This is a genomic window from Nocardioides caeni (assembly GCF_004912195.1).
In the GTDB taxonomy this organism is placed as follows: Bacteria; Actinomycetota; Actinomycetes; order Propionibacteriales; family Nocardioidaceae; genus Nocardioides; species Nocardioides caeni.
The window spans coordinates 350,081-397,496 of the sequence record NZ_STGW01000001.1 but is presented as its reverse complement, the minus strand read 5'-3'; the positions used below and the strand labels follow the sequence as shown (position 1 = coordinate 397,496).

Below are 47,416 nucleotides of genomic sequence, written 5' to 3'. Positions count from 1 at the left end.
CTTCTTCGGCTGGTCCTGCTTGACCGGCTGGTCCTGGGCCTGGTCCTGCTTCTTCGGCTGGTCCTGCTTGCCCTGCTGGCCGCCCTGCTGACCGCCCTGCTGACCCTGCTGACCGCCCTGCTTCTGCCGGGTCCGGTTGCGGCGCGAGCCCTGACCCTCGGCGCGAGCCTCCTGGCCCGACTGCTCCCGGTCGGCCTGGTCGGAGGCCGTCGGCTGGTCGACGCTCCCCGACTCGTCGGCCTTGCTCGGCTGCTCGGCCTTGCTGGGCTGCTCGGCCTTGCTGGGCTGCTCGGCCTTCGCCGGCTGCTCGGCCCGGTCCGTCGCGCGCTCGGCGCGAGGAGCGGCGGAACCGCCGCCCGCCTGGCTCGCCTTGATGGCATCGACCAGCGCTGCCTTCTTCATGCTGCCGGCGCCGGGGATGCCCATGCCGCCCGCCATCGCCTTGAGGTCGGCCAGCAGCATGGAGTTGAGTCCACCCGAGCGCTTCTTGGCGCTCTTCGGCGCCGTCTCGGCGGTCGCGTCGGCAGCGCCGACCTCAGTGGTGGAGTCGAGAGTTTCGGTCACGTGAGCCCTTCCCACGGATACACGCGCGCTGCACGGCCGGGACCGGCCGGAGCGGCAGTTGGACTGACCCGACATGACGGACCCGAGCGGAGTCCCGACGGTCCCGTCATGGAGGGAGACGGCGACCAGTCGATCGCCGGAGAACGCCGAGGATGCCGGCGCGGTTCCAATGTACCACCGCGCACTTCGGGTGAGGGTCAGGCCTCGAGGCCTGGAGATCGCGCGCCGTCGCCGCTCACGGCGAGGTCCAGGGCCCGCCACCCCGCGGGGCAGCGGTCGAGGAGGGCGGTCGTGGTCGTCGTACCGGCGCCGTCGGAGAAGGCGAGCACCGTCGGACCGGCACCGGAGACCACGGCCGGCACCCCGTCGGCGCGCAGCGCGGACACCAGCGCGAGGCTCTCGGGCATCGCGGGCTCGCGATAGGCCTGGTGCAGCCGGTCCTCGGTGCCGCGGAGCAACTCCTCCGGGCGCCCGGACAGGGCGGCCACCAGCAATGCCGCACGACCGGCGTTGGCGGCCGCATCGGCATGGGGAACCTCAGCCGGCAGCAGGCCACGCGCCGCCTCGGTCGACACCGGGGTGGGCGGCACGAAGACGACGACACTGACCCGCGGATCGACCGACCCCGGGACCGCCCAGAAGCCGCCGTCCGGGCCGCCGGTGCCATCGGCGTCATCGCGGCCGGCGATCACGAACCCGCCCAGCAGTGCCGGTGCGACGTTGTCGGGATGTCCCTCGATGGTGGCGGCCAGGTCGAGCAGGCCTGCGTCGTCCAGCAGGAGGCGGCCACCGGCGACCAGCTCGCGCGCGAGCCAGACGCCTCCCACGATCGCGGCGGACGAGGAGCCCAGGCCCCGCGCATGCGGGATCACGTTGCGGCACGACAGGCGCAGGCCGGACGGCGACTGGCCGAGGCGGTCGAAGGCCGCCCGCATCGAGCGCACGACGAGGTGCCGCTCGTCGAGGGGTACGGCGCCAGCCCCCTCCCCAGTGACCTCGACGACCAGGCCGTCGGGCAGGATCTCGGCCTCGAGCTCGTCACGCAGGTCCAGCGCCAGCCCCAGCGTGTCGAAGCCGGGGCCGAGGTTGGCGGAGGTGGCAGGAACGCTGGCCCGGACCGGGCCCTCCACGAACGTCATGTCCCGTGCGCCGTCAGAGGCCGGCCGCGCGGGCGGCGGCGTCCACGTCGGCGTCGACGACGACCTCGGGCAGCTCCAGCCCCTCGAGGGCCGTCGCGATGTCCTTCAGGCCATGACCGGTCACCGTGATCGCGACCGTGGCGCCGCGGTAGGAGACGCCCGCAGCGAGCTCGGACAGCAGGCCGGCGATGCCCGCGGCCGAGGCGGGCTCGACGAAGACGCCGTCGCGGGCCGCGAGCTGCTTCTGGGCAGCGAGGATCTGCTCGTCGGAGACCGCGGCGAACCTGCCGCCGGACTCGTCGCGGGCGGCCTCGGCCAGCTTCCACGACGCCGGGTTGCCGATCCGGATCGCGGTGGCCGCGGTCTCGGGGTCGGGGAAGGGCTCGCCGGTCACGAGCGGCGCCGCCCCCTCGGCCTGGAAGCCGCGCATCACCGGCCGCTTGGTGGCCCGGCCGAGGCCGGCGTACTGCGTGTAGCCCAGCCAGTAGGCCGAGATGTTGCCGGCGTTGCCGACCGGCAGCAGGTGGTAGTCCGGCGCATCGCCGAGGAAGTCGACGATCTCGAACGCCGCCGTCTTCTGACCCTCCAGACGAGCCGGATTGACCGAGTTGACCAGCGCGACGGGATAGTGCCAGGCCATCTCGCGGGCCATCCGCAGGCAGTCGTCGAAGTTGCCGCGGACCTGGATCACCTGTGAGCCGTGCAGGACGGCCTGGGCCATCTTGCCTGCGGAGATCTTGCCCTCGGGCACCAGCACGATCGGCGTGACGCCGGCCTTGGCGGCGTAGGCCGCCATCGAGGCGGAGGTGTTGCCGGTCGAGGCGCACACGACGGCCTTCGCGCCCTCGTGGACGGCGACGGACAGCGCGGTCGTCATGCCGCGGTCCTTGAAGGAGCCGGTCGGGTTGTTGCCCTCGACCTTCAACCACACCTCGGCACCGGTGAGGCCGGAGAGCCAGCCCGAGTGGACCAGCGGAGTGCCGCCCTCGCGCAGGGTGACGGCCGGGGTGTCCTGGGGGATGTCGAGGAGCTCACGGTATTCCTCGATGACCCCGCGCCACTGGCCGTTGGCCTTGTTCTGACTCACTCTTCGGTCCCCTCGACGCGCATCACCGAGGTGACCTCGCGCACGATCTCCATGTTGCGCAGTTGCTCGACGGTCGCGGCCAGCGCGGCGTCGGTGGCTTCGTGGGACACGACGACGAGCTGGGCGTCGTCGCCCCGACCCTCCTGGCGGACGGTCTGGATTGACACCCCGTGCTCGGCGAAGGCCTGGGCGACCGCGGCGAGCACGCCCGCACGGTCGGCGACGTCGATCGCGACGTGGTAGCGCGTCAGGGTCTCGCCCATGGGCAGCACCGCCCGGTCGGCGTACGCCGACTCGCCCATGCCGCGCGTGCCCTGACGGTGGTTGCGAGCCACCGTGACCAGGTCGCCGAGGACGGCACTGGCCGTCGGCGAGCCGCCGGCACCGGGTCCGTAGAACATCAGCTGGCCGGCGGCCTCGGACTCCACGAAGACGGCGTTGTAGGCCTCGCGGACGCTGGCCAGCGGGTGCGACCTGGGGATCATCGCGGGGTGCACGCGGACGCTGACCGCCTCCTCGCCGTCGGCGCCGGTCCGCAGCTCGGCGATCGCGAGCAGCTTGACCACGCTGCCCATGTCGCGGGCGGAGCGGACGTCGCCGGCGGTGACATCGGCGATGCCCTCGCGGTGGACGTCGGCCGCGGTGACCCGCGAGTGGAAGGCGAGGCTGGCGAGGATCGCGGCCTTGGCGGCGGCGTCGAAGCCCTCGACGTCGGCGGTCGGGTCGGCCTCGGCGTAGCCGAGGGCCTGAGCCTCCTCCAGTGCGTCGGCGAAGCCGGCGCCGGAGGTGTCCATCTTGTCGAGGATGAAGTTGGTGGTCCCGTTGACGATGCCGAGCACCCGGGTGACCTTGTCGCCGGCGAGCGACTCGCGCAGCGGCCGGAGGATCGGGATGGCGCCGGCGACGGCGGCCTCGTAGTAGAGGTCGCGGCCGGCCTTCTCGGCGGCCTCGAACAGGGTGGGGCCGTCCTCGGCCAGGAGCGCCTTGTTGGCCGTGACGACCGAGGCGCCGCCCTCCGGAGCCCCGAGGATGAGCGAACGGGCCGGCTCGATGCCGCCGATCACCTCGATGACGAGATCGATGTCGTCGCGGGCGACGAGAGCCGCGGCATCCGTCGTCAGGAGCTCCGTAGGGACGTCGACCTCGCGGGCGGCGTCGAGGCGTCGTACGGCGACACCGGCGAGCTCGACAGGGGCGCCGACCCGCGCGGCGAGGTCGTCGGCCTGCTCACCGAGGAGGCGCACGACCTGCGAACCGACCGAACCGCAGCCGAGCACGGCGACCTTCAGCGATGGAGTGACCACCGGACAAGACTATCGGCGTGACCGGGCCACCCCGCCCCCGACGGTCCTCGGCGGACACCTGCAGGCGTCCCGGTGCGGTAGTCCCTGCCCAAAAGCACCGAAATCGGTCGGATCTCGGTGCTTTTGGGCAGGGACTATCCCACCGGAGCGGAGCGGGCCTCGGGGGCGAACTGGCCGCCCCGGTTGGTCTCGACGACATAGACGGGCACGGCGTCCGCGGGCGCACCGCCGTCCTCGATGCTCAGCATCCCGGTGCGACCCACCACCTGGGCCCGGCCATCGCCGGTCAGGCGGCTCACCTTGAACTGGGCGCCGTCGGGGCCGCTCCAGCGCACCAGTACTCCCCCGTCGGGCTGGCGGACAGCGGTGACGTCGGTGGCGGGCGTGAGCGGGGCGACAGGCTCGGCGGCCGGGACGGGTGCAGCGGCCGGGACGGGGACCGTCGGGGGCGCTGCCGGGGCCGTCGGCGCGAGGGCCGAGCTGCGCGCCTCCTCCGACGTACGCCCCGGCTGGACGGCGACGACGACGTAGTCGGGCACCGGACCGCCGGCGGCTCCGCCGTCCTCGATCCGCACCGCGCCGGTGCGTCCCACCACCCGCAGCGATCCGTCCGGCGCCACCCTGCTCACCTTGTACGACGCCCCACGGGTCGCCGACGGGTCCCACTCGACCACGACGGCTCCCGAGGCGTCGCGGGCCGCACGCACGCGGGCCGGCGGGTGCAACGGGTGGGTGGCCAGGGCGGCAAGGGCGCTCGGATGTGCCGGCCAGCGCTCGATCACTGCAAGCAGGGCCGTCACGGGGTCGTCGCCCGCGCGGGCCTGCTCGACGTGGCGGTCGGCCTCGGCGATCTCGTCACGGGCACGGGTCATCTCGGCGGACAGGGCCCCGACACCGGCCGGTCCGGGGACGTCGTTGGCGGTGCGGTGGAGGTGGTCGAGGTGGTCGAGCGCCTCGCTGAAGCGGCGCGCGCCGAGCGCCGTCGCCGCTGCTCGCCAGCGCAGCTCAGCCTCCCGCAGGGCCTCCTCGACCTCGTCGGCGACGGCGCGGATCGGGGTGCCGGCCGAGGAGTCGGCCGAGGACCGGGCGACGGCGACCAGGCGGCGGGCCTCGATGAGCGCGCCGCCGCGCAGGGCTGCCCGCGCCGCCCGCAGGGCCTGCTCCCAGGCCCGGTCGGGCTCGGTGTGCCGCGTCGGCGCCGGCACGGTGTGGCCCGCCTCGACGGGGACGTCGAGCTCGGCGGCGAGGGCCGTGACGGCGCCCCGGGCGCGGTCGAGGTCGAGCCCGAGGTCGATGGCCTCCTCGACGAGGTGGTCGTGGTCCTCCGCGAGCAGGCGGTCCTCGACGAGGACGGCGGCCCGCATCTTCGGGCGGAGCCGGTCCCTGACGTCGGCGACGACGGCGTCGAGGTAGGCGTCGCGGACGATGGGGCCGGACTCGAGCAGGTCGGCGGCATGGACCATCAGCTCGTCGACGACGACCCGGAGCCGCAGTGGCGGCAGCTCGCGGGCGCGCGCACGCCAGACCTCGGCGCGCATGGCGATCTCGGCCTCGTCGGCGTGCGGGTCGAGCCCGAGGAGGGCCAGCAGGGTCGGCGGTGGCGGGCACTCCTGGAGCCGTCCGAACTCGTCCAGCAGGTCCCTGACCTGCTGGCGGCGCAGGTCGCTGACCGGGCCGGGACGTGGCGCGGCGGGCACGGGCGCCGCGGCGACGTCGACGAAGCGGTGGCGCCGCAGCCGGACCTGGACCTCGTCCTCGGTGAGGCCACCGAGGACGCCGATCTCGACCAGTCCGGGGATCTTGTCGCGCGGGATGCCGCCGTGACGTTGCACGAGCCGCGAGATCGCCTCGTCCAGCAGGCCGTAGCGGTCCGCGTCCCGGGCGTCGCGCTGGGAGCGCACCCACGCCGCGAGGCTCTCCCGACGCTGCCGGTCGAGGACCTCACTGCTGCGATCGGCGTGCCCCTCGACCAGCTGGGAGGCGAGCGTGCCGTATTTCGGGTGGTCGCGCTGACGCTGCCAGAAGCCCCAGACCTCGCCGACCTGCTCGGCCACGTCGTGGTCGGACCACTGCTCGATCCCGTCGACGGGGAGGTCGTAGATCTCGAACGGGTCGGAGTTCTCCGGCCCGCCCCGGCGGTGGATCGCGGCGAGGACCCGCTTGCGGTAGTCGTTGCCGTCGAAGGTCGGACGCTGGGTTGCCACGGCACTCAGCCCTCGCGCCGCCGGGTGCGCTGCAGCTGCTCGCGCTCGCGGGCGACCTCGGCCTGCGAGAGGGTCGCACCGGTCTGCGCGGTCAGCGTCAGGGGCAGGCCGGCCTCCACGTGGAAGGCGTGGACGGTCAGGACGCCGTCGAACCCCATCCGGAAGGTCACCTGGATCTCGCTGCCCTCGTCGTAGCCCGGCGGGATGCCGGCGATGGCGCCCGCGATGAGCAGCTTGGTGTCCTGCACCCGCGCTGACGCGACCTGGCTCTGCTGCTCGACGACCTTGAGCTCGATCTGGTCCTGGTCACGACGGATCGTGCCGAAGGAGCGCTGCACGTCGATCGGGAGCCGGTCGTTGCGATGCACCAGCCAGACGGCCTCGAGATCGCCGCTGAACACGTTGGCGGCGAGGACACCGAAGCCGCGGGACACGACCGTGTCGACCCGGATCTCGACCGAGCGCCGCACCTGGGCGAGGGGAAGGCCGAGTGCGTCCGCCGTACGACGGCAGGCGGCGTCGAGCTCGCCCGCGTCGGCCTCGTCGAGGGGCTGGCCGTCACGCAGCCGGCCGCGGGTGACGAGGTCGGCGCTCACCATGCGCTCGAGCTCCTTCTTGGCGCCGAAGAGCGCCGCACCCTTCGCGACCGCGAGGTCGGGGTCGTGCATCTCGGGCTCGATGCCGAGCTCGGCGCGCAACGCCCGCGCCACCATCGGCATCCGCGAGGACCCGCCGACCATCAGCACCCGGCTGACCTGGCCGACGCCGCGCTTGCTCGCCGCCTCCAGGCAGGAGCGGGTGAGGTCGATGGTGTGGCGCAGCAACGCGGAGGTCATGTCCTCGAGCTCGGCGCGGGTCAGCGTGACCGTCGACCGGGCCCCGTCGTGGGCGACGACGACCTCGGTCGACTCCCGGTCGGACAGCTCCCGCTTCGCCCGCTCGGCCGCGATGACGAGGGCCTGCGACCCGGCCGAGTCGTCGAGCGGGTCCTCGGCGTCGGGGTTGTCGGCACAGAAGCGGCGGGCCAGGTGCAGGCAGATCCGCTCGTCCCAGTCCGCGCCGCCGAGCTGGTGGTCGCCGTCGACGGCCAGCACGGAGATCCGGCGGTCGGCCAGCTCGATCACCGTTGCGTCGAACGTGCCGCCACCGAGGTCATAGACGAGCACCGTCTCGTAGCCCGCACCAGCGCCGTCCTTGGTCAGGCTGAAGCTCCCGGGCCCACCGTCGAGACGGCCGAAGCCGTAGGAGAAGGCGGCGGCGATCGGCTCGGAGAGCACGTCGACGACGTCGAGACCGGCATAGGTGCCGGCGAGGATCGTGGCCCGCCGCTCCTCGTCGCCGAAGTACGCCGGCACGGTGATCACCGCGGAGGTCACCTGCTCACCGGAGCCGAAGGCGGCGTCCTCGCACAGCGACTTGAGGATCAGCGACGACACGGCCGCCGCCGACCAGCCCTTGCCGTGGGCCATGAAGCGCCAGTCCGAGTCGCCCATCCGGCGCTTGACCAGCGCGCAGACGTGGTCGGGGTCGAGGCGCGCCTGACGCCGGGCGCCCTCCCCCACGACGTGCTCGTTGGCGGAGGCGAACAGGACGACCGACGGCACGGTCGGCTCCCCCGTCAACCCGATGAGGACCTCCGGCCGGCCGTCGCGGTCCGCGCGCGCGACTGCCGAACAGGTCGTTCCGAGATCGATTCCGTGAACGGGCACGGCGCGAGACTACCCTCGGGGACGTGGCTGACCCCTCGCTCCAGGACCTTGTCGACGCCGTGTCCGATCTCGGCCGGATCGTCTCCCGTCAGGGCGCCACGCTCGACCGCCTGGTCGACGACTCCCGGGCGGCCGCCGCCCGCGCACGGGCCGGCGCGGACGTCCCGCTGCTCGTCGACCTGCTGGCGCTGCACCGCGACGCGTCCGCCTGCGCCGCCTCGGCCCGCTCGCGCCGCGAGCGGGAGGCCTTCACCGCGATGGCCGGCGGCCTGCAGCGGCTGGTCGAGGGCCGCGGCGGGCGCCTGGTGATGCCCGTCGACGGGGACGCGTTCGACGCGCTCACGATGGAGGCCGCCGAGATCGAGGACACCGACGTCGCCGACCACGACCGCACGGTCGCGCGGGTGCTGGAGCCCGGGCTGGTGCTGACCGAGGTCGGCCGCTCCGTGCGCCCGGCCCGGGTCGTCGTACGACGGCTCACGGCGGGCTGACACGCAGGCGCGAGGCGGGCAGCAGGGCGACCATCGCGACGCCTGCCGCAGCCAGGACACACCGAGGACGCCGCCGCCGTAGCCATGGACCAGTCGGCCGAGCACGAACAGGGGCATCGAGGGTGCGAGCCCGGCGAGGACGACCCCGCCGCAGAAGACCAGGAGGCCCCGGCGCAGGGCGGGCGCGGGGCCACGCCGGTCGATCTCGGCCCCGGCCGTCGCCAGCGCGACCACGGATGCGGCGAGCGGGGCGGCGAAGGCGACGGCATACCAGCGCAGGCCGTCCAGGTATTCGGCCACGTCGGGCATCACGGTCGCGACGGCCAGCGCCTCGAAGGCGAAGAGGAACGCGAGCGAGAAGACCCCGACGGTGGTCCGTCCGTGGCCACCGCGCCACGGCGAGGTCACCGCGGCGTCGAGCGTCGTCGTCACCGGGCGAGCCCGCTGACCGACCCGACCAGCAGCACCACCTTGCCGACGGACCTGCCCTCCTCGAGCGCACGGTGGGCCGACGCCGCCTCGGCCAGTGGGAAGGTGGTGCCGACGTAGGGCGTTCGGGAGCCGTCGGCGGCCGCGGCGAGGGCGGCGCGCTCGAACTCGGCGAGCCGGCTCATGATCGGCGCTCCGAGCACGTCGACGACCGCGCGGTCGGGGTCGGGAAGCTCCTCGACCTGCAGGACGTCGGGTGGACCGAAGGCGTGGTGACGGATCGCGCGCATGCCTGAATCCGACAACCTCAAGTATCGTTGAGGTCAAATGAGCGACGTCAACCGCGAGATCCGCGCCCACGACCTGACGCCCGGCGAGGTGTCGCGGCGGGCCGGTGTCGCCGTGTCCGCCCTTCACTTCTACGAGCGTGAGGGCCTCATCGGCTGTGTGCGTACGACGGGCAACCAGCGCCGCTACCACCGCGACGTGCTGCGGCGGATCGCGTTCATCCGCGCCTCGCAGGGTGTCGGCCTGCCGCTGGTCGAGATCCGGGAGGCGCTCGCGACGCTGCCCACCGGCCGCACCCCGACGAAGGCCGACTGGTCGCGGCTGTCCCGCAGCTGGCGGAGTCGACTCGACGACCAGATCGCCCGCCTGGAGCAGTTGCGCGACACCCTCGACGACTGCATCGGCTGCGGTTGCCTGTCACTCAGGTCGTGTCAGCTGACCAACCCGGGCGACGAGCTGAGGCAGTACGGCAACGGGCCGGTCCGCCTGCTCGGGCGATCCTGAGCGGCGCCGGACCTCAGCCCAGGTCGGTGGCGAGCAGGTCGTCCACGGTCTCGCGCCGCACGATGACGCGCGCGACCCCGTCCTTGACCGCGACCACCGGCGGGCGGAGGGCGTGGTTGTAGTTGGAGGCCATCGAGCGGCCGTAGGCGCCGGTACCGGGCACCGCGATCAGGTCGCCGGGAGCGATGTCACCGGGCAGGAACTCGTCCTTGACCACGATGTCGCCGGACTCGCAGTGCTTGCCGACGACCCGGGCGAGCACCGGGACGGCCGACGAGGCGCGGGAGGCGAGGGTGCAGGAGTAGTCGGCGTCGTAGAGGGCCGGGCGGATGTTGTCGCTCATCCCGCCGTCGACGCTGACGTAGGTGCGCACGGCACCCGCGTCGAGCTGGACCTGCTTGACCGTGCCGACGGTGTAGACGGTGCACATGGTCGGCCCGACGATCGCCCGACCGGGCTCGATCGAGATGCGCGGCGTCTCGATGCCGAGCCCACGGCACTCGTGCACCACGATCTCGCGCATGCCCGCGGCCAGCTCGGCGGCCGGCTGGGGGTCGTCCTGGCTGGTGTAGGCGATGCCGAAGCCACCACCGAGGTCCATCTCGGGCGGAACGACGCCGAGCTCCGCGGCGATCCGCGCGTGCAGCGCCAGCACCCTCCGGGCGGCGACCTCGAAGCCGGCGGTGTCGAAGATCTGGCTGCCGATGTGCGAGTGCAGACCGAGCAGCTCGACCCCGTCCGCGGCGATCACCCGTCGGGCGGCCTCGAAGGCATCGCCGGAGGAGATCGAGAAGCCGAACTTCTGGTCCTCGTGGGCCGTCGCGATGAACTCGTGGGTGTGGGCCTCGACGCCGGCGGTGACGCGAACCATCACCCGGGCCGGCATTCCGGTCTCGGCAGCGATCGCAGCCACCCGCTCGATCTCGTGGAACGAGTCGACCACGATCCGTCCGACGCCGAGGGCGATCGCGCGGCGCAGCTCCATCGGCGTCTTGTTGTTGCCGTGGTAGCCGATCCGCTCGGCCTCGACTCCCCCGCGCAGCGCCACGGTGAGCTCGCCGTCGGAGCACACGTCGAGGAACAGTCCCTCCTCGGCGATCCAGCGGGCGACGGTCGTGCACAGGAACGACTTGCCCGCGTAGTAGACGTCGACGCCCTCGAAGGCATCGCGGAACGCACGCGCCCTCGCGCGGAAGTCGTCCTCGTCCAGGACGTACGCCGGGGTGTTCACGTCGGCCACCAGGTCGGGGACCGCGAGACCACCGATGCGCAGCACCCCCTCGGCGTCCTTCGTCGCGGTGCTCGACCAGAGCGCGGGGACGAGCGCGTTGACGTCGGCGGGCTCACGGAGCCAGTGCGGGGAGGAGCCGGCGTAGTCGCCCGGCGGGACGCGGCCGGCCATCACATGCGCTCCGGCGCCGAGACGCCGAGCAGGTCGAGGCCGTTGGCCACGACGGTCCGGGTCGCGACCACGAGGACCAGGCGGGCGAGGTTGGTGGCCGTGACCGGCTCGTCGCCCTGCGGGAGCATGCGGCACTCCTTGGTGTCGTACCACTTGTTGAACGTCGAGGCGGTGTCCTCGAGGTAGCGGGCGATCCGGTGCGGCTCCCTCAGCTCGGCGGCACTTGCGACGACGCGGGGGTACTCCGCCAGCGCGCGCAGCAGCTCGCCGTCGCGCTCGTGGTCGAGCAGACCGGGGTCGAAGGTGTCGAGGAGATCGTCGGTCGAGCCTGTCGAGGCCATGCCGAGGTCGCGGGCGTTCTCGATCATCCGGCAGGTGCGCGCGTGGGCGTACTGCACGTAGTAGACCGGGTTGTCGTTGGACTGCTTGGTGATCTCGGCGACGTCGAGGACGAGCGGCGAGTCCGCGGGATAACGCGCCAGGGAGTAGCGCAGCGCGTCGACGCCGATCTCCTCCGCCAGCTCGTTGAGCGTGACGATCGTGCCGGCCCGCTTGGAGAGCTTGAGCTCCTCGCCGTCGCGCAGGATCTTCACCAGCTGCCCGATCATCACGTCGAGCGTCTTGTCGGGGTCGTCGCCGACGCATGCCGCCATCGCCCGGAGCCGGCCGACGTAGCCGTGATGGTCGGCGCCGAGCAGGTAGATGCAGTTGTCGAAGCCGCGGGCCCTCTTGTCGAGGTAGTAGGCGGTGTCGGAGGCGAAGTAGGTCAGCTCGCCGTCGGACTTGATGAGCACCCGGTCCTTGTCGTCGCCGAAGTCGGTCGTGCGCATCCACAGCGCGCCACCGTCCTCATAGACGTGGCCGAGGTCCTTGAGCCGCTGCAGGGTGTCGGGGACCGAGCCCGACTCGTGCAGGGAGAGCTCGGAGGACCAGACGTCGAAGTGGGTGTTGAACCCGTCGAGCTGGTCCTGCTGTTCCTTGAGCTGCAGCTCGTAGCCCTTGGCCCGTACGGCGGCACGCCGCTCGTCGCCCTCGAGCTGGAAGATGCCGGGGCTGGCCACCTCGACGGCCTTCGCGAGGTCGTCGATGTAGGCGCCGGCGTAGCCGTCCTCGGGCTTGGGCTCCCCCAGGGCCGAGGCGATGATCGAGTCGGCGAAGTGGTTCATCTGGACGCCGCGGTCGTTGATGTAGAACTCCCGAGTCACGTCCGCCCCCGCCGCCGCGAGCACCCGACCGATCGCGTCGCCGAGCACCGCCCAGCGGGTGTGGCCCAGGTGGAGCGGGCCGGTCGGGTTGGCGGAGATGAACTCGACGTTGATCCTCTCGCCGGCCAGCGTCTCGCTGCAGCCGTAGGCCGCCCCGGCAGTGACGATGTCGGCGGCGACCTGACCCTGCGCGCCCGCCTCGACCCTGATGTTGAGGAAGCCCGGTCCCGCGAGCTCCACCGCGGCGATCCCGTCGGCGCCCGTCAGCCGGGCGGCCAGCAGCTCGCCCAGCGCGCGCGGGTTGGTGCCGGCCTTCTTGGCCAGCTGGAGCGCGACGTTGGTGGCGTAGTCGCCGTGGCCCTTCTGGCGGGGACGCTCGACCGTCACCTCGGCCGGAACGCCGTCCGGGAGGGTGAGTGCGCCCTCGTCCACGAGGGACGTCAGGGCGCCGACGATGGCGGTCGAGAGCTGCGCAGGAGTCACCGCGCAAGCCTATCGGCGGGCACCGGTTTCACTCGCACCGATATCGGCCGGTAGTGTTCGGCAACGCGTCGCAGCCTGGCACCGCCCAGACCGCGCATGCCTCCGTAGCTCAGGGGATAGAGCACTGGTTTCCGGTACCAGGTGTCGCAGGTTCGAATCCTGCCGGAGGCGCTCCGTCTCGGTTGACCCGCGACAAAGCCCGGCCTACGCCGAGCTCGACGTGATGAGCGGAGATCGCAACGTGGAGCTGCACCTCGCACTGCGCCAGATGGTCCTCGACCACGGTGTCGACGTCCTCCACGACGCCACGACCCTGCGCGGCGCGCTCGACGACTACTTCGCCGAGGACGACTCCTTCACTGCGGGCGATGCGAACCTGCTGGTCGACGGCGTGCGCCTCGGCGCGCTGGCGACCCTCGTGCGGCTGACTGAGCACGGAGCAACCCCGCCCGCCGCCCTTCGGTCGGCCTCCGAGGGACTCATCAGGGAGCGCGGCGGACTGGACCTCGACGCCGCGCACTGGACCTGCGCGGTCCTCGGGTACGCCGCGGGCGTCGTCGACGACGGCCTGTTGCGCGCGTGCCCCCGACCGCCCACGCCCACGTCGTCGCCGCCCGAGCCCACGGCGATCCTGCCCACCGTTCACCTGCCTCCGCCTCCGCCACCGCCACCGCCACCGGCACCGGCGCCCGCAGGACCGCCCCTGCTGCCCACCGTGCAGGCGACACGGATGAGTTCGCCGCCCCCGCCAGCGCACCCCGTCGCACCGCTGGCCACGTCGCCCGGACGGTGGCGAGCTCCGCTGGCCGTGGTGGCGCTCATCGCCCTCGCCATTGCCGCCGGTGTCGGGGTGGCGCTGCTGCTCACGTCCGGCGCGGACGACTCGAACCGCGCCGGTGACAGGCGGAGCAGCGTTGCGAGCGACGAGATCTCGCCGCCGTCGACGGAAGGCGCCAACGAGACGAGCGGAGCCGCGTCCTCGCCCTCACCGTCGTCACGGCCCCACGCGGCCGCCTCCGGAACCCCCTCAGGCACAGCGGGCGCGGATCCTGGCGGCGTGACGGGCACCTGGACAGGGACGATCACGCAGGTCGACGAGCGCGGCACCGAGGTCATCGAGCTCCTCCTGACGTTGACCGACGGTCGGGTCGGCGACCGGGTCGGCACCACCACCTACGACCTCGGCGACCAGGTCTGCGTCGGCCGTCTCACCCTGCTCTCCAGCCAGGTCGACGGTCAGCAGCTGCGTGAGGAGATCCTCAGCGGTCCCTGCATCGCGAACGGGCAGGTCCGGGTGCACCGCAGCGGCACTCGGCTGTCCTTCGACTACACCGGCACCAAGCAGAGCAACGGCGAGGCGCAGCTGGTCTCCGGCCTCCTGGACCGCGCCGGTGCCTGACCGGCGTCTCCCGGCGCTGGCCGCGGCCGGCGTACTGCTGCTGACCGCGTGCGCCCCGTCGTCACCGGACGGGCCCGTCGATGCCCGACCGCCGGGCTCTCCCGACGCACGCACCACCAGCTCCACGGTCCCGCGCTCCACGCCGACCGTGTCCGAGGACGACATCTCCGACCAGCCGACGCCTGCTGCTCCTCCGAGCGAGGTGCGGCCGGATCCCCGCTGGCAGTTCTTCAGCGACGACGCCCGCTGGCACCGCTCCCCGTGGTTCCAAGGAGCACACCGGATCATGATCGGCTTCGGGTGCAACCCCGCACCTTGGTACTCCCCCGACCTGCGCTGTCCCGACAGCCAGGGGTTCCACCACGGCATCGACGTGGCCATGACCTGCGGCACCCGTTTGTACGCCGGACTCCCGGGAGTCGTCCTCGATCCGAGCGAACCCGGCTCCCCGGGGCCTGCCTACGGCGAGGCGCCATTCCGGATCCGGGTCGTCGACGGCACCGGCACGCACGACGTCCTCATCGGCCACGCCTCGGACGTGCTGGTCCGCCCCGGAGACCGGCTGACGGCCGGCGAGCCCATCGCGTCCGCCTCCGACTCCGGTGCTCCGGACGGCTGCCACCTCCACTTCGAGGTCCGCTCGGCCGGCGGCAGCGTCGACTCCGCCGTCGACCCCGCCCCGTGGCTGCAGTTGAGGGCACGCTGACGCGGCCACCGGGGGCGCCGGCCGGTCTCCTACAGTTTCGCCCGTGACGATCATCGGGACTCCGCTCTCCCCCGGCGCCACTCGCGTCCTCCTGCTCGGCTCGGGCGAGCTCGGCAAGGAGGTCGCGATCGAGCTCCAGCGTCTCGGGGTCGAGACGATCGCGGTCGACCGCTACGCCGACGCGCCGGCGATGCAGGTCGCCCACCGCAGTCACGTGATCGACATGCTCGACCCGGCGGCAGTGCGCGGCGTGATCGAGCAGGAGCAGCCCCACCTGGTCGTCCCGGAGATCGAGGCGATCCACACGCCGACCCTGGTCGAGCTGGAGGCAGAGGGCCTCACCGTCATCCCGACGGCGCGCGCGGCCTGGCTGACGATGGACCGTGAGGGGATCCGGCGCCTCGCCGCCGAGGAACTCGGCCTGGCCACCTCCCCCTATCGCTTCGCCGACACCTTCGAGGACTTCGAGGCGGCGGTCGCCGCGGTCGGGACGCCCTGCGTCGTCAAGCCGGTGATGTCCTCCTCCGGCAAGGGACAGTCGGTCGTCCGGACCGCTGCGGACGTGCGGACGTCGTGGGAGTACGCCCAGGCTGGGGGCCGCGCCGGCGCAGGCCGGGTGATCGTCGAGGGCTTCGTCGACTTCGACTTCGAGATCACCCTGCTGACCGTCAAACATGCCGCCGTCGGTGGCGGGCCCGACGTCATCTCGTTCTGCGCGCCGATCGGGCACACCCAGGTCGACGGCGACTACCGCGAGTCCTGGCAGCCGCAGCCGCTCACCGATGTGGTCCTCGCCCGCGCCCAGGAGATGGCGGCCGCGGTCGTGGCCGACCTGTGCGGGGAGCGCGGCCGCGGCCTGTTCGGCGTCGAGCTCTTCATCCGCGGCGACGAGGTCATCTTCTCCGAGCTCTCCCCCCGGCCGCACGACACCGGCCTGGTCACGCTGGTCTCCCAGGACCTGTCCGAGTTCGCCCTGCACGTGCGCGCCGTGCTCGGCCTCCCGATCCCGGCCATCCGCGCCCGAGGAGCCGCGGCATCCTGCGCGGTCCTCTTCGAGGGCGACATCGAGGCGCCCCGGATCGGAGGGGTGGCCGCGGCGTTGGCCGGCCCGGACACCGCCGTACGTCTCTTCGGCAAGCCCGCCGTCTCCGGACGTCGGCGGATGGCCGTCGCGCTGGCGTTGGGCGCCGACGTCGACGCAGCCCGCTCCGCAGCCCGCGGCGCGGCCGCGGAGCTGCACGTGGTCGAGCAGTGAGCACGTCCGAGGGACGGGTGACCATCCACACCGACGGTGCCTGCCTGGGCAACCCCGGCCCGGGCGGCTGGGGTGCCGTGCTCCGCTACGGCGACCACGTCAAGGAGCTCCACGGCGGCGAGCCGGACACGACCAACAACCGCATGGAGCTGATGGCGGCGATCCAGGCCCTCGAGTCGCTCACCCGACGCTCGGCCGTCGACCTGCACACCGACAGCAGCTATGTCCGCAACGGGATCCTGTCGTGGGTCGTGAAGTGGAAGGCCAACGGCTGGCGCACCGCCGCCAAGCAGCCCGTCAAGAACGTCGACCTCTGGCAGCGCCTCGACGCCGCGGCCACGGAGCACGACGTCGAGTGGCACTGGGTCAAGGGTCACGCCGGCGACCCGGGCAACGAGCGGGCCGACGAGCTCGCCGGGCTCGGCGCACGGGAGGCCCGCGGCTGACCAGCCGCCGTCAGCAGCGCGAGATCGTGGCGTCGTGGCGGGCGTCGTTGCCGTAGCGGCGGGCGTCGCCGGTGTTGGGCAGGACCACGCTGGCGCCTCCCACCGTGGCGCCGCTGCCCTGGAGCACGCAGCTGGTGATCTTGCGGGGATCGACGTCGGCGACGGCCTGGGCCAGACGGAACAGCTCGGTCGGCGCGACGTCTTTGGTCTTGAGGTTGCGCAGCAGGCTGAGCACGCCGGACTCGAGGAAGCCCGGCGTCGCGGCCTTCGCCGCCACCTTCTGCTGGATGCCCCGCAGGACCAGTTGCTGGTTGGCCGAGCGGTCGAAGTCACCGCGCGGCAGCGCCTTGCGGACCCGGGCGAACTCGACGGCCTTCATCCCGTTGATGCGGATCCGTCCGGCCCGCCAGCCCTGCGGGTGCAGGTCGGAGTCGGCGAAGGCACGCGGATTGTCGACGGTGATGCCGCCGATCCCGCTGATGAGGCGGGCCAGGCCGCCGAAGCCGGCGACCATCACGTAGTCGGGGTGGACGCCGAGCAGGTTGCCGACCGTCTCCCCCAGCAGCTGCGGGCCGCCGTAGTACATCGCCGCATTGACGCGGTCGGAGCCGTGACCGGGGATCGGGACGTAGCTGTCGCGCGGGATGCCGATCGCCGTCGCGGCGCCGGTGCGGGTGTCGATCCCGACCATCTGCAGCGCGTCGGCCCGGGTCCGCAACGGGTCGTCGCCCGGTCGGGCGTCGGTGCCGACCGCGAGGATCCACACGACGTCCGGGTCGACGTCGCCGCCTGACGCACGGTCGATCTTGACGAGGGTGAACTCGCCCCGGGCCGGCGTGCTGTCGGGCACCACGAGGACGAGCAGTCCCAGCAGCAGGCCCAGCAGCGCGGTCCTCACGATCCGCTTCGTGCCGTCCATGTCAGCCACCCACTCCCCGTCGTACGTCGAAGGCGAAGACCTTCCACCCCTGCTTGCTCGGCGTCAGGGCCAGCCGGCCGGTGATCCGCTCAGCGCTGTCGCCCTCGTCGAGGAGGAGTCGGAACCGCGCCGTGGCCCCGGAGACCACTCCGTCAGGCGCGAGGACGTCGACCTTGACGACCTTCTGCGTGATCTCCCCCACGTCCTCGCCGTCGGCGTTGCCCATCACGCCGAGCTGGCGACGCGCGAGACGGCGGGCGTCCTGGGTGAAGTCGCCGAACGCCGCGTCGACGTCGTCGCTCGAGCTCTCGGCGCTGTAGGCAGCGTCCCACCAGCCCTCCACGACCTCGGTCACCTTGGTGAGGACGGCCTTCTTGCGAGCGGCGCCGAGCCGGCCGGTCACGACCCCGATCCGCGCACTGGTGGGGACCTGGGCGTCCTGGGCACTCGCGTCGCTGCCGCCCGGCCCGGCGTCGTCATCGCCTCCGTCACCGCCGGAACAGCCGGCGAGTCCGACAGCCAGGACGAGCGCCGTCACGAGGGCTGTGGCGGCTCTCCTGGCGGAGCCCTGACGTCGCGCTCGGTGGTGCTGGTTCACGGTCCGATCCCCTCCGGCATGTCGATTGCGCAACACCCTGCCCCAAAGGATGTCCGAGGGGCGGCATTTGCTTCGGCATGGGACTAGCCTTGTCAACCGACACCGCGCGCTATCGGCGGCGGGCGGGTCCAGCTCATCGGAAGAGGCGAAGCACGTCGTGACGCAGTCGTCAGACCAGTCCACCGGATCCCCCGTCCCCGACGGGTTCGGAGCCAATGAATGGCTCGTCGAGGAGATGAAGGAGCGGTTCGAGGCGGACCCGTCCAGCGTCGATCCGGCCTGGGCTGCCTACTTCAAGGGCACGTCGACGTCCAACGGAGCGACCTCCTCGTCGGCCGCCGCTCCGGCAGCTCCCGCGGCCGCCGCTCCGGCTGCCCCCGCGTCCGCTCCGGCTGCCCCCGCCGCGGCAAGGAGCACGCCCGCTCCCAAGGCCACGCCTGCGCCGCAGGTGAGCCCCGCCTCGACGACGACGCCGACGCCGCCGAAGGACGACGCCAAGCCCACCCCCAAGGACGCTCCGCGCCCCGAGCCGGTCGCCGCCAACGACGAGCCGACCCTCACCGTGCTGCGTGGCATCCCGGCGGCCACCGCCAAGAACATGGACATCTCGCTGTCCGTGCCGACCGCGACCTCGGTCCGCAACATCCCGGTCAAGCTGCTCTGGGACAACCGGATCGTCATCAACAGCCACCTCAAGCGCGCCCGCGGCGGCAAGGTGTCATTCACCCACCTCATCGGCTACGCGATCATCAAGGCGATCAAGACGCTGCCGGCGATGAACAACACCTACGACGAGATCGATGGCAAGCCGACCATGGTCACGCCGGCCCACATCAACCTCGGCCTCGCCATCGACCAGGTCAAGAAGGACGGCAGCCGCCAGCTCGTGGCCCCGTCCATCAAGGCCTGCGAGTCGATGGACTTCGCGCAGTTCTGGACGGCGTACGAGGAGATCGTGCGCAAGGCCAAGGACAACAAGCTGACGATGGAGGACTACTCCGGGACGACCGTCAGCCTGACCAACGTCGGCGGACTCGGCACCAACAACTCCGTGCCGCGGCTCATGCAGGGTCAGGCCGCGATCATCGGCGTCGGGTCGATGGACTACCCGCCGGAGTTCCAGGGAGCGTCTGAGGAGACCATCTCCCGCAATGCGATCTCCCGGATCATGACGATGACCTCGACCTACGACCACCGCGTCATCCAGGGCGCGCAGTCGGGTGAGTTCCTCGGCCAGGTCCACAAGTACCTCCTCGGCCAGGACGGCTTCTACGACGAGATCTTCCGCGCGCTGCGGATCCCCTACGAGCCGATCCGCTGGAACGCCGACATCGCGACGTCCCACGACGACGAGATCGACAAGCAGGCCCGGATCCTCGAGCTGATCCACGCCTACCGGGTGCGCGGTCACCTGATGGCCGACACCGACCCGCTCGAGTACCGCCAGCGCAGCCACCCCGACCTGCGCATCGAGTCCCACGGCCTGACCCTGTGGGACCTCGACCGCGAGTTCCCGACCGGCTCCTTCGGCGGCGGCGACCGGCGCTTCATGAAGCTGCGCCACATCCTCGGCATCCTGCGCGACTCCTACTGCCGCACCACCGGCATCGAGTACATGCACATCATGGATCCGGAGCAGCGCCGCTGGATCCAGGAGCGCGTCGAGCAGCCGCACTCCAAGCCGCCCCGCGAGGAGCAGCTGCGGATCCTGCTGAAGCTCAACCAGGCCGAGGCGTTCGAGACCTTCCTGCAGACCAAGTTCGTCGGCCAGAAGCGGTTCAGCCTCGAGGGCGGCGAGACCACCATCCCGGTCGTCGACGAGATCGCGGAGGCCGCCGCCCAGGCGGGTCTCGACGAGGTCGCGATCGGCATGGCCCACCGTGGCCGGCTCAACGTGCTCGCCAACATCGTCGGCAAGTCCTACAACCAGATCTTCCGCGAGTTCGAGGGCAACATCGACCCGCGCACCGTGCAGGGCTCCGGCGACGTGAAGTATCACCTCGGCGCCGAGGGCGAGTTCGTCGCGGGGACGGGCGAGACCATCGCGGTCTCGGTCGCCGCGAACCCGTCCCACCTGGAGACGGTCGACCCGGTGCTCGAGGGCATCGCCCGCGCCAAGCAGGACGTGCTCAACCGCGGCGAGGAGTTCCCGGTGCTGCCGATGCTCCTGCACGGTGACGCTGCCTTCGCCGGCCAGGGCGTGGTCGCCGAGACGCTGAACCTCTCGCAGCTGCGCGGCTACCGCACCGGCGGCACGATCCACGTCGTCATCAACAACCAGGTCGGGTTCACCACCTCCCCCGGCTCGTCGCGCTCGACGCTCTACTGCACCGATGTCGCGCGGATGGTCCAGGCGCCGATCTTCCACGTCAACGGCGACGACCCGGAGGCCTGCATCCGCGTCGCGCGGCTGGCCTTCGAGTACCGCCAGACCTTCAAGAGCGACGTCGTCATCGACCTCGTCTGCTACCGCCGTCGCGGTCACAACGAGGGCGACGACCCGTCGTACACGCAGCCGCTGATGTACGACCTCATCGAGCAGAAGCGCTCGGTGCGCAAGCTCTACACCGAGTCGCTCATCGGCCGTGGCGACATCACGATCGAGGAGGCCGAGCAGGTCCTGCGCGACTACCAGCAGCAGCTGGAGCGGGTCTTCACCGAGGTGCGTGAGGCCACGGCGGCGCCGTCGGAGTGGACGACCGTGCCGGACTACCCGGACAAGACGGTCGGCGACACCCAGACCGCGATCTCGGTCGAGGTCCTCAAGCGGATCTCCGACGCCTACGTGACGCCGCCCGACGGCTTCACGGTGCACCCGAAGGTGATGCCGCAGCTGCAGCGACGCGCTGCCGCGATCACCGACGGTCCGATCGACTGGGGCACCGGCGAGATCCTCGCCTTCGGCGCCCTGCTGATGGACGGCCGTCCGGTGCGCCTCGCGGGCCAGGACTCGCGCCGCGGCACGTTCGTGCAGCGCTTCGCGACCCTGATCGACCGCGTCAACGCCGACGAGTGGACGCCGCTGGCCAACCTCACCGAGGACCAGGCGAAGTTCTTCGTCTACGACAGCCTGCTCTCGGAGTACGCCGCGCTCGGCTTCGAGTACGGCTACTCGGTGGCCCGTCCGGACGCCCTCGTGCTGTGGGAGGCCCAGTTCGGCGACTTCGTCAACGGCGCCCAGTCCGTCATCGACGAATACATCTCCGCCGGCAAGACCAAGTGGGGCCAGGACTCCGGCGTCGTGCTGCTGCTCCCCCACGGCTACGAGGGCCAGGGCGCCGACCACTCGTCCGCGCGCATCGAGCGGTTCCTGACCCTGTGCGCCGACGACGCGATGGTCGTCGCACAGCCGTCCACCCCGGCGTCGTACTTCCACCTGCTGCGGCGCCACTCGCTCGGTGAGGAGCACCTGCCGCTCATCGTGTTCACCCCGAAGTCGATGCTCAAGCGCAAGGAGGCGGCCTCGCAGCCGGCCGACTTCACCTCGGGCACCTTCCGGCCCATCGTCGGCGACGACACGGTGGACCCCGCGAAGGTGTCGACGGTGCTGCTCGTGTCCGGCCGGCTCACCTGGGACCTCGTCGTCGAGCGCACCAAGAGCAACCGCGACGACGTGGCGATCGTCCGCGTCGAACAGCTCTATCCGTGGCCGGTCGAGGAGCTGCAGGCCGAGCTCTCGAAGTACCCGAACGCGAAGGTCCGCTGGGTCCAGGACGAGCCCTACAACCAGGGCCCGTGGCCGTCGTACCACCTCAACGTGGTGCCTCAGCTCGGCCGCGAGATCGAGCCCGTGACGCGGGCCGCCTCGTCGACCACCGCCGTCGGCACGGCGAAGCGCCACCTCGAGGAGGCCAAGGTCCTCATCGAGAAGGCGTTCTCCTGATCGCGGGCGCTCGTGTACTTCACTGACCGCGGCATCGAGGAGCTCGAGCGTCGCCGGGGCGAGGAGGAGGTCACCCTGGCGTGGCTCGCCGACCGGCTCAGCGAGTTCGTCGACGGCCACCCCGAGTTCGAGGTGGCCGTCGAGCGGCTCGCTACCTGGCTGGCACGGCTGGACGATCCGGAGGACTAGCGGCCTCTGCCAGCCCGACCCGTCGGTGCAACGCGCGCAGCGGTCGGGGCGCCCACCACGCGACCTCGCCCAGCAGCCGGATGCCGGCCGGCAGCAACACGCCGCGGATCAGCGTGGCGTCGATCAGGATCGCGAGCCCGGTGCCGAGGCCGAAGAACTGGATGAAGCTCACCGAGCTGACGCAGAAGGCGAAGAAGCTGATCGCGATCAGGGCAGCAGCGGTGCTGACGATGCGGCCGGTGTGCGCCAGCCCGTGCACCACGGCCTCCTCCCCGCGCAGCCCCCGGTCCCTCATCTCCTTGATGCGCCCGAGGACGAAGACCTCGTAGTCCATCGACAGGCCGAAGGCGACGCAGAAGAGCAGCACCATCATCGAGCTGTCCATCGGCAGCGGGGTGAACCCGAGGACGCCGGCCAGGTGTCCCTCCTGGAACACCCAGACCATCGCGCCGAGGGTCGCTGCCAGCCCGAGGGCGTTGAGCACCAGTGCCCGCAGCGGCTGGACGATGCTGCCGGTGAAGAGGAACAGGATCACCACGGTGGTGAGGACGAGCCACAGCGCGACCAGCGGAAGCCGTTGACCGATGCCGGACATCTGGTCGTGCAGCTGCGCGGAGGCGCCGCCGACCAGCGTGGCGCTCCCCTCCGGGGCCGTCTCGTCGCGGACGTCCTCGACGAGCTGCCGCGCGGCGGCGGAGTGCGGGTCGAGGTCGCTGACCACCGACAGCAGGTCGGCGTCCTGCCCCTGACGGCCGGCCACCGGGACGGACGAGTCGAGCGCGCCATCGACGTAGCTGCCGAGGCGGGTGTCGACCCGGACGACGTCGTCGAGCTCCGACAGCCTCCCTGCGTACGACGCCAGCGGCTCGTCCGCCACGGCCGAGCCCGTGACCACCTGGATGGGGTGGGTGCCGTCGCCCGCAAAGTCCTCCCGGAGCACGTCGCCCGCCTGGCGGCTCGAGGCCGAGGTGGGGAGCACCCGGTCGTCGGGGGTTCCGAACTCGATGCCGGCGAGCGGCACCGTCATCACGGCCAGCCCGGCGACCACGGGAAGGGCGGCGAGGAGCGGGCGACGCGTCACGAAGCGGGCAAGGCGGGCCCAGGTCGGCGCCTCCTCGCCCCGGATCCCGCGGATGCGCGGCACCCGCCAGGCGTCGACGCGGTCACCCAGCAGGGTGAGGCCGGCCGGGAGCAGCACGATCGCGCTGAAGGCCGTGATCAGCATGACGCCGATGCCGGCATAGGCGAAGGAGCGCAGGAAGTACATCGGGAAGACGAGCAGAGCGGCCAACGCGACCGCGACCGTCGCGGCGCTGAAGCCGATCGTGCGGCCCGCGGTCTCGACGGCCCGGCGGACCGCGCCGACGTGGTCGCGGCCGGCGGCGCGCTCCTCGCGCACCCGGGCGACCATCAGCAGTCCGTAGTCGACCGCGAGGCCGAGCCCGAGACCGGACGTGAGGTTGACCGCATAGATCGACACGTCGGTCGCGGACCCCAGAATCGACAGCTCGGCGAAGGTGCCGAGGATCGCCGCCAGCCCCACGGCGAGGGTGATCAGCGCGCCGACCACGTTGCCGAAGGCGAGGACGAGCAGGACGAGGATCAGCGGGATGGCGATGCTCTCGGCGAGGGCGAGGTCGCGGCCGATCTGGCCGCCGATCTCCTCACCGACCACCTCGCCCCCGCCGATCCGCACGGTGAGCGCGTCGCCGGCGGCGGTCGTGCCGTCGTACCGCTCGAGGACGGCGGCCGGGTCGGCGTCCTGGTCGGGGGCGATCGAGGCGGTCACCAGGGCATGGGCGCCGTCGGTGGAGCGCATCGGTCCGGCGCGGGTGTCGAAGTAGGAGACCACGTCGGTGAGCATCGGGTCGGCCCGCAACTGTGCGGTGAGCTCGGCCCCCGCATTCGAGCTGAGTGGCGAGTCAACGTCACCGTCACCGGCAGCGATCACGAACACGTAGTCCGCGCCGCCGGGAAACCGCTCGTCGAGCAGGGCGGCGGCACGACTGCTGTCGGAGTCGGGGTCGTCGAAGCCGTCCGTCTGCAGCTTGCCGAACGCCCCGACACCCACCACACCGGCGATGACGACGGCCAGGACCCCGAGGGCGAGCACGAGACGTGCCCGTCGGGTGACGACTTCTCCGATCCAGCGGTACATGCGGTCCCTCCATGTTTACGCCCATTAACTTTACTGGCGTTAACTTGGCATGGATGTGGTCGGGTGTCAACATGTAGCCGTGACCACGCGGACCAGCTACCACCACGGTGACCTGCGCAATGCCCTCGTCCGCGCTGCCGCCTCCCTCGCCGCCACCGGCGGCCCCGAGGCGATCACGATCCGCGGCGCCGCCCGCGAGGTCGGCGTGACGCCCACGGCCGCCTACCGGCACTTCGAGAACCAGGCGGAGCTGGCCCATGCCGCTCGGGACCTCGCGATGGACGGCATGGTCGCGGCGATGGCGGGCTACCTCGGTGCCGTACCCGAGGACGGCGATCCGGTCGACCGCGCCCTCGCCCGCCTGGAATCGACCGGACGCGGCTATCTCGGCTTCGCGCTCGCCGAGCCCGGCATCTTCTCGGTCTGCTTCGGTGGGCGCCTCAACCAGGCCGAGCCGGACGGAATGCCCGAGGAGGATCCCGGACCCTATGCCCTGCTCGGCACGATCCTCGACGAACTGGTCGAGGTGGGCTGGCTCGACGCGGAGCACCGTCCGGGAGCCGAGGCCGGACCGTGGTCGGCCGTGCACGGGCTGGCCCTGCTGCTGATCGACGGGCCACTCAAGGGCATCTCCGAGGCCGACCGCGACCGGGCCATCGACCAGACCCTCGCCCTCACCGTCCGCGGCCTGGCCACCGGCCCCGAGGGGCGCGCGCGAGGTTGAGTCGCCTCCGGGAGCACTAGGCTCCGAGGCGTGAACGACGAACTCATCGACTACGCCGCGTGGGGCGAGCGGTTCTTCGCCGCCGCCGTGACGGCCGAGCGGGTGGTGGCCGGCGTCAACGTCCTGGCGGGACGCCCCATCGAGGTCGGCCCCCTCGGCGTCGGCCCCGGCCGCGTCGCGAAGGTCAAGGCCCGCGGACACATCGGCACGGCGACCGGCGAGCGCTCGGGCGCCGACCCGCTCGTCTTCCACATCGACCTGCCCGTGGCGCTGGAGTTCCTCCTCGACCTCGCGATGGACCGCCAGCGCTTCGAGGCCGACATCGTCGTGCCGCTCGTCATCACCGCGCACGGCCGCACCGACCTGGCCATCGTGCTCGAGGTCGCGGCGCCGACGCCGGCCCAGGTGACCTGCGACCTTCGCGCCCAGGGCCTGCTGGCCTCGCTGACCAGCCGCGCTGCCGGGGTCGAGGGCGAGCTGCGGCGCTTCGTCGCGAAGTACGTCGCACGCGAGCTCGAGCAGCCCTACGTCCAGGACGCGACGATCATCGACGTCGCCGCGGCGATCGAGCGCGCAGCCGCCAGTCTGGCGCCGCGCGCCGAGAGCCCCATCGCCGCCGAGCTCACCGACTCCCTGCCGGCGGCCATGGAGGCCGAGCTCGAGCACACCGCGCACCTGCTCCTCGACGAGGACTCGACCACGGAGGACGAGCGATGACCGAGCAGCCTCCCACCTATCCCCCGGCGCCCTGGCGGATGCATGGCTCGCTCTGGCTGAGCGCCTTCCGCCTGCGGGAGGCGGCCGACGACCGTCACCCGGCCGGGTCGTACGGCGTCGCGCTGGTGTCCTACGAGGACCCGAGTCCGCTGACCTATCACGAGCTCCTCGTCGCCCGGACCACGACCAACCGCGCCGGCAAGGGCGCCGTCACGATCACCGACATCTGGGTCGACTCGGCCGACTCGATGGCCGGCGGCCGCGAGCTGTGGGCGATCCCCAAGGAGCTGTGCGACTTCGACCGCGAGAGCAGCTATCGCGGTCCGGTGACCTCCACCGACTGGACCGCGTCCATCGAGCGGCGGCCGATCGTCGAGGCGCACTTCACCGATGTCTCCCGGGCCGCCGTGCGGGTGCCGTTCACCGGACTCGTCGAGCAGCCCGGCATCGCCGAGCACCCCGACATCGCCGACGTGACGATGAAGGGCAACGCCCGCGCCCTGCCCTGCCGTGGCCGGTGGGACTTCGCCGCGGACGGCCCGCTCGCCTTCCTGCGGAAAGCACGTCAGCTGGGCTCTTTCCGCATGCTCGACTTCCGGCTCGCCTTCGACTGACCCGGATCCGGCCCCGACTCCGGTCACTCGGCGGTCTGCCCGACGTCAGTCGACGGTGTCGCCGGGCTCCTCGACCTCCGGGGCGCCGGTGTGCTCGGCGAGGGCACGTCGCGAGGAGTCCCGGATCTCGAAGATCTCGGTCGCGAAGCCGCCGACGGCGGCCGCGACGTCACCGACGGCCTTGGTGACGATGCTCGCCACCTCGCCGACCGTGCTCGCAGCCGCCTCGGCGCCCGCCTGCATGGCGTCCTTGGCGATCTCGGCCCTGCTCAGCTCGTCACGTCCACTCATGCCGGACAGTCTCCCGTGTCAGTGCTCAGGCTGCCAACGAGTCCTCGGTCACGGCCTGTGGGCCGCGGACCGGGGCCTCCTTCTGGGAGCCGCCCGGGAAGGAGAGCCGGACGATCTTCGCGAAGACGCTGAAGAGCTGCTTGTGCAGCGGGCCCTTGTTGTAGGGCAGGCCGTAGCGCTCGCAGATCTCCTGGACCTCGACGGCCATCTCCGGGTAGCGACGGGCCGGGATGTCGGGGAAGAGGTGGTGCTCGATCTGGTGCGACAGGTTGCCGCTCATCACGTGCATCAGCTTGCTTCCGGTGATGTTGGCCGAGCCGAGCATCTGGCGGAGGTACCACTGGCCACGCGACTCGTTCTCGGTCTCCTCGACCGAGAAGGACGCGACGCCGGCAGGGAAGTGGCCGCAGAAGATGATGTTGAAGGTCCAGACGTTGCGGACCAGGTTGGCGACCGCGTTGCCGGCCAGGGTGCTGAGGAACAGCGGGCCGGTCAACGCCGGGAAGAGCACGTAGTCCTTGAGGACCTGCTTGCCCATCTTCTTGCGGATACGGCGCCAGATCGGCGCGTTCTCGCCGCCGAACATGGGGCGGCGACCCGCGAAGACCTCCTCTGCCTCCAGGTCGTGGAGCGCGACGCCCCACTCGAAGAAGGTCATCAGCAGGAAGGCCCACAGCGGGTTGCCCAGGTAGTAGGGGTTCCACTTCTGCTCCGGGTCCATGCGCAGGATGCCGTAGCCCACGTCGCGGTCCTTGCCGACCACGTTGGTGTAGGTGTGGTGCATGTAGTTGTGGCCGTACTTCCAGTTCTCGGCCGGCGCCATCGTGTCCCAGTCGAACATCCGGGAGTTGAACGACGGGTCTCCCATCCAGTCGTACTGGCCGTGCATCACGTTGTGGCCGATCTCCATGTTGTCGAGGATCTTCGACACGGAGAGGGCGGCGACGGCCGGCACCCAGCCGATGACGGGCAGGTAGAACAGCGCGCGGCCGGCGATCTCGAAGCTGCGCTGGGCCTTGACGACCTTGCGCAGGTACTCCGCGTCGGGCTCGCCGAGGTCCGCGAGGATGCGCAGGCGCAGGGCGTCCAGCTCGGCACCGAGCTGGTCGATCTCGTCGTGGGTCAGGCCGTGGTACTTCTCATCGGCGGCCGGAGCGGCCGGCTGGTCCAGCAGTTCAGTCATGATCAGCTCCTTTGACTTCGGTGGTTGAGGTGCGAGCACAGCGAGCCTCGAGACCTCACAGGTCGATGTGGCAGTCACCGGCGGCGGCGGTCACGCAGATGCGGACCTCCTCGTCCGGCACCGCGGACTCCTCGCCGGTCAGGATGTTGCGGACGGTGCCCGCGGTCTTGGTGCGCGTGCAGGAGAAGCAGATGCCCATGCGGCAGCCGAACTCCGGCTTCAGTCCGAGCTCCTCGGCCTGCTCGAGCAGGCTGGCGCCGGACGCAGCGGCGGTCTTGCCGGAGCGGGTGAAGGAGATGTCTCCCTCGATGACCGGAGCGTCGGTGGTTGAGCCTGTCGAAACCGCGGCCCGGGCGACAGCGGGCTTGAAGAACTCCATGCGCAGGCGGGTCGAGTCGCCGTACGCCGTCTTGACGAGCTCCACGAGACCGGGCGGGCCGCAGAGCCAGGTGTCGGTCTCCTTGTAGTCCGGCACGAGGCGACGCAGCTCGAACTCGCTGAACACCTGGTCGCCGTGGCGCAGGTGCACGTCGACGCCGTTGTCGGCGGCGGCGATCTCGGCCAGCTCAGTTGCGAAGATCTGGTCCTCGGCGCTGCGCGCGAAGTGCAGGAACGTGACCTTGCGGCCGGCGTGCCCGTCGTACCCGTCCCGCAGGAGGGTGCGGACCATCGACATCGCGGGCGTGATGCCCGAGCCGCCGGTGATGAACACCAGCCGGCTGATCGTCGGCGTGGCCGGGCTCTCGACGAGGGTGAACTCGCCCTGCGCCTGGGACAGGTGCAGGATCTGGCCGGCCTGCGCCTGACGGACGAGGTACGACGACACCTGGCCCTCGTCGTGAGCCCGGATGGTGAGCGTGAACCGCTCCCCCCGGCCCGAGGCGGCGGACGAGATCGAGAACGCGCGGGTGAACCGCTTCGCGATCCCGGGGATCTCGACGCCGACGAGGACGTGCTGGCCGGCGCGGTGCCCGCGCCAGGTCGAGGTGGGCTGCAGCGTCAGTGTCGCGACCGGCGCGTCGCCGTCGGTCTCGCGGTGGACGGAGACGATCCGGGCGCGGACCTCGTGGGCGGCCCACATCGGGTTGAACCGCTCGAGGTAGGTGTCGACACCATGGGGGCTGGCGAGCGCGGTCACGAGCTTCGAGCGCAGCAGCGGGCCGAGCAGGCCGCCGGTGCGGGCCGGCGAGGGGCGGGTGGGGACGGCCGCCGGATCGGAGATGAGCGCGGACATCGCGCCTCCTTCGGTGGAAGATTTGGGTGTACGGTCGTACACCGAAACTCTGACGCGCCGCCCCCAGCCAGGTCAACGACCGGAGGCCGTGACAGTGCACACATGTGCACTGACGGTAGGATGGGGTACATGACCGGGTCACGCGTCGAGCAGAAGGAGCGCACCCGTCGCGCCATCCTCGACGCCGCACTGACCCTCTCGCAGGAATCGGCGCTGGTGGCGCTCTCGCTGCGTCAGGTGGCCAAGGAGGTCGGCATCGTGCCGACCGCGTTCTACCGGCACTTCCCCTCGATCGACGACCTCGGTCTGGCGCTGGTCGAGGAGTCCCTCGACTCGCTCCGCTCGCTGCTGCGTGAGCTCCGGCAGACGGCAGGCTCCGACTTCGCCTCCATCATCGACGGGTCCGTGGACGTCCTGGTCCACCAGGTGCGCACGCACCATGCCCACTACCTGTTCATCGCCCGCGAGCGCTTCGCCGGGCCGGCCCCGGTCCGCGAAGCGATCAACGCCGGCATCGGCACCGCCGAGCGTGAGCTCGCGATCGACCTGGCCCACCTCCCCGGCACCGACCAGTGGTCCGAGAAGGACCTCCACGTCCTGTCGTCGCTGATCGTCGACTCGATGGTCAGCACCGCCGAGCGGCTCATCACCGCCGGCCCCGGCTCCCCCGCCGAGCAGCGCATCGCCGCAGCTGCCCGGACCCAGCTCCGGATGATGGTCATCGGCGCCATGCAGTGGCGCTCGAGCGACTGACGATCCACCCCGGTCGACCGTCAGGTCGGTCACGTTCGGTGGACGCCACCCCGCGTGAGTCGTCACCATGGCGCGGTGCCGACCACTGCCCCCGCCCTCTCCACGCTGACCACGGCCGCCCGCAACGCCTGGGCGATCTCGCCGCTCGGCGACGGAGTCGAGCAGTACGACGGGCTGCCGGCGACGGTCCTGCACGATGAGCCCCACCGCCGCCTGAGCCGTTACGACCGGGCCACCTCGGCGACCGCGCCACGGCCGGTCCTCCTCGTCCCCCCGCTCGCCGTCTCCCCCCGGTGCTTCGACCTGCGTCCCCAGCAGAGCCCCGCCGCCCACCTGCTGGCGTCGGGCCGGGCGACCTATCTCCTCGACTCCGGCCGGATCACGTTCGCCGACCGGGCGATGGGCTTCGAGACCTGGGCGGACGACATCCTGCCCACCGCGATCCACCGGGTCCTGGACGACCACGGCAACCCCGATGACGTCGACGGCGTCGACCTGGTCGGCTGGTCACTCGGCGGCACGATCAGCCTCCTCACGGCCGCCGCCCACCCCGACCTGCCGATCGCATCCCTGACGGCCTTCGGGACGCCGATCGACTACAGCCTGATCCCGGCCGTGCAGCCCCTGATCCTCGCCGACCGCGTGCTCGGCAGCCGAGCGGTGACCGCGCCGACCGCCGCCCTCGGTGGCGTGCCGCGCCACCTCGTCCGCGCGAGCTATCGCGCGATGGCGCCGAAGCGCGAGCTGACCAAGGCCGTCCACCTCGCGCGCAACATCCTCGATGAGGAGGCGCTGGCCCGCACGGCAGCCATCGACGGCTTCATCAGCGACATGCCGGGCTATCCGGGCCGCGCCTACCACCAGATCCACACCCGACTGATGGCCCGCAACGAGCTGGCCTCCGGCACCGTCCACCTGAGCCGACGCCGACCGGTCCACCTCGGGGACATCCGCACGCGGGTGGTCTTCATCGGCAGCGAGACCGACAACATCGCCGACGGACCGGCCGTGCGCGCCGGCGTCGACGTCGTGCCGGGCGCCCGCTATGCGGCGGCCGACGGACTCAGCCACCTCGGCCTCGTCGCCGGGCCGCGCGCGGCAGAGCTCAGCTGGCCGCTGATGGACGCCTTCCTGGCTGAGTGAAGGGCCGCCGGTCCCTCACCGGATCGTGAGGGACCGACGACGCGTCCTCCGTCAGTGACCGCCGTGCGCGCCGGCCGGGGCGTCGGCCTTCGGAGGCAGCAGCAGCGACATCGCGACCACCACGAGCCCGATCGTCGCGCCGGCGGCGAACGCCCACTGCAGGCCCCCCATGAACGCCTCTCCGTCAGAGCTGCCGCGCTCGGCGAGGTGCTCGCTGCGGTTGGTCATGATGACGATCAGCAGCGCCGTGCCGATGGCTCCAGCCACCTGCTGCAGCGTGCCCAGCAGCGAGCTGCCGTGGGAGTAGAGTTGCGGCTCGAGGTCACCGAGGCCGATGGTGAAGACCGGCGTGAAGACCGTCGCCAGGCTCGCCATCAGCGCGACGTGCAGCACGACGAGCAGGGCGTACGGCGTCTCGGCGCCGATCCGGCTCAGGGCGAACAGCAGCGCCACCATCACCACCGAGCCCGGGATGACGAGCGGGCGGGCGCCGATGCGGTCGTAGACCTTGCCGACCTGCGGGCCCAGCAGGCCCATGGCGAGGCCGCCCGGCATCACGAGCAGGCCGGTCTGCAGCTCGGTGAGCCCCCGCAGGTTCTGGAAGTAGAGCGGCAGCAGGAGCATCGAGCCGAGGAAGGCCATGAAGCCGGCCGACATCAGCACGAGGGACACCGCGAAGTTGCGGTGCTTCAGGGTCCGCAGGTCCATCAGCGGGGTGTCCGAGCGCTGCAGGCGCAGCTGGTAGAGCGCGAACGCCGCGACGAGCACGACACCGCCGCCGATCAGCAGCGCCGGCTCCGTCCACGCACCGTTGCCGACCTTGCTGAGGCCGTAGACGAACGTGCTGAAGCCACCGGCGGCCAGCACGACGCTCAGCCAGCTCACCGGGCTCTTGGTGGTCTCGCCGACGTTCTCCAGCTGCCGGAAGCCGAACAGCCCGACGAGGACCGCGATCGGCAGCATCACGACGAAGATCAACCGCCACGAGCCGAAGTGCAGCAGGATCCCGGAGACCGCCGGACCGAGGGCGGGCGCGCAGGACATCGCGAGGGTGACCTGGCCCATGACGCGACCACGGTCCTCCGTGGCGACGACCGTCATCAGCGTCGTCATGAGCAGCGGCATCATCACGGCAGTGCCGCCGGCCTGGATGACCCGGCCGACGAGCAGGACACCGAACGTCGGCGCGACCGCGGCCACGAGAGTGCCGGCGACGAACGTCGACATCGCCGTCGCATAGGCCGTGCGGGTGCTGACCCGCTGGAGGAACCATCCCGTGATCGGGATGACCGCCGCCATCGTCAGCATGAAGACGGTCAGGGACCACTGGGCCGTGGTCTCGCTGATCCGGAAGTCCTCCATCAGGCGGGGCACGGCATTGACGAGGGTGGTCTCGTTGAGGATCACCACGAAGGTGGCGGCGACGAGGAGCTTGATCACGAGCGGCGTACGACCAGCAGGCACAGCAGGTGAGGCAAGGTCCTCCTCGAACTCCGCGAGGTCGCCGGTCGCCACCGGCGGGGCGGGTTCGATGGGCGCAGTCATGAGAGGTCCTCTCGGTAGGGCTGGCAGGGGTCAGCGGTGGCCGACCACTGTCGGTGGTGCAGAACGGGAGGGCCGTCGCTTCAACTGTTCGACGAACAGACCGTCCTCGTTTCGACACCGGCGGCGAGGAAAACTCATCGGTGAACCGCACACGCCGGTGGAGACCACAATGATCCCGGACCCAGCGGCATTCCCGCCAATCGTTTAAATCCTCAGCGGGTGAAGACGACCTTGCCGAAGATGTCGCCCTCGGCCATCGCGGCGAAGCCCGCGCGGGCCTCGGTCATCGGCAGCACCCGGTCGATCACGGGCCGCAGGCCCGTGGCGTCGAGCATGGTGACGAGGTGGGCGAGCTCGGCACGGCTGCCCATCGTCGACCCGACCACGCTCAGCTGCAGGAAGAAGATCCGGGTGAGCTCGGCGTCGTCGACGTTGGGCCCCGAGGTGGTGCCCGAGATGACGATCCTGCCTCCTGGCCGCAGCGCCCGGATCGAGTGGGACCACGTCGCCCGACCGACCGTCTCCATCACCGCGTCGACCTTGACGGGGAGTCGCGCGCCGGACTCGAAGACCTCGTGGGCACCGAGCTCGAGCGCCTTGGCCCGCTTGGCCTCGTCACGACTGGTGGCGAACACCCGCAGGCCCCCGGCCCGCGCCAGCGCGATCAGCGCGGTGGCGACGCCACCGCCGGCGCCCTGGACCAGCACGGTCTCGCCGGCCTTGAGGTCACCCTGGACGAACAGCATCCGATAGGCCGTCAGCCAGGCGGTCGGCAGGCAGGCGGCCTCCTCGAAGGACAACGACGCCGGCTTGGGGATCACGTTGCCCTTCGGGACGACGACCTGGTCGGCCAGCGTCCCCTGGAAGCGCTCGGAGAGCAGCGAGCGCCGTGGGTCCAGTGTCTCGTCACCTCGCCAGTCGGGGTCGGAGATGACCGAGTGGACGACGACCTCGTTGCCGTCGGCGTCGATGCCGGCCGCGTCGCAGCCGAGGATCATCGGCAATGCCTCGGCCTTGAGGCCCACGCCGCGCAGCGACCACAGGTCGTGGTGGTTGAGGGAGGCCGCCTTGACGGTGACCGTGGTCCACCCCTCGGGCACGACCGGGTCGGGACGCTCACCGACGACGAGGCCGGTCAGGGGGTCGGAGGCGGAGTTGGCGAAGGAGTCGGCGTAGACAGCGAACACGGGTCCGACCCTAGTCCGGGACCGGGTGCGGCCGCTGCCGCGTCCAGCGTGATCGGCGTCGCGCGCGGGATCGGTGCCGGTTCGAGCCCGGGATCAGGTGCGGGCGACGCCGTCGCGGCGAGCTGCCTCGGCGACCGCTGCGGCCACCGCCGGACCGACCCGCGGGTCGAACGGCGAGGGGATCACGAAGTCCTCCGCGAGGTCGTCGCCCACGAGCGCGGCGAGGGCGTCGGCGGCGGCGACCTTCATCGACTCCGTGATCGCGCTGGCGTGGACGTCGAACGCGCCGCGGAAGATGCCGGGGAAGGCGAGCACGTTGTTGATCTGGTTGGGGAAGTCGGAGCGGCCGGTGGCGACGATCCGCGCGTGGCGGTGCGCCACGTCGGGGTGGACCTCGGGGTTGGGGTTGGCCATCGCGAAGATGATGGCGTCCTCCGCCATGGTCGCCACGACCTCCTCGGGCACGGTGCCGCCCGAGACGCCGATGTAGACGTCGGCGCCGTCGAACGCCTCCGCGAGCGTGCCGCGGCGACCACACTGGTCGGCCGTCAGCTCCGCCAGCGCCTTCTTCGACGGCGTCAGGTCGGTGCGGTCCGAGGAGACGACACCCTTGCGGTCGGTCACGGCGATGTCCTTGACCCCAGCGGCGAGGAGGATCTTCGCGATGGCGACGCCGGCCGCGCCAGCGCCGGAGATGACGACCCGGGTCGACTCGGCCGTGCGCCCGGTCAGGCGCAGCGCGTTGACGAGCGCGGCGAGGGTGACGACCGCCGTACCGTGCTGGTCGTCGTGGAAGACGGGGATGTCGAGGGCAGCCTTGAGACGGTCCTCGATCTCGAAGCAGCGCGGCGCCGAGATGTCCTCCAGGTTGATGCCGCCGAAGCTGGGCGCGAGGCGCACGACCGTCTCGATGATCTCCTCGACGTCGGTCGTCGCGAGGCAGATCGGGACGCCGTCGACGCCACCGAACTGCTTGAAGAGGACGGCCTTGCCCTCCATCACCGGCATGGCGGCGTCCGGGCCGATGTCGCCCAGGCCGAGCACGGCGGTGCCGTCGGTCACGATCGCGACGGTGTTGGGGACCCACGTGTAGTGGCGCGACATCGTCGGGTCGGCGGCGATGGCCTCGCAGACCTCGGCGACGCCAGGGGTGTAGGCGAGGGAGAGCTGGTCCTTCGTGCTCACGTCCGAGGTGGCGACGGTGGCCATCTTGCCGCCGAGGTGCAGGTCGAAAACCGGCTCGCCCGCACGCGGGTGGGAGGAAGGGACATCAGCAGCCACGAGGATCAATGCTCCCACATGCGCCGGGCGGACCGGGCGGCCGTCCGGATGACGAGGATCACAGGAGCCGGGGGCGCGGCCACAGCCTGGCCCGGACGACGCCGACCACGTCCTCGTCCGGGATCGCCCCGCGGTGCCGGGAGTCGACGCCGGCATGGGGGTTGTCGCCCCGCAGCCACCAGCCCGTCGTACGACGTTCCTCGGCGCGCTTGATGACCAGCACGCCGTCGGGGAACCGGGCGAGCACGACCTGTCCTGCGCGCGGCACGACGCCGTAGAGGACGAGGAGCCGGTCACCGGGCCCGAGGGTCGGGCGCATCGACTCGCCGCGCACGAGCGCGACACCCATCCGGCGGCCCGACTCGCGACCGGTCGTTGCGGGCTCCTCCATGCCGAGTAGTGTCGCAGGGCAAGGATTTTTCCAAGGTTGGTTCCCGCCGAACACACCGTCGATATGAAGGAGAGGACCCTCATGTTCTCGCGTCTCCGCAACGCCCTTCTCGCCCCCACCGTCGAGGTCTCCGCCCACTGCGACCTGCCCTGCGGTGTCTACGACCCCGCCCAGGCTCGCATCGAGGCGGAGTCCATCAAGGCCGTCATCGCCAAGGCGAACGACAGCGACGACCCCGACTTCCGCACCCGCGCGGTCCTCATCAAGGAGCAGCGCTCCGAGCTGGTCAAGCACCACCTGTGGGTGCTGTGGACCGACTACTTCAAGCCCCCGCACTTCGAGAAGTACCCCCAGCTGCACACGCTGGTGAACGAGGCCACCAAGCTCGCGGGCGCCACCGGCACCAAGGGCACGATGGACGCCGCGGTCGCCGACCAGCTGCTCGCGAAGATCGACGAGATCGCCGAGATCTTCTGGGAGACGAAGAAGTGAGCCCGAGCCGTCGAGGCCGCCCCCACCGGCCGAAGGCCGCACTCGGGCGGGTTCGACGGCTTGCGGCGAGCGCCTGAGTCGCGCGAGCGCAGCGAGCGCACACCAAGAAGGCCTGACCCGGGACCAACGTCTCGAGTTCGAAGGAGCCGTCCACCGATCGGTGGGCGGCTCCTTCGATTTCCCGCGGGCGGGCCGAAGGTCCCGTCGTACGCCGGGCGCGCACCCCCTGGATGCCCGGCCGACCACTGGCGGCGGGACACCTGTGCCCCCCGCCGACCCAACCCGGAGGGAGACACCCCGCGATGCATCGCGCCGTCATCAAGATTCTCGTCGTCCTGGCCCTGGCCCTGGGGCTCGGCCTCACCTCGGCCTCGGCGTCCAGCGCCGCCCCCGCCGCCGCTCCTGCCGCAAAGGCCGGCGACTGCACCAACCAGGCGTCGGCCGTGGCCGTCGCCCGCCGCAACTACAACCGCCAGGTGAGCCAGCAGCGTCGCGCCCAGCGCGTCCACGCCAACGCCGTGCGGGCCGAGCGGAAGGCGACTGGCCGCAAGGCCAAGCGCGCCGCCCACACGCGGGTCGTCCGCGCCAAGAACCGCGTCGCCGCGGAGCGTCGCGACGTCCGGGTCTCCAAGAACCGCGTGGTCCGCGCCAAGCGCAACCTGAGCAACTGCCGCAACAACGGTGGCCCGGACACCTCGCCGACCTCCAGCCCGATCCAGACGCTGTGCGACGCCGGGCTCCCGCAGACGATCTGCGACGGTCTCGCGTCCCTGCTGCCCACCGGCGGCACGACCGCCAACCCGCTGTCGCTGCTCTGCGCCCAGGTGCCCGAGGCCCAGGCCCTGTGCAACCTGATCTCGACCGGCACCGCGCCCGACCCGCAGGACCTGCTCGAGGTCATTGAGACCGTCCTCGACGACCTCGGCCTGCTCGACCTGATCTCCGGGCTGCTGAACGGCCTCGGCCTCGGCTCGCTGCTGGGCGGCTCGGAGCTCGACGACCTGCTCGACCTGCTGGGCTTCCTCGGCTGAGCCTGGGATCCACCCGCGACGGCGGCCGCACTCCCGAGGGAGTGCGGCCGCCGTTGTCGTAGGCTCGTCCCGACCAGATCCCCTGCCCTCGACAGGAGCGGAATGTCCGAGACGAGCAGCCTTCCCACGTCCGGCACGACGAGCAGCGGCCCGGACACCGTCGGGCTGAGGCTTCCCGCCGACGGCGCCTACGTCTCGGTGCTGCGCACCCTGAGCGCCGGCCTCGCGGCCCGGCTCGACTTCACGATGGACGACATCGAGGACCTCCGGATCGCGGTGTCCGAGGCAGCGGCGATGGTGCTCGACGAGGCCGACGAGGGTGCTGACCTCGACTGCGAGTTCGAGCTCGGCGAGACGGGCATGTCCCTCTCGATCCAGGCCGCCGCTGCCGCTCCGTCAGCCCCGGACTACGAGAACTTCGGGTGGCAGGTGCTGGCGACCCTGACCGCGGATGCCGTGATCGACAGCTCCCCCGGGAGCTACGCCGTCCGCCTGACCGTCCGGACGTCGCTCTCGTCATGACCACCGACCTGTCTCGGGGCGGCGGACGGCCGTCCGTCGAGGAGACCCGACGCCTCAGCGCCGTCTTCTTCCTCCAGTTGCGCGACCCGGACGCCTGGGCCGAGCAGCGGGGAGCGATCGAGGACGAGCTGGCGGCCAGCGACCGCTTCCAGAACCTCTCGAGCAAGGAGCCGCGCGACGCGCTCCTGCTCCTGCACCATCCCCTCGTCGAGCACTGTGCGCGACGCTTCCGCAACCGCGGCGAGCCCTATGAGGACCTGGTGCAGGTCGGCACGATCGGCCTGATCAAGTCGGTCGACCGCTTCGACACCGAGCGTGGCGTCGAGTTCTCCACCTACGCGACGCCGACGATCATCGGCGAGATCAAGCGCTACTTCCGCGACAAGGGCTGGGCGATCCGGGTGCCGCGGCGGCTCCAGGAGCTGCGCATGCAGATCAGCGCCAGTACCGCCGAGCTGACCCAGCGACTGGGCCGCTCCCCCACCGCCCGCGAGCTCGCCGAGGCGATCGGCTGCTCGGTGGAGGAGATCGTCGAGGGTCTGGAGTCGAGCAACGCCTACTCCACGCTGTCCCTCGACGCCACCGACGACGACTCCGACGGCGGCGCCGGGCAGAGCATGCTCGACGCCATCGGCATCGACGACGAGTCGCTCGAGCAGGTCGAGATCCGCGAGTCGGTCAAGCCACTGCTCGAGCAGCTGCCGCCGCGGGAGAAGAAGATCCTCCTGCTGCGCTTCTTCAAGAACATGACCCAGTCGCAGATCGCCGAGGAGATCGGCGTGTCCCAGATGCACGTCTCCCGACTCCTGGCCAAGACCCTCGAGCAGCTGCGGCAGTCGCTCGAGGAGGGCTGAGCGCCCGATCGACTGGCGGCCTGGCCGCCTTAGTCGTCCTGGGTCGGGTCGCGGTCCAGGACCGCGACACTGTCGGGGTGCATGACGCCGGCGAGCGCGATGCCGGCACAGACCACCAGCGCTCCGGCCACCGCCAGGTTGTCCCTCAGGTTCCACGCCAGACCGAGGACGATGAGCTGGGTGAGGAGCACGGGTCCGCGTGCCCACCCCGACCCCCGGTGCAGCCCCCACGCGGCGGCCAGCAGCACCACGCCGTAGATCGCGAAGAACACCGCCACCGAGGTCCCCAGCTCACGCCGATCCGACGAAATGCTGGCGAACTCGAGCACGGAGAGGATGAGCAGCACGATGCCCTCCACCGCCGTCACTGACGCGGCGACGGTCAGCGGCGGTGGGTTCGAGGGGGTCCGTCCAACGGTCGGATCCGGCGTGTCGTTCACGTGGCACACCCTAGGCACAGGCTCGCTCTGGCAGTGTTGTGACCCAACTGACCACCTGAATTGCTTGATTCGCGAAGGATTCCTTGGAAACCTTGCGGAAGCGATCGTGAAGCCGTTCACTTTTGCGGTTTCACGCGTGCCCTGACACCGGGCACCCTGCGTCACGAAGAAAGAGGGCTTTCCCACCCATGGATTGGCGACACCGTTCCGCATGCCTCGACGAGGATCCGGAGCTGTTCTTCCCGATCGGCAACACCGGCCCCGCGATCCTTCAGATCGAGGAGGCCAAGGCTGTGTGCCGACGCTGCGACGTGCGCGAGCAGTGCCTCGCGTGGGCGCTCGAGGCGGGACAGGACCACGGTGTCTGGGGTGGCCTGAGCGAGGACGAGCGACGGGCACTCAAGCGCCGCAACGCTCGCGCCCGCGTCCGCCAGCCTGTCTAGTTCAACTGCGCGAGCGCGTCGTCGCTCCGCTCCGCCGCGCTGCCGCGCCGCCGTCGAGTCCGGCACTCAGCACCTTGGCACGGCGGCAAGCCGACAGTTCGTGGTCACTCATTCGACTGGCAGGCTGATGCCGGCGCGGGTCCCGCCCGCGGCCGCACGCCCCAGGGTCAGGTGACCGCCGAGCTCGGACTCGACGAGGGTGCGCACGATCGACAGGCCGAGGCTGGTGGCCTGGTCCAGGTCGAAGCCGTCCGGCAGACCGCGGCCGTCGTCCTCGACCGCGACGTCGAGGATCGCGCCGTGACGCTCCGCCCGCAGCACGATCTCGCCGGACCCGCCGGCGTCGAAGCCGTGCTCGGCGGCGTTCTGCATCAGCTCCATGACCACCATGGCCAGGGGCGTGGCGATCTCGGAGTCGAGCGTGCCGAAGCTGCCCTCGCGACGCACCCGGACCTGGGCGGTGGTGGAGCCGACGTCGGTGACGAGTTGGGCCAGACGGTCGGCGATGTCGTCGAAGGCCACCGTCTCCTCGACGGCCTGGCTGAGCGTCTCGTGCACCACCGCGATCGAGCCGACGCGTCGCACGGCCTCCTCGAGCGCCGAGGCGGCCTCCGGTGAGTCGATCCGCCGCGCCTGGAGGCGGAGCAGCGCGGCGACGGTCTGGAGGTTGTTCTTCACCCGGTGATGGATCTCGCGGATCGTGGCGTCCTTGGTGATCAGCTCCCGGTCGCGACGACGCAGGTCGGTGACGTCGCGCAGCAGGATCATCGCGCCGATGTGCTCCCCGCGTGGTCGCAGCGGGATCGCGCGGACGATGAGGGACACCCCGTCGCCCGGCCCGCCACCGAGCTCGGTGTCGCGGTGGGCCCGGCCGCCGAGGACGGCACTGAGCGTCTCCTCGTCGGGGCGTCGCTTGGACGGGACGAGCTCGCGCGTCAGGTCGGCGAGGAGGTGCCCGGTCAGGTCGCCGGTCAGGCCGAGCTTGCGGAAGACGGAGAGGCCGTTCGGGCTCGCGAAGGTGACCCGGCCGTCCGCGTCGACCCGGACGAACCCGTCGCCGACCCGCGGTGAGTCGGCGTGGTCGCTGCGCTGGGCAGGGCTGGGGAACGCACCCGCCGCGATCATCGCGGTGAGGTCGGATGCCGCCTGCAGGTAGTTGATCTCGAGCAGGCTCGGGGTGCGTACGCCGAGCAGGTTGGTGTTGCGGCTGATCACCGCGATCACGCGGCCGGCGCGCCGGACCGGGATGGCCTCCACCCGCACCGGCACCTCGTCCCACCACTCCGGGTCACCCTCGCGCGCGATCCGGCCCAGCTCCCAGGCAGCGTCCACGAGCGTGCGCCGCCCGACCGGAAGGAAGGTGCCCACGATGTCGTCGACGTACGCCGTGGGCCCGGTCGTCGGGCGCATCTGCCCGCCTGCCCAGAACCCGCCGCCGTCCCGGTCGGGCAGCCACATGACGAGGTCGGCGAACGAGAGGTCGGCGATGACCTGCCAGTCGGCCTGCAGCAGCTGCAGCCAGGCCAGGTCGGCATCGTCGAGATCGGTGTGACGCCGGACGATGGCGGACAACGTGGGCACGCACACCAACCTAGTGGGGCGTCCGGGAAGTTGTGGAACGGTTGGCATGCTCACGGTGCGCGCATCGCAAGGCGCCGGCGCGCAGCCATACCGGGTCGTCTCGCAAGCGTCGGCAACGCCGCGAGGTGCGTGCCGTGGGTGTGCGAAGCGCACCAGAACTTCCTGGACGCGCCACCAGCGACCGGCCGCCGCGTGGCGGTGGAGCCGTGGCGTCGAGGCCCGACACGTCCACGACACGACAACGTGACAGGCCCGGGTCCCGGTGGTTGAGGACGTTTGGCAAGATGGCCCCGGGAGCGCCGTGCGGCGGCCTCCCGCATGGGGGCGCAGGGGATTTCGGGCAGTTGGCCGCGTGGAGGGTGAACAGGGTGTCGGTCGACTGGGCGCGCCTGCAGCAACGACTGCGGCAGGGTGAGCGAAACCCGCCGGACGAGCATCGACTCACCGACCTCACCACGCAGCTCACCAGGATGCTCGGCGACCCGGACCCCGCCGTCCGCGACGGTCTGGCCTATCCGTTCCTGGCCACCTGGACCGAGCACGGCGTCTACGACGACCTGCTCGCGGGGCTCGGCGACGGCATGTGTGCCGGGCTCGAGACCGGCCTCGGCGAGCAGGGCACCGACACCGTCTTCCGCCGCAGCTTCTCGGCGCTCGTCCTGGCCGAGTGCATCGACCGCGACACCCGCGCACGCCGCCAGCCGCCGTCGCGGATCCTGGCGTGGGGTGACCGGATCGCCGCCTGGTGGGTTCGGGAGCGCGACCTGCGCGGGTTCGTCCCCGGCAAGGGTTGGGCGCACGCTGGTGCCCACGGGGCCGACGCGATCGGTGCACTGGCCCGCTCCCCGCACTTCACCACCACCGAGCTCACGGTGCTCCTCGACGTCGTCGCCGACCGCGTCCTCGACCCCGCGACGCCGCCGCTTCACCATGGCGAGCCCGACCGCATCGCCCACGCCGTGCTGGAGATCCTGCGCCGCGACCGGGTCCCGCTGTCGATCCTCGAGCCATGGGTGGCACGCATCGAGAGCGGCGCGCGACAACGCTCCCGCCGCGGCACCGACCCGTTCCTCACGGTCGGCAACGCCCAGGCGCTGCTGCGCTCCCTCTATCTGCAGCTCACGATCTCCCCGCACCACCCCGCGGTGCGGCCCGACCTGCTGCTGACCCTCGTCGCCTCCCTGCGTCGCGTCCACCCGGAGTTCCTCGACCGCTGAGCGTGGATCCAGGCTGAGCCTCCCGTCGGGCGGACGGGGTGGCTAGTGGCGCACTAGGGTGCCAGCGTGACCTCCACCACTCCCCCGACCCGTCCCGAGGCACCCGGGTCGCTCAGTGGGCACGCCGGTGAGATCGCCGTCGCGGTCGCCCAGGCGCACGGCGTCGACACGATGTTCACGCTGTCGGGGGCCCACGTGTTCCCGATGTACGACGGCGCGGTGAAGTCGGCCGAGAGCGAGCGACCGGTGCGTCTGGTCGACGTACGCCACGAGCAGACGGCGGCGTTCGCGGCCGAGGCGACCGGCAAGCTGACCCGGGTGCCGGGGCTGGCGGTGCTGACGGCCGGGCCGGGCGTCACCAACGGGGTGAGCGCGATGGCCCAGGCGCGCTTCGCCGGGTCACCGATGGTGGTCGTCGGCGGCCGGGCACCCAACAACCGCTGGGGCACCGGGGCGCTCCAGGAGATCGACCACCTGCCGATCGTGGCGCCGGTGACCAAGCACGCCGCGACGCTGATGACCGCCGATGACGTCGCCACGGGCTTCGACACCGCCTTCCGCCTGGCGCGCTCCTCGCACCGCGGGCCCACCTACGTCGACGTGCCGATGGACGAGTTCTTCAATGTCGGCAGCGGGCCCCGCACGGCAGGCGGCGACGTCGCCGGTGAGACGCCGGACTCCGATGCGGTCGGCCGGATCGCCGACCTGGTCGCGGCCGCCGAGCGCCCCGTGCTGGTCCTCGGCACCGACGTGTGGGCCGACCACGCGGAGGAGGCCGCGCTCCGCCTCGTCGAGGAGATGCGGCTGCCCGCCATCACCAACGGCATGGGCCGCGGCGTGATCCCCGGTGGCCATCCCCTGCTCGTCACCAAGGCGCGCGGCGCCGCGCTCGGTGGCGCCGACCTCGTCGTCGTCGTGGGCACCCCGCTGGACTTCCGGCTCGGCTACGGGATCTTCGGCGGCCAGGACGGTACGACGCCCGCGCAGGTCGTCCACGTCGCCGACTCCGCCGACCAGGTCTCGGGCCACGCAGCCCTGGCGGCGTCGGTCTCCGGTGACCTCACCACCGTCCTCGACGGACTGCTGGTGGCCCTCTCCGGCCGCCGGCAGCCGGACCGGAGCGCCTGGGTGTCCCGCCTCCAGGACACCGTCGCCCAGGCCAGCGCCCGTGATGCCGAGCTGCTCGGCGCCGAGGCGGACCCGATCCACCCCGCGCGGATCTACGGCGAGCTGGTGCCGCGACTGGCCGACGACGCCGTCGTGATCGGCGACGGCGGGGACTTCGTGTCGTTCGCCGGCAAGTTCGTCGAGCCGAAGCGCCCGGGCTGCTGGCTCGATCCCGGCCCCTACGGCTGCCTCGGCGCCGGCCTGGGTGCGGCGATCGCCGCGCGGATCGCGCGCCCGTCGGCGCAGGTCGTGCTGCTCCTCGGCGACGGCGCGGCCGGCTTCTCGCTGATGGACGTCGACACCCTCGTGCGGCACGACCTGCCGGTGGTGATGGTCATGGGCAACAACTCCGCCTGGGGCCTGGAGAAGGGGCCGATGCAGATGCTCTACGGCTACGACGTCGCTGCCGACCTCGCGCAGCGCACGGCGTACGACCAGGTCGTCGGCGCCCTCGGCGGCGCGGGCGAGACGGTGGCCGACCCCCGGCAGATCGGCGCCGCACTGGATCGTGGCTTCGCCGCCGGCGCCCCCTATCTCGTCAACGTCATCACCGACGTCGACGCGCCCTACCCGCGCTCGACGTTCGGCATCTGAGGACCACGATGGAGGCCACGTTGACCTTCACCGTCACCGACGCCGACACGGCGCTGGCGGTCGGCTCGGGCAGCCTGCCCGTGCTCGGCACGCCGCGCCTGCTGGCCTGGTGCGAGGCCGCGACCTGTGCGGCGATCGATGCCGAGCTGCCCGAGGGATCGACCAGCGTCGGGACCCGGATCGAGCTCGAGCACCTCGCGGCGACCGCCGTCGGCGGCGACGTCGCCATCCTCGCCCGTCAGGTCCATGCCGACGGGCGGCTGCGCCGCTTCGCCGTCTCCGCCCGCGATATCGCCCCCGACGGCCGGCCAGGCAAGGTGGTCGCGTCGGGCGAGGTCACCCGGGTCGTCGTCGACACCGAGCGCTTCCTCGCCCGCCTCGGCGGCTGAGCACCGAGACGGGCGAGGAAACCGGTCTGCCTACAGCAGTCGCTTGGGAGCGACCGTCGACGACGGCTGCCACCGGGTGCTGCCGGCGTAGGAGACCTTGACCGACGAGGCGAGCAGCAGGTTGATCACGCCGGCGTCGTTGGGGCGGCAGCGCACCAGCCCGTTGGCGTCACTGGTCGCGGTGCAGACCACGGGGTCGTTGAGCAGCGTGTTGGTCGCCCGGAAGGTGACCGTCGCGCCACTCACCGGCACGGCCGGGAAGCCGCCGGTCAGCATCGCCGTCAGCTCCCGGTTGAGCAGGACACCGCTGACATAGACCACCGGGCTGCCCACCAGGGACGTCGCCCCCTTGCCGACGGTCAGGGACAGCACCTGCGTGTCGCTGGAGTGCGGCGTGCCGCCGTCGGTCACCTTGACCGTGAACGTCGCGGTGCCCGGGTTGCCAGTCGGCGTGCCGACGACCCGGCCGTCCGCCGTCAGCTGAAGGCCCGCCGGGAGCGAGCCCGCCGCCAGCGAGAACGCGTACGGCGCGTCACCGCCCTCGAACGCCAGGGGCACGTCATAGGCCGTGGCCACGGCGGCGTCCGGCAGCGACGTCGTCAGGATCTGGACCGGCGGGACCACCGTCACCTGCACCTCGAGCTCGGCAGGCATGCCGACGCCGTTGGTCGCGCGGACGGTCACCGTGCGCGTGCCGACCACGGTCGTCGTACCGGCCAGGGTGGCCGTCCCGTCGCCGTTGTCGGTGAAGGTGATGCCGGCCGGGAGCGGGCCCACGACACTCAGCGCCGCCACCGGGAACCCGCTGGCTGCGTAGGTGACCGAGTCGGCACGGCCGGACACGAAGCGCACAGCGGCCGGGCCGGCCACCGCGGTCGCCTCCTCGACGGTCAGCGTCGTGTGGGCCGACGCGTCGTCGCCGATCCCGTTGGTCGCGGAGAGAGCGACCTCGTGCACGCCGCCGGTGCCCGGCTCCGGCGTGCCGGTGATCGCCCCGCCCTCGATGCCGAGACCGCTCGGCAGGCCGGTCGCGGTGACGACCGGCGCCGGGAAGCCGCCCACTCCGAGGTCGATGCTGCCGGCCGTGCCGACCCGTGCCGTCGCCACCGCCGGGGCACCGAGGTAGGGCGCCTCGTTGACGGTCAGCGCGAAGGGCCAGGTGGCGTCCGGGGCTGTCCCGTTGCTGCCCGTCACGGTGATGTCGTACTCGCCACCGGTGGTCGGCGCCGGCGTGCCGGCCAGGGTGGCCGTGCCGTCCCCGTTGTCCGTGAGCTCCACGCCGGCGGGCAGGTCGCTGTCGGTCGACAAGGTCGCCACCGGGTGGCCACCGGTCTGCTCGAAGACGTCCGGTCCGCCCGGCTCGCCCACGGTGTAGGTGGAGGCGCTGGGACCGCTGAGGCTGGGCGCCTCGGCGATCTCGACCTCGATCTCCGCACCCGCCTGACCGGCCTCGTTGCTCGCGGTGACCGTCACCGTGTGCACCCCGCCGGTGCCGGCGGCCGGCGTGCCGGCGAGGGTGCCGGTGCCGTCGCCGTTGTCGGTGAACGTCAGGCCGGCCGGCACGCCCGTGGCGGCCAGTGTCGGCTGCGGGGAGCCCGTCGTCGTCGCCGTGGCCGCCGGGTTCGCCGGGCTGCCGACCGTGAGGTCGACGTGGGTCGGTGCCTCGACGGTCGGGGCGGCCTGGACGCGCTCGACGGCGCCGATGTCGCACTTCGCGCCCTGCGGGCGGGCCGTGCCGCGCTGGTCGGTGCCGGCGGCGCAGGTCAGCCGGTCGAGCAGCGGACTCGCCGCGGAGGGCAGCTGGGTCCTCGTCGGGCCGCCGTTGTCGGCGAGGGCGCCGAGCTTCGGCTCAGTCGAAGGGGCGACGCCGCAGCCCGCGTCGCCGGGCGCGGCGTGCAGTCCCGCGTTGGCGATGACCGGGCCCGAGCACGCCTTGGGCGTGTTGCCGGCGAAGACGGTGCCGCTCACTCCCCCGCCACCGGGTGCGGTGACCGCGAGGGCGCCCGCTCCGCCGGCCGCGGCCGCGTTGCCGGTGATCGTGCTGTCGGTGATCGTCACCGGACGACCGACCTGCTTGATCGCGCCGTCCTGCGAGGCACTGGCGTTGCCCGTGACCGTGCTGCGGGAGATGGTCGCGGTGTTCGCCGTGACCGAGGCGCCCGACTGGACAAGGAGAGCGGACCCGCCGTGGGCCTGGTTGTGGGACAGCGTGCTGGCGTCGACCTGCAGCGTCGTGGTGACGCCCGCGGTGTTGCTGCCGCTGTAGATCGCACCGCCCAGGCCGTTGACGGTGAAGGCCTTGTTGGCGTCGAGGGTGGTCCGGTCGATGGCGAGGTTGCCGGAGTTGAAGACACCGCCGCCACCGAGGGAGGTCGCGGTGTTGCCGGACACCGAGGAGCGAGAGATGGTGGCCGTCGCGCCGTCACCGACGATGAGGCCGCCGCCGGCGAGCGCGGAGTTGCCGTCCACCCGGCCGCCCGTCACGGACAGCGTGCCCTTGGTGAGGTTCTGCAGGCCGCCGCCGACGAAGGCGGCGGAGTTGCCCGTCACGACGGTGTCGACGAGGGTGGCGGTCGGCGTGTCCGTCGCGACGGTCGAGCCGTTGGTGAGCCCACCGCCCTGGTAGGACGCGTCGTTGCCGCTGATCTCGGAGTCCCGGACCGTGATCGCACCCGCGTTGAAGACACCGGCACCGCTCTGTGAGGTGTTGTCGGAGAGGGTGCTGTTGCGGATCGTGGTCGTCACGTTCGCCGTGGTGTAGAGCGCACCGCCGGCGGCGGGGGCACTGTTGCCGGTCAGCTCGACGTCGTCCAGCGTCACCGCGGTCGGGACGGTCGCCGTGGCGGGGGCATAGATCGCGCCGCCGTAGTTGCTCGTGGCCGTGTTGCCGGTCATCGAGCCACCGGTCAGCGTCAGACCCGCGGCCGGGTAGATGCCGCCGCCGGCGAGAGCAGTGTTGGCGTCGAAGTCCAGGCCCGTCCCGGTCACGGGCTGGCCCGAGGCAAGGCCGCCACCGATGGCGGCCGTGTTGGACACGAAGTCGTTGTCGGCCAGGGTCAGCGCCGTGCCGTTGTGGTAGATCCCGCCGCCGTAGCTCGTCACACCGGGGCCCGTCGCGTCGTTGTCGCGCAGCTCGGAGTTGCGCACGACGGCCGTGCCGATGCTGAAGACGCCGCCGCCGAGCCCCAGCGCCTTGCCCGCGCCGTCGGCCACGTTGTTGCGGACGTCGACATCGTCGAGCGTCAGTGTGGTGCCCGCGCC

Annotated in this window: 43 protein-coding genes and 1 tRNA gene (1 of these 44 only partly in view); 22 read left to right on the top strand and 22 right to left on the bottom strand. The window is 71.8% G+C overall.

From position 1 onward, the window contains the following. The 6 genes from E9934_RS20120 to E9934_RS01940 all read right to left on the bottom strand — a co-directional run. Positions 1-564 (bottom strand): Rho termination factor N-terminal domain-containing protein (locus E9934_RS20120; RefSeq protein ID WP_238694694.1); only part of this gene is annotated, 564 nt, incomplete at its 3' end. 197 nt (positions 565-761) lie between these two features. Further along, entirely contained in the window at positions 762-1,703 is a 942-nt protein-coding gene (gene thrB, locus E9934_RS01955) for a homoserine kinase (protein WP_136561129.1), read from the bottom strand. 13 nt (positions 1,704-1,716) lie between these two features. After that, positions 1,717-2,790 carry a threonine synthase gene (gene thrC / locus E9934_RS01950; RefSeq protein WP_136561128.1) on the bottom strand — a complete coding sequence of 358 codons (1,074 nt, stop codon included), beginning with the start codon at positions 2,788-2,790 and terminating at the stop codon, positions 1,717-1,719. After that, on the bottom strand, positions 2,787-4,094 hold the full coding sequence (locus tag E9934_RS01945) for a homoserine dehydrogenase (protein ID WP_202977159.1): 1,308 nt from the start codon (positions 4,092-4,094) through the stop codon (positions 2,787-2,789). The genes thrC and E9934_RS01945 overlap by 4 nt, the downstream gene beginning before the upstream one ends. 134 nt (positions 4,095-4,228) lie before the next feature. Continuing rightward, positions 4,229-6,298: a fibronectin type III domain-containing protein gene (locus tag E9934_RS19460; protein WP_158294895.1), complete on the bottom strand. Its 2,070-nt coding sequence runs from the start codon at positions 6,296-6,298 to the stop codon at positions 4,229-4,231. A 5-nt stretch (positions 6,299-6,303) separates the two neighbouring features. Then, positions 6,304-8,007: an Hsp70 family protein gene (locus tag E9934_RS01940; RefSeq protein WP_136561127.1), complete on the bottom strand. Its 1,704-nt coding sequence runs from the start codon at positions 8,005-8,007 to the stop codon at positions 6,304-6,306. Positions 8,008-8,030: 23 nt separating this feature from the next. Here E9934_RS01940 and E9934_RS01935 point away from each other — a divergent pair, with 23 nt between their 5' ends. Then, the gene (locus tag E9934_RS01935) at positions 8,031-8,498 is read left to right on the top strand and encodes a nucleotide exchange factor GrpE (RefSeq protein ID WP_136561126.1); all 468 of its coding nucleotides are present in this window, start codon (positions 8,031-8,033) and stop codon (positions 8,496-8,498) included. Between the two features lie 428 nt (positions 8,499-8,926). On the opposite strand, the gene E9934_RS01930 is transcribed toward E9934_RS01935, so the two are convergent. Further along, a complete protein-coding gene (locus tag E9934_RS01930) occupies positions 8,927-9,217 on the bottom strand; it encodes a zinc-binding dehydrogenase (RefSeq protein ID WP_136561125.1) in 291 nt (96 codons plus the stop codon). 37 nt (positions 9,218-9,254) lie between these two features. Between E9934_RS01930 and soxR the strand changes: the two genes are divergently transcribed. Next, on the top strand, positions 9,255-9,719 hold the full coding sequence (soxR, locus tag E9934_RS01925; RefSeq protein ID WP_136561124.1) for a redox-sensitive transcriptional activator SoxR: 465 nt from the start codon (positions 9,255-9,257) through the stop codon (positions 9,717-9,719). 13 nt (positions 9,720-9,732) lie between these two features. Here soxR and lysA read toward each other — a convergent pair whose 3' ends face one another. Further along, a complete protein-coding gene (gene lysA, locus E9934_RS01920; RefSeq protein ID WP_136561123.1) occupies positions 9,733-11,121 on the bottom strand; it encodes a diaminopimelate decarboxylase in 1,389 nt (462 codons plus the stop codon). Further along, complete coding sequence (gene argS / locus E9934_RS01915) at positions 11,121-12,809, bottom strand: arginine--tRNA ligase (protein ID WP_136561122.1); 1,689 nt, start codon at positions 12,807-12,809, stop codon at positions 11,121-11,123. Before argS ends, lysA begins: the two co-directional genes overlap by 1 nt. Positions 12,810-12,907: 98 nt before the next feature. Between argS and E9934_RS01910 the strand changes: the two genes are divergently transcribed. The 5 genes from E9934_RS01910 to rnhA all read left to right on the top strand — a co-directional run bounded on the left by E9934_RS01910 (position 12,908) and on the right by rnhA (position 16,615). After that, positions 12,908-12,980 (top strand) — tRNA-Arg (locus tag E9934_RS01910). Between the two features lie 52 nt (positions 12,981-13,032). Continuing rightward, positions 13,033-14,208 carry a hypothetical protein gene (locus tag E9934_RS01905; RefSeq protein WP_136561121.1) on the top strand — a complete coding sequence of 392 codons (1,176 nt, stop codon included), beginning with the start codon at positions 13,033-13,035 and terminating at the stop codon, positions 14,206-14,208. Then, complete coding sequence (locus E9934_RS01900; RefSeq protein WP_136561120.1) at positions 14,201-14,914, top strand: M23 family metallopeptidase; 714 nt, start codon at positions 14,201-14,203, stop codon at positions 14,912-14,914. Before E9934_RS01905 ends, E9934_RS01900 begins: the two co-directional genes overlap by 8 nt. A gap of 43 nt (positions 14,915-14,957) precedes the next feature. Then, positions 14,958-16,169, top strand: a complete 1,212-nt coding sequence (purT, locus tag E9934_RS01895) for a formate-dependent phosphoribosylglycinamide formyltransferase (protein WP_136561119.1) — start codon at positions 14,958-14,960, stop codon at positions 16,167-16,169. A 17-nt stretch (positions 16,170-16,186) separates the two neighbouring features. After that, on the top strand, positions 16,187-16,615 hold the full coding sequence (gene rnhA, locus E9934_RS01890) for a ribonuclease HI (protein WP_238694693.1): 429 nt from the start codon (positions 16,187-16,189) through the stop codon (positions 16,613-16,615). Between the two features lie 10 nt (positions 16,616-16,625). Here the strand turns inward: rnhA and E9934_RS01885 are convergent, their stop codons facing one another. Continuing rightward, a complete protein-coding gene (locus E9934_RS01885) occupies positions 16,626-17,534 on the bottom strand; it encodes an LCP family protein (RefSeq protein ID WP_136561481.1) in 909 nt (302 codons plus the stop codon). Between the two features lies 1 nt (position 17,535). Then, entirely contained in the window at positions 17,536-18,132 is a 597-nt protein-coding gene (locus E9934_RS01880; RefSeq protein WP_136561117.1) for a hypothetical protein, read from the bottom strand. 157 nt (positions 18,133-18,289) lie between these two features. On the opposite strand from E9934_RS01880, the gene E9934_RS01875 reads away from it, so the two are divergent. Both E9934_RS01875 and E9934_RS19815 read left to right on the top strand, forming a co-directional pair. Beyond that, positions 18,290-22,015, top strand: coding sequence for a multifunctional oxoglutarate decarboxylase/oxoglutarate dehydrogenase thiamine pyrophosphate-binding subunit/dihydrolipoyllysine-residue succinyltransferase subunit (locus E9934_RS01875; protein ID WP_238694692.1), 3,726 nt, complete (start codon positions 18,290-18,292; stop codon positions 22,013-22,015). Positions 22,016-22,027: 12 nt separating this feature from the next. Next, a complete protein-coding gene (locus E9934_RS19815; RefSeq protein ID WP_162851525.1) occupies positions 22,028-22,204 on the top strand; it encodes a DUF6104 family protein in 177 nt (58 codons plus the stop codon). Here the strand turns inward: E9934_RS19815 and E9934_RS01870 are convergent. Next, positions 22,167-24,362, bottom strand: a complete 2,196-nt coding sequence (locus tag E9934_RS01870; protein WP_136561115.1) for an MMPL family transporter — start codon at positions 24,360-24,362, stop codon at positions 22,167-22,169. The two genes, E9934_RS19815 and E9934_RS01870, sit on opposite strands and share 38 nt — an antisense overlap. Before the next feature lie 79 nt (positions 24,363-24,441). Between E9934_RS01870 and E9934_RS01865 the strand changes: the two genes are divergently transcribed. From E9934_RS01865 to E9934_RS01855, 3 genes are read left to right on the top strand one after another with little or no spacing between them, the layout of a single operon-like run. After that, the gene (locus E9934_RS01865; RefSeq protein ID WP_202977158.1) at positions 24,442-25,086 is read left to right on the top strand and encodes a TetR/AcrR family transcriptional regulator; all 645 of its coding nucleotides are present in this window, start codon (positions 24,442-24,444) and stop codon (positions 25,084-25,086) included. Positions 25,087-25,116: 30 nt separating this feature from the next. Further along, positions 25,117-25,803, top strand: coding sequence for a hypothetical protein (locus E9934_RS01860; RefSeq protein ID WP_136561113.1), 687 nt, complete (start codon positions 25,117-25,119; stop codon positions 25,801-25,803). Continuing rightward, positions 25,800-26,417 (top strand): acetoacetate decarboxylase family protein, encoded by a 618-nt coding sequence (locus tag E9934_RS01855; protein WP_136561112.1) that lies wholly within the window; start codon positions 25,800-25,802, stop codon positions 26,415-26,417. The genes E9934_RS01860 and E9934_RS01855 overlap by 4 nt, the downstream gene beginning before the upstream one ends. Positions 26,418-26,462: 45 nt before the next feature. Here the strand turns inward: E9934_RS01855 and E9934_RS01850 are convergent, their stop codons facing one another. The 3 genes from E9934_RS01850 to E9934_RS01840 are packed head-to-tail and all read right to left on the bottom strand — an operon-like array spanning position 26,463 to position 29,125. Next, entirely contained in the window at positions 26,463-26,708 is a 246-nt protein-coding gene (locus E9934_RS01850) for a hypothetical protein (protein WP_136561111.1), read from the bottom strand. Between the two features lie 25 nt (positions 26,709-26,733). Continuing rightward, positions 26,734-27,891 carry a fatty acid desaturase family protein gene (locus E9934_RS01845; protein WP_136561110.1) on the bottom strand — a complete coding sequence of 386 codons (1,158 nt, stop codon included), beginning with the start codon at positions 27,889-27,891 and terminating at the stop codon, positions 26,734-26,736. 55 nt (positions 27,892-27,946) lie between these two features. Continuing rightward, positions 27,947-29,125 (bottom strand): ferredoxin reductase, encoded by a 1,179-nt coding sequence (locus E9934_RS01840; protein ID WP_136561109.1) that lies wholly within the window; start codon positions 29,123-29,125, stop codon positions 27,947-27,949. Between the two features lie 129 nt (positions 29,126-29,254). On the opposite strand from E9934_RS01840, the gene E9934_RS01835 reads away from it, so the two are divergent. Together E9934_RS01835 and E9934_RS01830 are read left to right on the top strand one after the other, a co-directional pair. Next, positions 29,255-29,878, top strand: coding sequence for a TetR family transcriptional regulator (locus E9934_RS01835; protein ID WP_136561108.1), 624 nt, complete (start codon positions 29,255-29,257; stop codon positions 29,876-29,878). 75 nt (positions 29,879-29,953) lie between these two features. Continuing rightward, complete coding sequence (locus E9934_RS01830; RefSeq protein WP_136561107.1) at positions 29,954-31,021, top strand: alpha/beta hydrolase; 1,068 nt, start codon at positions 29,954-29,956, stop codon at positions 31,019-31,021. 51 nt (positions 31,022-31,072) lie between these two features. Here E9934_RS01830 and E9934_RS01825 read toward each other — a convergent pair whose 3' ends face one another. From E9934_RS01825 to sodX, 4 genes are all read right to left on the bottom strand, one after another. Then, positions 31,073-32,566, bottom strand: a complete 1,494-nt coding sequence (locus E9934_RS01825; RefSeq protein ID WP_136561106.1) for an MDR family MFS transporter — start codon at positions 32,564-32,566, stop codon at positions 31,073-31,075. Positions 32,567-32,778: 212 nt separating this feature from the next. Next, positions 32,779-33,753, bottom strand: a complete 975-nt coding sequence (locus E9934_RS01820) for a zinc-binding dehydrogenase (RefSeq protein WP_136561105.1) — start codon at positions 33,751-33,753, stop codon at positions 32,779-32,781. Positions 33,754-33,846: 93 nt separating this feature from the next. Then, positions 33,847-34,962 (bottom strand): NAD(P)-dependent malic enzyme, encoded by a 1,116-nt coding sequence (locus tag E9934_RS01815; RefSeq protein WP_136561480.1) that lies wholly within the window; start codon positions 34,960-34,962, stop codon positions 33,847-33,849. 130 nt (positions 34,963-35,092) lie between these two features. Then, the gene (gene sodX, locus E9934_RS01810; protein ID WP_202977157.1) at positions 35,093-35,425 is read right to left on the bottom strand and encodes a nickel-type superoxide dismutase maturation protease; all 333 of its coding nucleotides are present in this window, start codon (positions 35,423-35,425) and stop codon (positions 35,093-35,095) included. Between the two features lie 81 nt (positions 35,426-35,506). Here sodX and sodN point away from each other — a divergent pair, with 81 nt between their 5' ends. From sodN to E9934_RS01790, 4 genes are all read left to right on the top strand, one after another. Next, positions 35,507-35,917, top strand: a complete 411-nt coding sequence (sodN, locus tag E9934_RS01805) for a superoxide dismutase, Ni (protein ID WP_136561104.1) — start codon at positions 35,507-35,509, stop codon at positions 35,915-35,917. Positions 35,918-36,219: 302 nt separating this feature from the next. Next, entirely contained in the window at positions 36,220-36,948 is a 729-nt protein-coding gene (locus E9934_RS01800) for a hypothetical protein (RefSeq protein ID WP_136561103.1), read from the top strand. 102 nt (positions 36,949-37,050) lie between these two features. Next, positions 37,051-37,470 carry an ATP-binding protein gene (locus E9934_RS01795; protein ID WP_238694691.1) on the top strand — a complete coding sequence of 140 codons (420 nt, stop codon included), beginning with the start codon at positions 37,051-37,053 and terminating at the stop codon, positions 37,468-37,470. Beyond that, positions 37,467-38,324 carry an RNA polymerase sigma factor SigF gene (locus E9934_RS01790; RefSeq protein ID WP_136561102.1) on the top strand — a complete coding sequence of 286 codons (858 nt, stop codon included), beginning with the start codon at positions 37,467-37,469 and terminating at the stop codon, positions 38,322-38,324. Before E9934_RS01795 ends, E9934_RS01790 begins: the two co-directional genes overlap by 4 nt. A gap of 29 nt (positions 38,325-38,353) precedes the next feature. On the opposite strand, the gene E9934_RS01785 is transcribed toward E9934_RS01790, so the two are convergent. After that, positions 38,354-38,764 (bottom strand): hypothetical protein, encoded by a 411-nt coding sequence (locus tag E9934_RS01785; RefSeq protein ID WP_136561101.1) that lies wholly within the window; start codon positions 38,762-38,764, stop codon positions 38,354-38,356. A 188-nt stretch (positions 38,765-38,952) separates the two neighbouring features. Between E9934_RS01785 and E9934_RS01780 the strand changes: the two genes are divergently transcribed. After that, entirely contained in the window at positions 38,953-39,207 is a 255-nt protein-coding gene (locus tag E9934_RS01780) for a WhiB family transcriptional regulator (protein ID WP_028655649.1), read from the top strand. Between the two features lie 108 nt (positions 39,208-39,315). Here the strand turns inward: E9934_RS01780 and E9934_RS01775 are convergent, their stop codons facing one another. Further along, complete coding sequence (locus E9934_RS01775; RefSeq protein WP_136561100.1) at positions 39,316-40,788, bottom strand: sensor histidine kinase; 1,473 nt, start codon at positions 40,786-40,788, stop codon at positions 39,316-39,318. A gap of 368 nt (positions 40,789-41,156) precedes the next feature. Between E9934_RS01775 and E9934_RS01770 the strand changes: the two genes are divergently transcribed. The 3 genes from E9934_RS01770 (at position 41,157) to E9934_RS01760 (ending at position 44,155) form a co-directional block, all read left to right on the top strand. Then, on the top strand, positions 41,157-42,005 hold the full coding sequence (locus E9934_RS01770) for a DUF2785 domain-containing protein (protein WP_238694690.1): 849 nt from the start codon (positions 41,157-41,159) through the stop codon (positions 42,003-42,005). A 66-nt stretch (positions 42,006-42,071) separates the two neighbouring features. Further along, complete coding sequence (locus E9934_RS01765) at positions 42,072-43,766, top strand: acetolactate synthase (RefSeq protein ID WP_136561098.1); 1,695 nt, start codon at positions 42,072-42,074, stop codon at positions 43,764-43,766. 8 nt (positions 43,767-43,774) lie between these two features. After that, a complete protein-coding gene (locus tag E9934_RS01760; RefSeq protein WP_136561097.1) occupies positions 43,775-44,155 on the top strand; it encodes a thioesterase family protein in 381 nt (126 codons plus the stop codon). Between the two features lie 30 nt (positions 44,156-44,185). Here E9934_RS01760 and E9934_RS01755 read toward each other — a convergent pair whose 3' ends face one another. Beyond that, positions 44,186-47,416, bottom strand: partial view of a beta strand repeat-containing protein gene (locus E9934_RS01755; RefSeq protein WP_136561096.1) — the 3' portion only. 651 nt of this gene lie beyond the right edge of the window; 3,231 of the gene's 3,882 nt are visible here — the last part of the coding sequence; its start codon lies beyond the right edge, outside the window; its stop codon occupies positions 44,186-44,188.

Bases quoted from the DNA above. Each gene is read 5' to 3' on its own strand.
- E9934_RS01780 (WP_028655649.1), top strand. From the start codon at position 38,953: ATGGATTGGCGACACCGTTCCGCATGCCTCGACGAGGATCCGGAGCTG.
- E9934_RS01855 (WP_136561112.1), top strand. From the start codon at position 25,800: ATGACCGAGCAGCCTCCCACCTATCCCCCGGCGCCCTGGCGGATGCAT.
- lysA (WP_136561123.1), bottom strand. From the start codon at position 11,121: ATGGCCGGCCGCGTCCCGCCGGGCGACTACGCCGGCTCCTCCCCGCAC.
- soxR (WP_136561124.1), top strand. From the start codon at position 9,255: ATGAGCGACGTCAACCGCGAGATCCGCGCCCACGACCTGACGCCCGGC.
- E9934_RS01840 (WP_136561109.1), bottom strand. From the start codon at position 29,125: ATGTCCGCGCTCATCTCCGATCCGGCGGCCGTCCCCACCCGCCCCTCG.
- E9934_RS01835 (WP_136561108.1), top strand. From the start codon at position 29,255: ATGACCGGGTCACGCGTCGAGCAGAAGGAGCGCACCCGTCGCGCCATC.
- E9934_RS01930 (WP_136561125.1), bottom strand. From the start codon at position 9,217: ATGCGCGCGATCCGTCACCACGCCTTCGGTCCACCCGACGTCCTGCAG.
- thrB (WP_136561129.1), bottom strand. From the start codon at position 1,703: ATGACGTTCGTGGAGGGCCCGGTCCGGGCCAGCGTTCCTGCCACCTCC.
- E9934_RS01795 (WP_238694691.1), top strand. From the start codon at position 37,051: ATGTCCGAGACGAGCAGCCTTCCCACGTCCGGCACGACGAGCAGCGGC.
- E9934_RS01905 (WP_136561121.1), top strand. From the start codon at position 13,033: ATGAGCGGAGATCGCAACGTGGAGCTGCACCTCGCACTGCGCCAGATG.
- E9934_RS01870 (WP_136561115.1), bottom strand. From the start codon at position 24,362: ATGTACCGCTGGATCGGAGAAGTCGTCACCCGACGGGCACGTCTCGTG.
- E9934_RS01850 (WP_136561111.1), bottom strand. From the start codon at position 26,708: ATGAGTGGACGTGACGAGCTGAGCAGGGCCGAGATCGCCAAGGACGCC.
- E9934_RS01790 (WP_136561102.1), top strand. From the start codon at position 37,467: ATGACCACCGACCTGTCTCGGGGCGGCGGACGGCCGTCCGTCGAGGAG.
- E9934_RS01885 (WP_136561481.1), bottom strand. From the start codon at position 17,534: ATGGACGGCACGAAGCGGATCGTGAGGACCGCGCTGCTGGGCCTGCTG.
- sodX (WP_202977157.1), bottom strand. From the start codon at position 35,425: ATGGAGGAGCCCGCAACGACCGGTCGCGAGTCGGGCCGCCGGATGGGT.
- sodN (WP_136561104.1), top strand. From the start codon at position 35,507: ATGTTCTCGCGTCTCCGCAACGCCCTTCTCGCCCCCACCGTCGAGGTC.
- E9934_RS01815 (WP_136561480.1), bottom strand. From the start codon at position 34,962: ATGGCCACCGTCGCCACCTCGGACGTGAGCACGAAGGACCAGCTCTCC.
- E9934_RS01825 (WP_136561106.1), bottom strand. From the start codon at position 32,566: ATGACTGCGCCCATCGAACCCGCCCCGCCGGTGGCGACCGGCGACCTC.
- E9934_RS01800 (WP_136561103.1), top strand. From the start codon at position 36,220: ATGCATCGCGCCGTCATCAAGATTCTCGTCGTCCTGGCCCTGGCCCTG.
- E9934_RS01760 (WP_136561097.1), top strand. From the start codon at position 43,775: ATGGAGGCCACGTTGACCTTCACCGTCACCGACGCCGACACGGCGCTG.
- E9934_RS01845 (WP_136561110.1), bottom strand. From the start codon at position 27,891: ATGACTGAACTGCTGGACCAGCCGGCCGCTCCGGCCGCCGATGAGAAG.